The sequence below is a fragment of the Thioalkalivibrio sp. AKL8 genome, assembly GCF_000380525.1.
Lineage (GTDB): Bacteria > Pseudomonadota > Gammaproteobacteria > Ectothiorhodospirales > Ectothiorhodospiraceae > Thioalkalivibrio > Thioalkalivibrio versutus.
Genome location: NZ_AQYF01000013.1, coordinates 1 through 56,867, shown reverse-complemented (window position 1 = coordinate 56,867; position 56,867 = coordinate 1). Strand labels below are relative to the sequence as shown.

The window sequence follows — 56,867 nt, the reverse complement described above, 5'->3', positions numbered from 1 at the left end:
AATGGCTATCGCCTCAATCGCTACCGCGAGAGCATCGGTGGCCGGGCCAAGACCGATGCCGGGGATGCTCGGCTTCTGGTGCGTTATCTGCAACGCGAACAGGACGAACTGCGCCCCTGGACACCGCCACCCGAGGGCTACCGGACCCTGCAAAAGCTGCTGCGCCGGCGTGCCACGCTGGTGCGGGCACGGGTCATGCTGGAGCAGAGCCTGCGAGGCGTACCCGAACTGCAGTCCAATCTGAAGGATCTGCTCCGGGAGATCGGTCGGCTCGACGCTGTCCTCCAGCGTGTGCTGCGCGAGACGGTCGGTCGCGCCGGCTGGTCGGATCACGCCCGACGCTGCCAGCAGATCGAGGGTGTGGGCCCGCTCACCGCCACCGGCTTGACGATGGCGTTCCATCGCGGCGCCTTCCGCAGCGGTGATGCGTTCGTTGCCTTCCTGGGGTTGGATGTCCGCATACGCGACTCCGGCACGAAACGGGGGCAGCGCAAACTCACCAAACAGGGCGATCCAGAGTTGCGACGGCTGCTCTATCTGGCCGCGATGCAGGCCAAGTCGAAAGCCGCCTGGAGCGACTACTACCAGCGCTGCCTGGACCGTGGCCTGGCGACGACCCAGGCACTGAACGCCTTGGCTCGAAAGCTGGCCCGCGTCGCCTTCGCCCTGATGAAAAATCAGACCGATTACCAACCGAAGATCCCTTGTGGAGAGACATAGAATCTCCTACAAAGGCAGGGTTCATCAGGCGAGGAGTTGGGCGAGGTCGTTGGGGCCAAGGATGGGGATGTCGAGGGATTCGGCCTTGGTGACCTTGGAGCCGGGGTCGGCGCCGGCGATGACGGCGGTGGTCTTTTTGGAGACGGAGCCGGTGATCTTGGCGCCGCGGGCCTCGAGGGCGGCCTTGGCCTCGTCGCGGGTCATGGTGTCGAAGCTGCCGGTGAGGACGTAGGTGCAGCCGGCCAGAGGCGCGTCGTCACCGGTTTCCGCGGCTTCTCGCCGGGGCGGGTCGGGCCAGTGCACACCGGCCTCGCGCAGGGCGCGGATCACCTCGAGGTTGTGCGGCTCGGCGAAGAAGTTGGCGATGTGCTCGGCAACGATGGGGCCGACATCCGGGACTTCCTGCAGTGCCTCGGCATCGGCCTGCATCAGCGTGTCGAGGTCGCCGTAGTATTCGGCCAGGTTGCGGGCGGTGACCTCCCCCACCTCGCGGATGCCCAGCGCGAAGATGAAGCGCGCCAGCGTGGTCTCGCGCGCCTGCTCCAGGGCGTTGACCAGGTTCTCGGCGAGCTTGGGGCCGACCCGTTCCAGCGCCTCCAGGCGTTCGGTATCCAGGGCGAACAGATCCGCCGGGCTTTGCACGACGCCGCCGTCGGCCAGCTGCTCGATGATCTTCTCGCCGAAGCCCTCGATATCCATCGCGCGGCGCGAGACGAAGTGCTTGAGGGCCTCGCGCCGCTGCGCCGGGCACACCAGCCCGCCAGTGCAGCGGGCCACGACCTCGCCTTCGGTGCGCTCGATGTGCGAGTCGCACTCCGGGCAGGCCGCGGGCATCTCGATGGCGCGGGTGTCCGCGGGGCGCTCGCCGCCGGCGCGGCCGACCACCTCGGGGATCACGTCGCCGGCGCGGCGCACGATCACGCGGTCGCCGATGCGCACGTCCTTGCGCGCGATCTCGTCCATGTTGTGCAGCGTGGCGTTGCTGACCATCACGCCACCGACCAGCACCGGCTCCAGGCGCGCCACCGGGGTGAGCGCGCCGGTGCGACCGACACGGAACTCGACATTGCGCAGCGTGGTGGTGCGCTCCTCCGCCGGGAACTTGTGGGCGATGGCCCAGCGCGGCGCGCGCGAGACGAAGCCCAGCTGCTGCTGATCCGCCAGGGCATCCACCTTGTACACGATGCCGTCGATCTCGTAGTCCAGCCCCGCGCGGCGGGCGGCGAGGCGCTCGTAGTAGTCGAGGCAGGCCTCGACGCCCTCCAGCACCTCGCGCTCCGGGCAGGCCGGGAAGCCCAGGCGCTGCAGCCAGTCCAGGGTGCCGGACTGGGTGTCCGGCAGCGTCCCGCCCTCGACGAAACCCACCGAGTAGGCAAAGAAGCTGAGCGGGCGGCGCGCGGTCACCTTCGAGTCCAGCTGGCGCAGGCTGCCGGCGGCGGCATTGCGCGGGTTCATGAACCCGCGCAGCCCGTCGGCCTCCAGCCCGGCGTTCAGGCGCTCGAAGTCGGCCCGGCGCATGAAGACCTCGCCGCGCACCTCCAGCACCCGCGGGGCGTCGTCGGTGAAGCGGTCGCCCAAATGCAGCGGGATCGGGCGCACGGTGCGCACGTTCGCGGTCACGTCCTCGCCGGTCTCGCCGTCGCCGCGGGTGGCAGCCTGGACCAGGCGCCCGTCCTCGTAGATCAGGCTGATGGCGAGGCCGTCCAGCTTGGGCTCGGCCATGTAGGTGACCGCTGCCTCGACCCGTGTCGCATCGCCAGTCTGTTTCGCCAGACGCTCGCGCACGCGGCGGTCGAAGTCGCGGATCGCGTCCGCCTCGAAGCCGTTGGCGAGCGACAGCATCGGCAGGCGATGTCGGACCGTGGCAAAGCCCTCGGCCGGGATGGCGCCCACGCGCTGGGTGGGCGAATCGGGGGTGACAAGCTCCGGGTGGTCCGTCTCCAGTTGCTCCAGCTCGCGCATCAGGGCGTCGAACTCGGCGTCCGAGACCTCGGGGTCGTCGAGCACGTAGTAGCGGTAGTTGTGATGCTCGATCTGGCGCCGCAGCGCGTCGATGCGCGTCTTCGGAGAATCCGTCGAGCCAGCCTGCGAGGCAGGCGAACCCGACCGGCTCACCGCGTACTCCGCCGGCGCAGCACATCCGGGCGGTGGCGGCGCAGCCAGTCGCTCAGGTCCTCGCGCATGTAGGCGAGCGTCTGGTTGGTCGCGGTGGACTGCTGGGCATCCAGGATGCTGCCACCGAGATCGCGCGCCAGGACGTGGGCGTGCTCCAGCAACGCCTCGAAGGCCCGCTGCGGCTCGGCGCTGCGATGCACCTGGGTAAACAGCGTGACGCCGGGCGTCATCATGTCCGCCAGGTCTTCCTCGCGCAGGGTGCCGGGCGGGATCATGTTGGCGGCGGAGAAGAGCGGCACACCCGCATCCGTCTCCGGTTCAAAGAAATGGTAGATATCCATCTCGCCGGGGGTCATTCCAGCGCGCTGCATCGCCGCACCCAGGGCGACGCCGGTAAACGGCTTGTTGCGCGGCGCGACCACGTGCAGCAGCAGGATCTTCTCCTCCGACGGGCGGCGTTCGGCCCTCGGATTGCGCCCCACCACGCGCGGCTCGGACACGTATTCGCCCAGCGTCTCCATATCCGGCGCCGGCTGCTCAATCAGGTCCGGGTTCATCTCGTGGTCCGGATCCAGATGCTCGCCCAGGGTGTCATCGGCGCGCGTTGGCTTGAGCTTGCCCGGACGCAGGCGATCCATGCCGGAGCGCAGACGTGCACCCAGCCCCTCGAACGCCTCGCGGGCCCGCTCGACCGGGGCGCTGGCCGAACCCTTGCGCCGGGCACGGGCCGGGCGATCCTCGGGTGACGGCTCGAACGCCCCGTGCGGCGGGGGCGGCGTGGGCTCGTCGTCGCTGTCCAGCACGCCGTAGATGTCCTGGGCACGTTCACCGCGTCGGCCGTAGTCGGGTTCCAGATCCGGTTCGTCGTCGTTGGCGGTCACGCCGAGGTGTGGCTCGTGGCGCTCCTCGCGAGCCGCGCCGGGGATGCGCGGCTCGTCGAACGCGGGTTCGCGCGCGCCGCCGGTGCGAACGCTGCGGCCGGTATCCAGCGGATCGCCCCAGCCGGCCTCCGGTTCAGCGGAGTCCCCGGGCTCGGCCGGCGCGTACCAGCGCTTGTCGCCCGGCTCGTCACTGGCACGGATATGTACGGCCTCGTCGCCCCAGTCCGCGGCATCGTCCTCCATATCGCGCTGCTGCGCCCGCGCGCGCAGACGATGGGCGGCCCAGATCCCCGCGATCAGGACAATCCCCAAAATGACCAGGCTGATACGCATCCAATCCACAAAAAACCTCGTTGATCCCGGTACCGACGGTCAGGCCTCGGCCAGTTCCACAGCCTCGTCGATATCCACGCTAACCAGGCGCGACACGCCCGGCTCGTGCATGGTAACGCCGATCAGCTGTTCCGCCATGGCCATCGTTGCCTTGTTGTGAGTAATGAAGATGAACTGGATCTGCTCCGACATCTCGCGCAGCAGGTCACAGAAGCGGCCGACGTTGGCCTCGTCCAGTGGGGCATCCACCTCGTCCAGCATGCAGAAGGGCGCCGGATTCAGCTCGAAGATCGCGAACACCAGGGCCGAGGCGGTGAGCGCCTTCTCGCCGCCGGACATCAGGTGGATGGTCGACAGCCGCTTGCCCGGCGGGCGCGCCATGATGGTGACGCCGGTATCCAGCAGGTCATCGCCGGTCATCTCCAGCCGCGCCTCGCCGCCCCCGAACAGGCGCTGGAACTTGTGCCCGAGCCCGGCATTCACCTGGTCGAAGGTCTGCTTGAACAGCGCCCGGGTCTCGCGATCGATGCGGTGCATCGCCTGCTCCAGGGTTTCCAGCGCCTCGATCAGGTCCGCGTGCTGCTCCTCCAGGTAGCGCGAGCGCTCCTCCAGGCTGCGCGCCTCGTCAATCGCCGCCAGGTTGATCGGTCCGAGCTTCTCGATTTTGCGATCCAGTTCGCCGATCGCCTGTTCCCAGGCGGGGACGGTCGCGTCCTCCGGTAGTTCGGGCGCCAGGGCCTCGGCGGCGAAGCCGGATTCCTGGAACTGGGTCTTGAGCTGCTCGATCTGGACCGAACGTTCGCGCAGGTCCAGGCGCAGCTCCTCGCAGGTGGAACGCTGCGCCTCGACCCGGTTGCCCAGCTCGGTGCTGGTGTTCGCCAGCTCGCGCAGCCGCGCGTCGCACGCCTCCAGGTCCGCCCGCGCCTGGGTCAGGCGGGCCTCGGCCGCCTGGCGCTGTTCCGCCGCGGTCTGCAGGTCTGCGCGCCACTGCTCCAGCGGGCCCTGGCGGTCGCTGAGCCCCTGCGCCAGGCGCTCGCGGCGCTGGGCGTCGTCCTCGCGCTGGCGCTCCAGTCGCCCGCGTTCGTTCTGTTCGCGCTCCAGGCGATGGCGCGCCTCCTGCTCGGCCATGCGTGCCTGATTGGCCGCGTCGCGCGCCGCGCGCACCGCGTCGCGGGCTCCGGTCTGGGCCGTGCGCGCGGCCTCGACCCGCGCCTCCAGAGCGGCGCGGTCGGCCTCCAGGGTCTCGATGCGGGTCAGGGCCTGGTTGCGTTCGGCCTCCGCCGTGGCGAACTGCTCGCGGGCGCGCGCGGCCTCCTCGTCCAGCTCGCCCGCCTCGCGGTCGATGCGTTCCTGCTGCTGCTCCAGCTGGCGCGCCTGGTCGCGCAGGCGTTGCACGCGGCGCTCACGGTCCTCGATCTGCGCCTTTTGTTCGCGGATCTGCCCGTCCAGCGCCTCGCGCCGGGCGCGGGTGGCCGCGATGGTCTCGTTGCGTTCTTCCAGCGCAGCCTGCAGCCGGCTCACCTGGGTGTTCAGGTCTTCCTGGCGTTCCTGCAGCTCGCGCGCCAGGCGGACGCGGGCCACCGCACCGCTGGCCCCACCCTCCAGCGTGCGATGAGCGACCCAGCCCGGGCCCAGCCAGGTGCCGTCCGGCGTAATCACGCTCTCGCCCGGTCCCAGGGTGGCCAGGCGCGTCCGCGCCGCGTCGGCGTCCTCCGCGCAATGCACCAAGGCGAGCCAGGCGGTGACGACCGGGGAGCCCTGTACCTGCCCGGCCAGGCTCCCCGCCGGCACCTCCGGCGTGTGCGACAGGCCCGTGCCGACCAGGCGCAGCATCGCCTCGGGGAGATCCGGCGCGGTCTCCGGCTGATCGGTGACGGCGGCCTCCAGCCAGCTGCCCAGCACCATCTCCACCGCGGTATCCCAGCCCTCGGCGACCTCCAGCTGCTGCACCAGCGGGCGCGACAGGTCCAGCCCGTGCTCGCGCGCCCAGGCCTCGCGGCGGGCGCGGGTCTCCTGCGGGTCGTCCTCGCCGGCGAAGTGCTCCAGCCCCGCCAGGCGTCCGGCGACCTCGCGCGCCTCGCGTTCGGTGGCATGCAGGGTGTCCTGCTCCTCGCGCTGGGCCTGTTCGAGATCGGCCAGCGCGGCCTGCTGCTGGTCGCGATCGCCCTGCAGCCCCTGCAAGCTCTCACGCAGCCCGGTGAGTTCCGCGTCCAGGCGGTCGGCCTCGGTGCCCGGGTGGGTCTGCGGCAGGGCCGCGCGTTCGGCCTCCACGCGTTCCCGGCGCTGGGCGACGCGCTTGAGCAGCTGCTCGGCATTGTCCATGCGCGAGCGCGCGAGCTGGGCGTTCTGGCGCGGCTCGGCGAGCGAGCGCTCCCACTCGGTGAGCGCCTCGCGTGCGGTCTGGTATTCGGTTTCGGCACCTTCGGCGGCAGCCTCCAGGCGTTCGCGCTCGGCCTCGGCGGTCGTGGCGGCCTCCTGACGCTGCGTACTCTCCTGTTCCGCCTGGGTAATGCGCGCCTCCACCGCCTGGTGTTCGCTGGCGGCGGCCTCGATGCGGCTTTCGAGCTGGCGCAGTTCGGCCTGTTCGCGCGCCAGTTCGTCCTCCGCATGGCGGATGGACTGCTCCAGGCGCGAGACCTCGGCGGCGCGGTCGTAATAGGCGCTTTGTGCCTCGGTGGTGGCCGCCTCCAGCTCGACCCGCTCCTGGCGTGCCTGCTCGGTGCCGGTCTGCGCCTTTTGGGCCTCGGCCTGGCTCGCAGCCAACGCCGTCTCGGCGTCGTTCAGGCGGGCGCGGCTGGCCTCCGTCTCCTGCTCCTGGGCCTGCAGGCGCAGCAGGATGGCCTCGGCGCGCTTGCGGCGGCGCTCGGCGGCCAGCGCCTGGTAGCGCTCGGCGGTGGCGGCCTGGCGGTTCAGGCGCTCGGCCTGCTTGGACACCTCGTCGCGCACGTCGTCCAGGCGTTCCAGGTTCTCGCGGGTATGGCGTACCCGGTTCTCGGTCTCGCGGCGGCGCTCCTTGTACTTGGAGATGCCGGCCGCCTCTTCCAGGTAGACGCGCAGCTCTTCGGGGCGCGCCTCGATCAGTCGCGCGATCATGCCCTGCTCGATGATGGCGTAGCTGCGCGGGCCCAGGCCGGTGCCGAGGAACAGGTCGACCACGTCGCGCTTGCGCGCGCGCTGGCCGTTGAGGAAGTACTTGGACTGGCCGTCGCGGGTCAGCGCACGCTTGACCGCGATCTCGCCGTAGCCGCTGTACTCGCCGCCCAGACGACCGTCGGAGTTGTCGAACACCAGCTCGATGGAGGCCTGCCCCACCGGCTTGCGGCTGGAGGAGCCGTTGAAGATGACGTCCTCGCTGGAGTCCCCGCGCAGGTGCTTGGCCGAGGACTCGCCCATGACCCAGCGCACGGCGTCGATGGTATTGGACTTGCCACAGCCGTTCGGCCCGACCACGCCCACCCGGTTGCCGGGGAGGACGAGTGTGGTCGGGTCCACGAACGACTTGAAGCCGGCCAGCTTGATTCGGGCGAGTCGCACGTTCGGCGCTATCCGCGGTCAGGAAAGTCGGGGTTAGAATGGTACACGCTTAGACCTTTACCGTGACCCACTGCCAGTTCGACAATCCAACCGTTTCACGAAACCACACAAAACCCTGCGGCGCGCCTGCACGCCAAGCCTTCCTTGCCTCCCGCTTTGGCGGGGGCTTCGCGGGCAGGCCCGCTCCCACAGGAACGACCGAGGACGCGACAAACCCATGCCCAGCCAGCCGAGCAAGACCCTGGAAACCTTCGACAACCCGGCGCCGGAGAACGATTTCGCGATCTATATCCGCGTCCCGGAGTTCACCTGCCTGTGCCCCGCCACCGGGCAGCCGGACTTCGCCGAGATTCATATCCAGTACGTTGCCGACGGCAAGTGCGTGGAGCTGAAGTCGCTGAAGAACTACATGTGGTCCTACCGCGATGAGGGCGCATTCCACGAGGCGGTCACCAACCGCATCCTGGCGGATCTGGTGGCGGCGACCGACCCGCGTTACATGCGCCTGACCTCTTACTTCAACGTACGCGGCGGCGTCTATACCACCGTGGTTGCGGAACACCGCAAGCCCGGCTGGACGCCCCCGGAGCCGGTGCACCTGCCGGCGCCGACGCGCAGCCCGCTGGACATGAACGGCTGACCGAGCCTGCCATGCACGCCATCGGCATTGATCTCGGCACCTCCGGGATCCGGCTGGCGCTGCTGGACCCGGAGGGGGCGCGCATCCACGGCGCGCACCGGGCACTGCCGGCGTCGGTCGGGGGCGACGAGCAGCGGGCGGAACAGAACCCCGCGCTGTGGTGGGCCATCGTGCGCGAGCTGCTGCGCGAAGCGGCCGCGCATCTGCACGGCGAGCCCGCCGCCATCGCGGTGGACGGCACCTCCGCCACCCTGCTGCGCCTGGATGCCGACGGACGCCCGACCCACCCGGCCCTGATGTACAACGATGCCCGGGCCACCGACATGCTGTCGGTGCTGGCCGGGGTCGCGCCCGCGGACTCCGCCGTGCACAGCCCCAGCTCGTCGGCGGCCAAGTTGTTGTGGCTGCGTCGCCACGAGGGGCTCTCCGGCGTGCGCCGCGTCCTGCACCAGGCCGACTGGGTTACCGGACGCCTGCGCGGGCGCTTCGACCGCATGGACGAGAACAACGCCCTGAAGCTCGGCTACGACGCGCTGTGGGGCGGCTGGCCCAACTGGCTGCAGGAGACCCTGGGCAGTGACGCGTCGCTACTGCCGGAGGTGGTCCCGGCCGGGACGGTACTGGGCCCGCTGGACCCGGAAATGGCGGAATCGCTGCATCTGAACCCGGCCTGCCGGGTGGTCGCCGGCACCACCGACAGCATCGCCGGGTTCCTCGCCTCCGGTGTGGACGACGACACCACCGGCGTGACCAGCCTGGGCTCGACGCTGGTGATCAAGCAGCTGGCCCCGGAGCCGATCTACGCCCCGGAACTCGGGATCTACAGCCACCGGCTGCTGGGGCGCTGGCTGGTGGGCGGGGCCTCCAACAGCGGCGGCGCGGTGCTGCGCCAGCACTTCGATGATGCGGCCCTGGAGCGGCTGAGCGCCGCAATCGACCCCGAGACCGACAGCGGGCTCGACTATCTCCCCCTGCCCCGCCGCGGCGAACGCTTCCCGGTCAACGACCCCGAGCTGCAACCCCGCCTCACCCCCCGCCCCGAGGACGACGCGCGTTTCCTGCAGGGGCTGTTCGAGGGGGTTGCCCGGGTGGAGCACGACGGCTATGAGCGCCTGTCCGAGCTGGGCGCCCCGCGCGTGGAGCGTGTCGTGACCCTGGGTGGCGGCGCCCAGAACCCCGTGTGGACACGCATCCGCAGCCGGATCCTGGGATTGCCGGTGACCACGACCGAGGACGACGATGCCGCCAGCGGCGCCGCCCGGCTCGCGCGCATCGGCGTGGGGCTGGAGCCGGGTTTCACGGGTTAACCGGCCAGGCCGAGAGGCCCGGCAATCTCCTGCTTTGGCCGGGGCTTCACCTGCAAGCCGACCGCGATGCCGGGTGGGGGCCACCAATTCCATGAGGGGAATCTTGTGGGAACGGCCTTGGCCGCGAAACCCCCGGCAAAGCCGGACTCGGACAACAAACGTAGGATGCGATGAGCGCAGCGAATCGCATCATTGCTCAGCCCCCCGGTGATTGATGCGATTCGCTGCGCTCGTCGCATCCTACGGCGCTGTTTGCCAGAACAAGGCACGGGCAGGCCGTTCCTACAAAACCCGTCCCATGATGTGCACTGCCATGACGCCGAGGGCGCGGATCGGTGCTACATTCGGGGGAGGCACCCAACAACAAGGGGATACGACATGCACTGGACGCGAATTCTCGGCATTGCACTGCTGGTGGGCGGCATCATCCTGCTGGTGATGGGCTACAACGCCACGGAAAGCCTGGGCGAGGAACTGCACCAGGAGTTCATGGGGCGCTATACGGACGACACGCGCATGTACCTGATCGCCGGCGGGATCATGTCCGTCGTGGGCCTCGTACTCGCGATCTTTGGGGTACGCCGCTAAGGGCACATCCGTGCCCGCCGGCACCCTCCGCCTGACACCGCTGGTCGCCTTCCTGGCACCGTTTCGCGGGCTCGCGCGCGTATTCGACCCGGGCCTGCGCGGTCTGGTGATCGGCCCGTTGATCATCAACATCCTGGTCGTAATCGGGCTTGCGACGGGCGCCGGGCTCGGCTTCGAGGCCCTTCTGGCGGCCTGGCTGCCCGGCGGCTGGGACTGGCTCGCCTGGCTGCTGTGGCCCCTGTTCGCACTGGCGCTGCTGGTGGCCTTTGGGGTCTCCGCCGTCGCGCTGGCGGCGATCATCGCCAGCCCATTCTCCGGACCACTGGCCTACCGCACCGCCCGCGGGCTGGGCCACGAGCCCCGCCAGCCGGCGCGCTCGTTCCTTGGCGAGATGGGCCACGCGACCGTAACCGCGCTGCGCAAGGCCGGCTACTACGGCCTGCTTTTTATCCCCGTACTCCTGATCACGATTATTCCCGGGCTGAACCTGCTGGCGCCGATCGCCTGGTTCACGTTCGGGAGCTGGGTGCTGGCCGTGGAATTCCTGGAGGCGCCGCTGGCCAACGACGGCCTGGCATTCGCCGAGGTCCGCAAGACCGTGCGCGCCCACCGGCTGGAGACCCTGAGCTTCGGCGCCGGGACCACGCTGCTGGCAATGGTCCCGCTAGTGAATCTGCTGCTGGTACCGGCCGCGGTCATCGGCGCGACCCACCTGCGAGTGCGACTGCCCCGGGCCTAACGTCGGGACACTCCAGATGGACGCGAAAGTCCCCGAACGGTGCGTTGGGCAGGGCTCAACGCACCCTACCTCCACCATAATCCGGGGTACCTCAAGCCCGATACCAGGCACGTCGTCGTGAAAAGCCCGTACGGCACTCGACACCAACGCTCTCACCCCGATTCCCTCGCCTTCTCCGGACCCTCTCGGGTGCCCCCTTGATCCCTCTTCGTGCCTTCGTGGTGCCAGAGAGGCCTTTGACCTTTGGCGCAAAGGTGCCGGTCAGGCGAGCAGGGCATCCAGCGGGTTGTCGTCGGGGAGCGGGCGCATGCGGCCCTCGCGCAGTTCCTGGGCCACACCCTGCAGGGAGTGGCGCCGGCTGGCGCCCAGATCCAGCGACAGGAACAGGTAGCCGCGGGTCGCCTCACCGCGCCAGACCAGGCCCATGCGGTGAAACTGCCCGGTCGCCTTGTCGACCATCTCGAACCACTCGCCGGTGCGGATCCGGCTGGCATCGAAGACCCAGGGATCGTCGAGATCGGTCAACAGGTCGGGGTCGTCATCCTCGAGGCGCACGGCACGCCGCGCCTGGATTCGCGCCTGGGGATCGAAGCGCGGCTCGTCAGCGGAGGCCCGGATGCGCTGCAGATGGGCCTGGCCCAGGTGCTGCACGACCGCCTTGACGCGCCCCTCGTCAGCGCCAAACTCGCGTGCGGTCACCACGATCCGCTGCACCAGCGGATTCGCTTCCTGCGGGGTCGCCTGGTTGCAGATCGCCCGCACCACGTCCTGCACCTCGGCGTCCAGCACCTGCACGGCCGCCTCGTCCACCGCCAGCAGGTCTTCCCAGGCCTCGGCGATCTGCTCGGCGGAGCGCTCCGGGAGTTCGGCCCCGGTCTCCAGCACGCAGACCGTCAGGGTGCGCCGGGCACGGGCCGCGCGTTCTTTCTGACACATCGGCGCCGCGCGCGCGGCGGCCTGTGCCCGCCAGTATTCGTCCTCCGCGGCCACGGCCGCGTCCCAGTCCTCCCGCAACGCCTGCGCCGCCGGGCGATCAAGATCATCGATCACGTTCCCCAAGTGTTCGATACTCTGGCGCATCGCATCAAGGTAGCGGCTGACCACCTCCGAGTCTTCCGCGCTGACCTCGGGGCTGATCCGCACGCCCGTATTGATCAGACTGCCGACCCATTCGCGCAACGGGTGCCTGGGGTCGTGGAAGAAGTCGAGGTCACGGCTGACCGCGCGCACCAGTAGCGGTTGCAAATCCAGCATCATCGCGCGGAACGCCGCATGGCAATCGAGGTGGCGCGACACCTCGGCGAACACGCCGGCCAGGACACCCTCGATGACGCTCTCGATCGGCGGTTCCGCCATCGCTTCGACCACCACGGCGGCGCCGGTCGCCGGGCCGCCGCCCCCGCTCACCACAGCTCCATGGCCAGACGGCACCCAGCCGGCCGCCGCCGCCCACTGCAACCAGTCCGCCGGGCCGGCATCCGCGGCCGGCATCACAGCGCCTGCGACCGCAACGCCCCCTGCTCCCCTGACCCCAGGTGCGCCGCCCTCCGCCGCGGCCGGTTCCGACGCCGTGGCGGGGCCCCCTTCCCGGGTGGCCTGGGCCCAGCTCGCACGCCGCGACGTTCCGGGCAAGTCGCCCTCCGGGGCCTCGGACACCGGCTCTCTGACCAGCCCGCAGGCCTCGACTGTCTCGACCACGAAGGCCAGGGTCGGTGCGGCCGTCTGGCCCAGACAACGCACGTAGGCTCGCATCAGGCCCAGCGTCATATCCGTCCGGCCGAACTGTTCCTCGGCCGACTCGATCAGACGCTCGTACCAGTTCAGCGGCGACCACGGCGCCCAGCCGGGGTGCTCGAAGCGGTGATCCTCGCGCGCGGCCTGGAGGAATACGAACCAGGAGTAGCGGTTCTGCTCGCGGACCAGCCCTTCGAGCTTGTGACGCAGGGAACGGCGGGTGGACTGGTAATCGTCCAGGATTTGCAGGCCGGAGTTGTCATCGGCGTAGCTGGAACCGGAGAATTCGTACTCGGGTGGGTAGGTTGTGGAGACAAAGTCACGCTCCAGGGCCTCCTCGAACTGGCGACGCAGCACATACTGATAGCCTTGGAGCTGGTTCGCCCACTCCGCGTCGGCCTCATTACCGCCAGCGGACCACTCCTGCGCGACGGATTCCAGGCAGCGCTCAAGGTGATCGGTCACCCGCGGGACGATCCCGCGCACCAGTTGCTGGCGCTGGGCATCCGACAAACCGGACAGACCCGACCAGACCGCGGCCCGTGCTTCTCTGTCTGTATGCTCCCTGCCTGCCATGGTGAGGTGTCCTCGTATTGCCGCGTGGTGGCTCGCGTGAGTTCCACGTGAGCCCGCCTATAGTGTACAGGCGCGGCCAAAGTGGGGCATCCGTCACAGTTTCCGCGTCGGACAGGGAGCTCGTTAAGGCGATGCGGATCAATTCGAGCGTTCACGCTCGAGTCCATTTTTCTCGATGACAAGGCGCGGTGAGCGAAGTGTAGCCGTGCTACATAAGGGAGCCGCAACGCGGTCAGCGGGCCCATTGCCACCCAGCACGGGCGGCCGGTCCCTCAAGGGGTTGGCGCCCCCTGCTCCCCGATCCTGCGTTGCGCCGCTTGGCCGGAGAGTGACTACGGCGCTGCGCATTGCGCCTTGTCTCGGAAAACAGGGGGCCCCACCGCGAACGCGCGATCCGCGTCTCCTTAAGCGTCCAGCGGCTGCGTTCCCACCTGAACCATTTCGCCCTCGACACGCACGGGGAACCGGGTCAGTGGTTCCTCGGCAGGCGCGGCCATCACCTCGCCGGTTCGCAGGCAGAACTGGGCTTCGTGCATCGGACACGTGATGCAGTCATCGGCGCCGATCTCACCATCCGCGATGGGCACATCCTCGTGAGTACAGAGGTTCTCCACGGCAAAATATTCACCACCCAGGTTAAAGATCGCCACCTCGGTATCCGCTGTCTCCACCAGGCGATGATCGCCATCCTGGATGGTCCCCACCGGGGCTACGTCAATCCATTCCGTCATCACGACTCCTTTGCTTCTGAAAATTCCCGATATCGCCCCTCTGCGCTGGCAGTTCAGGGAGACGCCCGCAGGGCTGCGGTCGCGGCCGCATCGATCTCGATCCGCCGGCCCTCTTCCGGGTGGTAGGAGAAGCGCCCCACCACCCGCAAGTTCTCGCCCAGGTGATCGCGCACCGCCGAACCGGGCTTGACCGCCACGCGGTTGATGGCGTCGTCTTCCAGCCAGTAGTGCTCCGGATCATCAAAACGATTCACGACACCCTCGGTTTCCACCAGTTCGCCATTGAAGGCCGGCGCGGATGCAGCCAGCTGTTCCAGGGTCACCGGCGATACGCGCTCGCCCCCGCAAGCCACCAGCAGGGTGGTCATGGCCAGCCCCAGCCACACGGCATTGATCCCTTTCAGCACGATCTTCTCTCCCGGTTGCACTCGCGGCGACTGCCGACGCTTATCCGGCTCCAGCCTACCGAAACTGCGCCATGTCACGCCCATTCACCCCTGAATGACGGGCCTAAGGAAACCCGGATCCATTCGCGCGACGTAGGCCCCGTCGAACTTCACGAGCGTTATCGTTCGGAGGTGCGTGCTCAAGCTGATGGCATCGCCGCCGTTACCCTGGGCAGGTAAATCGCACACCCACCCGCGATCAAGGACGGACCCGCCCGTGAACTCTTCACGCCACCATCGCCAGGCCCCTCGGACCTGGAACAACGCCCCATCCTCGCCGAAGGAATATCGACAAGGGACTGTCAGCCCCGGCCGGGACCATCCAATCACCGTTGCGCAGGAATCCCGGAGTACCGCGCAGGATGATGACTGGGTACAGCTCGCCAACGAAACCCTGAAACTGATCCGCCAGCTACGCATCTAGGTGTGATCTCTCAATAGGTTGTCCTCAGGGAGACCGAGGACGCTATTTCACGTTCTGAGCAAGCCAGCGATCCAGGGCATTGCCGAAGGCCTGGCGGTCGCGCGGGCCCAGCGCCGCCGGGCCGCCGGTCTCGACCCCACTGGAGCGCAGCGTGTCCATGAAGTCGCGCATGCTGAGGCGCTCGCGGATGTTGTCGGGAGTATAGAGCTCGCCCCGGGGATTCAGCGCCTGCCCGCCGTTCTCGATCACATCCGCGGCCAGCGGGATGTCCGCGGTGATGACCAGGTCCCCGGCGCCAAGGCGCCGGACAATCTCGTTGTCGGCCACGTCGAACCCGGCGCCGACCTGGATCGAGTCGATCAGCTTCGACGGCGGCGTGCGCATCGGCTGATTGGCCACCAGCGTGACCGGAACCCCCGTCCGCTTCGCCGCACGAAACAGAATCTCCTTGATGACCGCGGGGCAGGCATCCGCGTCGACCCAGATCTTCATGGTGCTCCTTCCCGAAAGCTCGCTGATGATCGGGGTGCAGGGTAGTCGTTTGCGGCGCCCGGCACATTTCCCCACCGTTCGGATTGGCGCCGGGGCGGTACACGTGCTATCAGCTTGGGAGACGTCAACCAACATGCTTGGCCCTTTCCGGCCAAGCCTCGCAAGGAGCATTACATGGGCATTGAAGTCACCGGCATTCTGGGCCTGATCTGGCTGCTGATCGTGATCTGGGCGATCGTGCGGACCGCACAAAGCCCCGCGACCCCCATAGTGAAAGTACTGTGGATCCTGATCCTGCTGTTTCTTCCCCTGGTCGGCCTGATCGCCTGGTTGCTGCTCGGGCCCAAGTAGGCCCAACCCAGGCACCGGGCGCTCACATCCGGCGCAGGAACTCCGCAAGGGTCGGCGCGTCATCGCCCCCCTGACGCAGTCGCTCGAGTAGCACCTCCTGGGGACCAAAACGGGCTGCGTCGTAGGCGGTTGCCTGCACACGAGACGCGGAGCCCGCCCGAGCGGGCCTGGCGGCCGACTCGTCCCGACCCTTCCAGCCGAAATCGGGCGGAGGACGGTCAGCCCCGGGTCGTCGACCGTCCTCGGCTTGCACGGTCGCCGGAGCCGCTACGTCTTGGGGTTCGTCCATCGCGGGCGCAAGCCGCGCACGCAAACGGCCCAGCAACCCGGCATGGCCCTCCGGATCCGCCTGTAGCGCGTCCACCAGTGCCAGCAGATCGATCGCAGCGCAGCCCGTTCGCGCCCGGTACTGTTCGTGCATGGCGTCCAATTCAACCGCCAGGGCCTCGGGCTCGGAGGCCTCCAGGGCCACGTCGAACGCCGCGCGCAAGCGCCCGAGCACACCCTCTTCGCTGCCCAAGCCGTCCGAGCCGTCCGAGCCGTCCGAGCCGTCCGAGCCGTCCGAGCCGTCCGAGCCGTCCAAGCCGTCCAAGCCGTCCAAGCCGTCCAAGCCGTCCAAGCCGTCCAAGCCGTCCAAGCCGTCCGAGGCTTCCGAGGCTTCCGAGGCTTCCGAGGCATGGTCGACCGGGGGCGGCTCCGTAGCGAGCGCCGGGGCTTGTGGACGGGCATCCTCCAACGGCGTATGCGCAGCCGGACTCTCCAGCTGCAGACGACGCCACCAGAAAAGGCTGAATGCTGGCGCGTCTTCATGCGGAAGGCTGTCTTCCAGGGCATTCGCCAGGCGCTGGAACGGACGCGCCGAGGGGTCATTCTCGGCGAACAGGGCGACCGGGTGCTGCAATGTGACGGCCGAGCGGAGGCTTTCGTCGCGCTGGACGAAGCCGAGAAATTCGACCCGGGTATGCAGGTATTTCTCGACGGCATTGGAAAACCGCTGGAAGACGCTGCGGGCCTCGGCGACATCCGCCACCATGTTCACGATCACGCGGACATCCAGGGCCTGACGCCGCAACGCCAGCTTGAGCAGGGAGAACGCATCGGTCAGCGAGGTCGGTTCCGGCGTCAGCACCAGCAGGACCTGGTGTCCGGCCGCGAGGAAATCGAGCGTGGTATCACCGATGCCCGCGGCGGTATCCAGCAGCAGGTCGTCGAAATCCGCCTCGATGTTCGCCAGTTCCTCCACCAGCCGCTGCTGATGTGCCCCGGAGAGCTCCGCATATTCGCGAATACCACTGGCACCGGGGATGATCTTCAGGCCGTGCGGCCCTTCCAGCAGGATATCGCGGATTCCACATTCGCCCGCCAGGACCTCCGCCAGGCCCTGTTCCGGGCGCAACCCCAGCAGTATGTTCACATTGGCGAGGCCGGTATCCCCATCCAGGATGCCGACCCGCCGCCCGCGCCGCGCCAGCGTGATCCCCAGGTTCACCGCGATGCTGGACTTGCCCACCCCGCCCTTGCCGCTGGCCACGACAAGGACCCGCGGGCGCGTGGCGACCCCGGAACGGGTATCCGTCAAGGCGCTGTGACCGGACATCGCGGCTTCCTGCATGGCACTCATCGGCATGGGGAAAGAATGACGGCGAACTCACGGTCGGTCTACCCCATTCGGTGGCGCGGGGCAATACCACTCAGTATAGTCAGGAACCAGTGGTGATCCGGCAGACTGCATCAGACTTTCGGTTCCGGACACGCACACAGGGCAAAAGGCGCGGCAGGCCGACTGCACGCGACCGGGGAGCAGCATGACGAGCGTCAATACGGCAACGGACGGTCTACCGAGCCTGCCCCAGGCGCTCATCCCGGTGCTCGACGCCACCCAGGCCGACGAGGCCGATTTCCAGTCCCTGGCCCGGGCGATCATGCAGGACGCGGGCATGTCCAGCCGCCTGCTGCAGGCGGCCAACTCGCCCTTCTACTATCGCGGCTCCACCTGCCGCACCATCGACCGCGCCCTGTTCAGCCTGGGCCTGGATACCGTGCGCAGCCTGGCCCTGACCGCGTCGATCCAGCAGTTGTTCGGCGAGTTCGGCCCACGCCATCGCGGCTACCTGCGCACCATCTGGCAACGGGCGCTGACCACCGCCAACCTGGCACAGGTCCTCGCCACCCTCACCCGCTATCCGCGGCCCGAGGAGGCCTATCTCGCCGGGCTGCTGATCGACATCGGGCGCCTGGTCCGGCTGGTCAGTGACGAGGGGCATTACTGGCCCATCCTGCAGACCGCCGAAGACGACCCCCACCTGATCGAGACCGAACGCACAACCTACAGTCAACACTACGGGGAACTGGGCGGCGAATGCCTCGAGGCCTGGGGGCTGGGCCCGTTCTTGGCCGATGCCGTGCGCTACCACCTGGAACCGGCCGAGCGCGTGCGCGACGCCCATCACCTGGTCAAGCTGGTCAACCTGTCGCATGCAATGGGCTGTCTGCCGGGCTCCGGCGCACAGGATTCCGCCGCCGGGTGCAACGAGATCGCCCTGGCCGCGGCGGATACCCTTTTCGGCCTCAACGAGGGATTGACCCGCGAATTGCGCGGGCGCGTGGCCGAGGATGTGCGGCGAATTGCCGGATCACTGGAAATCGATCTGGGCCCGACCCGGACCACGGCGGATCAAAACCCGGAGGAGACCGATCACGCGGCGGAGCGCGCACTGGCCGCCCGCGTCCGTGATCTGACCGAGCTGGAACGCATGAATGGCGAGCTGGCCAGGGCGGCCGACCTGCAGGAGCGTTGCACCGCCGCGCGCCGCACCCTGTACCTGACGCTGGGCATAGACCACAGCCTGCTGTTTCTGATCGACCCGGATCACCAGTCCGTCGCCGCCTGGGTGGAGGACGACGAGACCCCCGATTTCACCCTGCCGCTGCTACCCGGGCGCAGCCTGGTGACCGATACGCTGCTGGATCGCGAGATTCAGCTCCACGAGGAAGAGAACGCCGCCGGCTTGCCCGTGATCGACCAGCAACTGTTCCGGCTCTGCGAAGCCGAAATCCTGTGGAGTTTTCCGCTGCTCGCCGACGGCCAGGAACCCGCCGGGGTGCTGATCCTGGGCCTTGCGCGCAGTCAGGCGCAGGCCCTGGAGGCCCGCTCGGACTTTATCGGCTCCCTCGCACGCGAGATCGCCCGGGCGCTGGTCGCCACACCCGAGCCGGCGGATGCCCCGGACGGCGCCACCGAGCAGCGCATCCGCGACACGGTACACGAGGCCGGAAACCCGCTCAGCATCATCCAGAACTACCTGGGCGTGCTGAACCACAAGCTCGGCGAAGAACACGAAGCGCGCCACGAGCTCGGCCTCATCAAGGAGGAAATCGACCGGGTCGGGCGCATCCTGCTGCGCCTGCGCGATCCGCAGGCTGCCGGGAACGAGGAGACCGGACCGGCCTCGCTGAATGCACTGGTCCGCCAGGTCGCCGATATCGTGGACGGCTCACTCTGTCGCACACGAGGCGTCCGCCTGCACCTGGATCTGACTCCCTCCGATCCGCCGCTGTCGGCCCCCGCGGATCACCTGCGGCAAATCCTCATCAATCTTCTGAAGAACGCGGCCGAGGCCCAGGCATCCGGCGGGGAGATCACCATCGCCACCCGTGCCCCAACCACCGTGAACGGCCGCAGGGTCGTGCCTCTGTCGGTAGAGGACAAGGGGCCCGGGCTCCCTGCCGAGGTCCAGGCCGCGGCATTCGCTCCAGTGACATCGACCAAGGGCACAGGCCATGCCGGGCTCGGGCTCAGCATCGTCAAACGCCTGACCGAGGAGATCGGTGCGGGACTCTCATTCACCAGCGGGAGCGCAGGGACGCGCTTCGAAATCGCACTGCCCCACGCATCACGGGGGTTGGCGAGCGCATCAGGGACGACGCGACCATGATGCGCTACTGACCACGAGACCCCGATGCCCGAACGCGACGCGCCGATCGACCCGCAATCCGTCAGAATCCTCATTGCCGATGACGATCCCGGCCTGCTCGAGAGCCTGCGCGGACTCCTGACCATTCAGGGCTACCCCGTGCGGACGGCCGCGGGGGGTGGCGCGGCCATCGAGGCCCTGCGCGAAAAGCACTACGACCTGCTGCTGCTCGACCTCACCATGCCGGAACTCAACGGACTGGACGTGCTGCGCTTCATGCAGGCCGCCGGGCTCGAGACCCTCACCGTGGTCGTCAGTGGCAACAGCACGGTGGAGGATGTCGCCGGGGCGCTGCGCGAGGGCGCCCACGACTATCTGAAAAAGCCCTACGAACCCGCCGAGTTACTGGCCACCGTCCGCAATGCCCTGCACCACAAGGCGCTGGAGGACGCCAATCGCACCATGCGGGCCCGCCTGGAGAAGTCCGAGCGCCTGCACCGGGTGATCGTCAATAACTCCCCGGATATTGTCTTCGTTCTCGGCGCCGACCATCGCTTCCGTTTCGTCAATTCACGTGTACACGAGTTACTGGGCTATGCCCGCCGCGACTTGATCGACCGCTCGGTGTTCGACCTCGTCGAACCCGAGGATCGCGACAAGGCGGAATATTTCTTCGAACAGGCCGCCAGCCAGCACCCCCACATCCGCTCGGTGGAACTGGCCCTGCAGCCCGGCACGCCTTCGCGCAGCCGCCGCTTCTTCGAGGTCGCGGTATGGCCGTCCAGCAACAGCGACGACGCGGACAACGGCGAAACGCTGATCTACGGCACGGCACGGGATATCACCGACCGCAAGGAATCCGAGGCCTTCATCAACTTCCAGGCCTATCACGACCTCCTGACCCGACTGCCCAACCGGGCCCTGTTCCGCGACCGGGTGGATGTGGCCATCTCGCATGCGCAGCGCTCGGGCACCCAGCTGGCGGTGCTGTTCATCGACCTGAACCGCTTCAAGGTGATCAACGATTCCCTCGGTCACACCGTGGGCGACCGCCTGCTGCAGGAGGTCGCCCAACGGCTGCAAGCCTGCATCCGCAAGGGCGACACGCTGTCACGCTTCGGCGGCGACGAATTCACGCTGCTGATCCCGGGACTGGCCAGCAACGAGGCCGCCACCCAGGTAGCCGACAAGATCCTGGAAAGCCTGCAGGCCCCGTTCAAGATCGGCGACCAGGAGCTGTTCGTCGGGGCCAGCATCGGCATCGCGATCTACCCGGATGCCGGCGACAACCTCGAGGCCCTGATCAAGAATGCGGATATCGCAATGTACCGCGAGAAGAGCAGCGGCAAGACGGGTGTGCGCGTGTACAGCCCGGACATGGGCGGCCATCCGCCCCGACGACTGCAACTGGAACAGGACATGCGCCGCGCACTCGAGCGCGACGAGTTTCATATCCTCTACCAGCCGCAGGTGGATACGGAAACCGGGCATATGGTGGGCGTCGAGGCCCTGATCCGCTGGGATCACCCCACGCTCGGGCTGCTGGGCCCGGCCGAGTTCATCCCGGTCGCCGAGGAGACCCGCCTGATTGTGGACCTCGACCGTCTGACCCTGCGCACCGCCATCCGCGAAATGCAGCGCCACAGCCGCGACGGCTACCCGGAACTGCGCCTGGCGGTGAACCTGTCGCCCGTGCTGGTCGAGCGTGACGACTTCGTGGAGGATTTCCTCGGCATTCTGGGCGAGACGGGCTTCCCGCCCGACCTGCTGGAGGTCGAGATCACCGAGAACCTGCTGATGAGCGACACCCCGGACACGGTGCACAAGCTGAACCGTCTAGGGGCCGCCGGCGTGCAGATCGCGGTAGATGACTTCGGCACCGGCTATTCGTCGCTAAGCTACCTGCAGAAGCTGCCGATTCACACGCTCAAGATCGACCGCAGCTTTACCCATACGATCTGCCGCGAGGACGAGGCCTGCATCGTCAACGCGATCATCTCCATGGCCCGCGGGTTGCAGATGAACATCGTGGCCGAGGGGGTCGAGACCGAGGCCCACCGCGACTATCTGCGCGACCTGGAGTGCCCGATGATTCAGGGCTTCCTGTTCGGCCAGCCGGCGCCACTGCATACCCTGCTGGAGAACGAGGCCCTCTTCGCCGCACCCACTACCTGCCAGTAGCCTCTCCGGCAACCAGGGAGACGCTGCGACTCCATTGCGTGTCCCTACGAATCGGCCGCGACCACCTCAGGCGCCGCATCGGCCAGGAAGCGGTGTCCCTGGCGCAGGCAGTAGCGCAGCCACTTGTACAGGAACCGGTTATGCCTCCAGCGGCAGACCAGGCCCGGGTGACCGGTCAGCATCTCCGGCGCGCGACCGTCGCCCATCGTGCGGCAGTGCAGTTCCAGCACCTCCGCCTGCCGCGCATCATGGAACATGCGTACGCGCATGTCCGGCTGTTGCCGACGCTCGCCCTGGTGGTCGAACCGGTAGGTCAGGTGCAGCGTGGTCGTGTAGCGGGTGCGCTCCAGCACCTCCAGATACAGATCCAGCGCACCCTCCACCCGCGAGACCGACCGCAACGGCTGCCGCTCGAGCTCGGGGCACAAACGCCGCAGTGCGAGATAGTTCTCCTCGTACATCTCCATCAGCGCCGCAAAGCTCTCGGGCCTGGGCTCCAAATGGGACGGGGTCTTACGCTCCAGCAACATGTCGCGCAGTCTAACAGCACCGTTTCGCGGGACACCGATTGTCCGCATCCAGAGCAGGACACCCCCAGGGCTTTTTGGTAACGTCGACAGGGGAGGTGCCGAGCAATGTTGTACTCGCACGCGTTGGTGTCCATGTTCTCCGAGACCCGGCCCGGCACGCAGTCCGGTGGTGGTGCTACCGGCCCATTCTTGTCCTCATCAAGGCGCAACACAGGATTGCGGAACACGGGGCACCATCCTCACAAGGCATCGAAAAACGGGACTCGGCCGCCCGTGCTGGATGAAAACGGGCCCGTTGCCCGCAGAACGGCTCCCTTGTGCCGAGCGACTACACGCCAGTCACCACGCCATGTCAGCACACAGAATCGACTCGAGCGCGAGCGTCCGCATTGCTCAGCGTCTCCCCGGACAACAAGGATGAGCGACCCATGGACATAAGTGTCGTCACGACCCAACCCTTTCCCGACCAGAAACCCGGCACCTCCGGTCTGCGCAAGCGCGTCCGGCAGTTCCGCCAGCCGCACTATCTGGAGAATTACATCCAGAGCGTCTTCGATGCCTGCCCGGACCTGAAGAACGGCGAACTGCTGGTCGGCGGCGACGGGCGCTTCCACAATCGCGAGGCGATCCAGGTCATCCTGCGCATGGCCGCAGCCAACGGGGTGCAGAAGGTCGCCATCGGGTATGGCGGACTGCTGTCCACGCCGGCCGCCTCGTACCTGATCCGGTCTCGGGGGGCCACGGGCGCCCTGATCCTGTCCGCCTCCCACAACCCGGGCGGGCCGGAGGGGGATTTCGGCGTCAAGCTCAACACCGCCAACGGTGGCCCGGCCCCGCACTCGGTGACCGACGCGATCTTCGAGCAGAGCACCCGCATCAGCCATTACCGCATCGCCAACGGCGCAGAGCACGTCGACATCGATCATCTACACGCAGTACAGATGGGCGACATGGACATCGAGGTCGTCGACCCCGTGGGCACCTACGCCGACTACATGGCCACGCTGTTCGACTTTGACCGCATCGGCGAACTGCTGCGATCCGACCATTTCCGCATGCGCTTCGATTCCATGCACGCGGTCACCGGCCCGTACGCCGAAGAGATCCTGATCAACCGCCTCGGCGCCCCGGCCGACACCATCCTGCGTGCGGAACCGCTGGCCGACTTTGGCGGCCGTCACCCGGACCCGAATCTGTCCCACACGCGTGAACTGAGCGAGGCCCTGTTCGGTCGGGATGCCCCGGATTTCGGGGCCGCGTCGGACGGCGACGGCGACCGCAACATGATCCTCGGGCGCCGGTTCTTCGTCACGCCGTCGGACAGCCTCGCCATCATGGCCGCCAACGCCCATCACATCCCGGCGTTCGCCGACGGCCTGAAGGGCGTGGCCCGCAGCATGCCCACCAGCCAGGCCGTGGACGTGGTCGCCGAGAAGCTGGCCGTCCCCTGCTTCGAGACCCCCACCGGCTGGAAATTCTTCGGCAACCTGCTGGACGACGGGCGCATCCGCCTGTGCGGCGAAGAGAGCTTTGGCACCAGTTCCGATCACGTACGCGAGAAAGACGGCCTGTGGGCCGTGCTGTTCTGGCTGAACCTGCTAGCCGTACGCCGCCAGTCGGTCGAGGAGATCGTGCGTGATCACTGGCGCCAGTACGGCCGCCACTACTACACGCGCCACGACTACGAAGCGGTGGAGAGCGAGCGGGCCGAACAGGTGATGGCGCGCATCCGCGAGCAGCTCTCGGTACTGCCGGGCCAGTCCCTGGCCGGCATGCGCGTCGCCCAGGCGGACGACTTCGCCTATCGGGATCCGGTGGACAACAGCCTGACCGAGCACCAGGGCCTGCGGGTACTGTTCGAGAGCGGTGCCCGCATCGTCTTCCGCCTGTCCGGCACCGGCACCCAGGGCGCCACCCTGCGCCTGTATATCGAGCAGCACGAGACCCATCCCGAACACCTCGATGCCGACCCCCAGGAACTGCTGGGACCGCTTATTGACGCCGCATCGCGCCTGGGCGACATCCCCGGCCTGACCCGCCGCGAGAAACCCGACGTCATCACCTGATAGATGACCATCACTGCCACTGCGCAGCGCTGGAGCCACGGCTATGCCTTCTTCCTCGCAGCCACGGCGTCGGCGGTGGGGCTGGGGAACGTGTGGAAGTTTCCCTACATCCTCGGCCAGAACGGGGGTGGCGCCTTTCTCGCGGTCTACCTCGGCTGCATCGTCCTGATTGGCATTCCGATCATGATGGCGGAGGTCATGATCGGTCGCCGGGGCCGCCGCTCGCCTGGATACGCGGCCCGCGAAGTGGCTCGCGAGAGTGGCGCCCACGACCTGTGGCAGCTGGTCGGCTGGCTGGGCTTGTTCTCCGCCTTTCTGATCATGAGCTTCTACGTGGTGATCACCGGCTGGGCCTTCTCCTACATCCACAAGGCCGCCACCGGCGCCTTTGTCGGCGCCGACGGCGACCAGGTGGCGGGAGTGTTCGCCGCCATGACGGCCTCCCCCGCCGAGATGCTCGCCTGGAGCACCCTCGCCGTTACCCTGGCCTTCGGCATCGTCGCCCTGGGCCTGCGCCAGGGGCTGGAACGCTGGCTGCATGTGCTGATGCCGGTGCTGCTGGTCCTGCTGCTGACCGCACTGGCCAGCGCCTGGTGGATTGGGGATGTCCGCCAGGCGCTGGATTTCCTGCTGCGGCCGGACTTCTCCGCGCTGACCTCGCACGGTGTATTGATCGCGGTGGGCCATGCGTTCTTCACCATGACGCTGGCCTCCGGGGTGCTGATGATGTTCGGCGCCTACCTGCCGCAGCACACGTCCATCGGCCGCACTGCCATTGGCGTGGCACTGGCGGATACTGCGGTCGCCCTGATCGCGGGGCTGGCGATCTTCCCCATCGTGTTCGGTTTCGGGCTCGACCCGGCCGAAGGCCCCGGGCTGATGTTTCAGACCCTGCCGCTGGCACTGGCGGCGGTACCCGCCGGCGTCCTGCTGACGACCCTGTTCTTCGCCACCCTGAGCCTGGCTGCATTCAGCACCATGATCACCAACGTTCAGGCCTTCGTGCACCTGTTTCACGAGCGCCTGCATGCGTCCCGCGTACTCGCGGTCCTTGTCTGTGGCGGCGCGGTCTGGCTGCTGAGCCTCGCCAGTGTGTTCTCGTTCAGCGGCGCGGCCTGGACACGCCTGGACATCACCCTGCTGGGCCGCGAGATCCCGACGCTCTACCACGCCATCGAACACGTGGCCATCAACCTGCTGCTCCCGTTGGGGGGGCTACTGATCGCGGTATTTGCCGGCTGGGTTGTGCATACCCGTGTGGCCCGCGACGAACTCGCCCTGGCCCCCTTCGCGTTCACGATCTGGCGTTTCGTGCTCCGCTATGTGGCGCCGATCGGGCTGGGTGCACTCCTGTTGAACCTGGCCGGTTGGATATAGCCCGACGGAGTGCGACCAGGGGGATCACAGCAAGCCCCGCAGGCGCTCGACGGCCTCGCGCAGGCGGGCCTCGGACTGGGTATAGGCGATACGCAGGTAGTCCCGACCCCGGCTGGGGCTGAAATCCGTCCCCGGCGTCAGGGCGACACCGACCGTGTCCAGGACGCGCGCGCAAAGGGCCTCGGAGTCCGGGCCGTGGGCGGTACAGTCGGCATAGATGTAGAACGCGCCCTCCGGCCGCGCCTGGACCTCCAGCCCGAGCCCCGGCAGCGCCTCCAGCAGCACGTCCCGACGGCGTTTCAGCTCCCGCACCCGAGATTGCAGCAACGCCTCGGTCTCGGGCGCGAAGGCCGCCAGCGCCGCGGTCTGGGCCATGCTGGCCGGGGCCACAAACAGGTTCTGTGCCAGGCGCCGCACCGGGTCCACCCAGGTCTCCGGCACCACCATCCAGCCCAGGCGCCATCCGGTCATGGCGAAGTACTTGGAGAACGAGTTGATCACCACCACATCCGGGAAGCCGGCCGCGGCACTGGGCTCCGGGGTATCGAAGACGATCTGGGCGTAAATCTCGTCCATGATCACCAGGCCTCCGCGCTCGCGCACGACCTCGACGATCGCAGCCAGCCGATCACGCGACAGGCAGGTCCCGGTCGGGTTCGCCGGCGACCCCAACAGCACCGCACGGGTGTTGGCGCCCCACGCGGCGGCAATCGACTCGGCGGTCGGCTGGAAGGCATGTTCTGCCTGGACGGGCAAACCCACGGGGGTCGCCCCACGCGCGGCGACGAACTGGCGGTTGCAGGCATAGCCGGGGTCCGGCAGCAGGACTTCCTCGCCCGGATTCACCCCCGCCGCCAGCGCCAGCAGGATGGCTGCGGAGGCGCCCGCGGTGATCACGATGCGTTCCGGGTCGACCTCGGCCCCATGGCGTCGCCAGTAGTCGGCGGACAGCGCCTCGCGCAGGGCCTGGGTCCCGTGCGCGGGGGTGTAGCGGGTATCCCCCTCCGCCAGCGCGGCGCGACCGGCCGCGATTACCAGGGGCGGCGTCGGGAAGTCCGGCTCCCCTACCTCCAGGTGGATGATGTCGCGCCCGGTGCGCTCGGCCGCCTGGGCTCGTGCCAGGATGTCCATCACCCGAAACGGCTCCACCACCTCGGCGAAGCCGGACAGCGCCGGGTCACGCATCGGATTGGCGGGATGCCCCGGGACCACCGTCGCGATCAGCGGCGCACGTGCCGCATCAGACGCTTGCGCTTGTACTGCTGTCTCGGCGTGAGCTTGTTGCGCCGGCCCGCGTAGGGGTTGCGCCCGGAGCGGAATTCGAGCCGCAACGGTGTCCCGACCAGCTTGAGCTGCTTGCGGAAGAAGTTTTCCAGGTAACGCTTGTAGCTCCCGGCAAGCGCGTCGGTCTGATTGCCGTGGATCACGATCACCGGCGGGTTCTGGCCCCCCTGGTGCGCGTAGCGCAGTTTGATGCGCCGGCCGCTGATCATCGGCGGCGCATGCTCCGCCACCGCGGCCTCCAGCAGACGCGTGAGCTCCGGCGTGGACATTTTGCGGAAGGCACTGGCGTGGGCCTCGCACACGTCGTCCAGAAGATGCCCGACATTGGTGCCGTGCAAGGCCGAGATCAGGCGCATGCGGGCAAAATCGACAAACCCCAGGCGCCGATCCAGCTCGTCGCGGATGCGCTCGCGCGCGTGGTCGTCCAGCCCGTCCCACTTGTTCACGGCCAGCACCAGCGAGCGCCCGGCCTCGATGACCATCCCCAGCAGGTGGGAATCCTGATCCGACAGGCCGGCATGGGCGTCCACCACCAGGACCACCACGTGGGCGGACTCGATCGCCTGCAGCGTTTTGATGACGCTGAATTTCTCGATCACCTCGTGGACCCGGCCACGGCGGCGTACCCCGGCGGTATCGATCAGGGTGTACTCCTGACCGTCGCGCTCGAACGGGACAAAGATGCTGTCGCGGGTCGTACCGGCCACTTCCGTGGCCACCACGCGCTCGTCGCCCAGGATACGATTCACCAGGGTCGACTTGCCGACGTTGGGGCGTCCGACGATCGCGACGCGAATGCCCGGCCAGTCATCCAGCGCCGCCTGCTGCGAGGCTTCGTCGAGGCCGTCACTGGCGGCCTCGTCGTCTCCGGCATCTTCACTGGCCGCCCGGCGCGCGGCCGCCACGTCCTTGCGCACCGCCTGCATCAGGCCCTGTACGCCGCGCCCGTGTGCTGCGGCAATGGAGGTCACCTGCCCCAGCCCGAGGGCGTAGAACTCGGCACTGACGGAATCGGCATCCAGGCCATCGGTCTTGTTCACCACGACCCGCGCCTTTACCCCGGCGCCGCGCAGCTGATCGGCAATCGCCTGGTCCTGCGGCGTCAGGCCGTCACGAGCATCCACCAGGAACAGCACATGATCCGCTTCGGCCACCGCGCGCTGGGTCTGTTCGGCCATCGCGCGGTCCATCTCCGCGCCCTCGCCCGAGAGCCCGCCGGTGTCCACGACCAGATAGGGAAAGTCGCCGACCTTGCCAATGCCGTACTGGCGATCACGCGTCAGTCCGGCGACGTCCGCCACCAGGGCATCGCGCGAGCGCGTGAGCTGATTGAACAATGTGGACTTGCCGACATTCGGCCGACCGATCAGGGCGATAACCGGAATCATCTGCGGCTGCGCCCTGCGCGGAGAACCCGGCGCCCTGAAACCTTGTGGCTCACTCGTCACCCCGGATTGAGGGATTCACGGCCGTCAGCTGCCCGTTGTCGGTGACGACATACAGCGTGCCGTTCACCAGGGTGGGACGCGTAACCACGGAACCGGAACCGGCGCGCAGCCGGGCGACAATGCGCCCGTCCTCGACGTCGACCCAGTGCAGGTAGCCCTCGTAATCACCGACGATGGCGTGCTGACCGACCACCACCGGCGCAGTCACACCGCGCAGGCGCAGGCCATCCATCTGCCACAGGTCACCACCACTGCGGGGCTCCAGGCCCCACAGGTGGCTCTCGGCATCGGTCACGACCAGGACATCGGAACGCGTATCCACATCTCCGCCTTGATAGGAAGAAAAATCACGGACCCAGAAGATCTCGCCGGAGTTGAGATCCAGCGCCGCGAGCCGTCCCTGGTAGGTGGCCGCAATGGCAGCGCCGCGATACATCGGGATATGCCCGTCCAGGTCCACCATGCGCTCGACCTCCGTGCGCCCGGTGGGAACCCCCAGGGTGGTCTCCCACAGCACGTTGCCGCGGTTCAGCCCCAGCATCAGCAGGCGGCCGTTGTCGAACCCGGCCAGCACACGGCCGGAGGTGATCTGCGGGCGCTGGGCCCCGCGCAGGCTCAGCGAGGGTGTGGTGCGCAGCGCGGTCCACTGGGTGGCGCCGGAGTCGGCGTCCAGGGCATGGATGCGACCGTCGTTGGTACGCACGATGACCAGGCCGCCGGACACATCCGAGACTGCCAGCACCTCGCTGGAGAGCGCAGCACGCCAGCGTTCGCCATCGCCATCCAGATCCACGCCGATGGCGTAGCCGTCCAGCGTGCCGACCACGGCGAGGCCGCCACCGACGCCGACCCCCGCGGAGACCCGGGCATCATCCAGGCGCACCTGCCAGCGCTGGCTGCCACTGTCGGGATTCAGACCGGAAACCCGCCCGGCGGCGTCGCTCATCACGACCAGGTCGTCGGTGATTCCGGGATAGATCTGCCACAGGAAGCGCTCGCCACCGCTGCCCACCGAGCGCGACCACAGCCGCTCCGGCTGACCTTCGGCCTCGAACTCCGGCAGGTCCGCCGGTGGCTCGGTGGTATCGCGCGACCACAGACCGCAGGCGCTCAGGGACAGGATCAGCGCGCTGGCAATCAGCAGGCGCACGACCGGACTCGCAAGGGAAGGCACAGACATCAGGCGACGGGTCCTCTAGACGGAAAGTTCTTCATATTTCAGACGCAGGTACTCGGGGCTGTGCCCCGCATCCAGTGCAGCCTCGTAATGCTCGCGGGCCCGCTCGCGATCGCCACGGGCGCGGGCCAGATCCCCTTCGAGCTCGCGCTTCAGCCCCGTGAAGGCATCGCTGCGAACGTCCGCCAGGGTCGCCGCGGCATCATCCAGGCGCTCGGCCAGGATCATCTGGCGCGCAAGACGCAGCGTTAGCACCTCGCGATACCCGCGATCGGGGGCCGCGTCGCGCGCAGCCTGCAGCGCGTCGATCGCGGTATCGGTGTCGTCCTGCGCGATCGCCACATCGGCCCGGTAGACCCAGGCAAGCGCGCGGTAGGGCGTACCCCGTCCCTGTTCGATCACCGCATCGGCCAGTTCCAGCGCGCGATCGGTCTGGCCGGTCTGACCGGCGACCTGCAGGGCCTGATACATCTCGGAGGACACCTGGGCGCGCGATTCCTCGCGATCGCTCCACCAGTTCCAGCCGAACAGGCCGCCGACCCCGAGAACCAGGCCGGCCACAATCGCCATGCCGTTGTTCGCCCACCACTGCTTGATGCGTTCCGCTTTTTCTTCGTCGGTGAGATAACTCATCGTGTTCTTGATCCTTGCGTTGACTACGAGCGCTCTTGCAGAGCCGTGCGCAGATGGTCGGTGAGGGCTGCACGGTCGACGGCCATCTGCTCGCCGCCCTGCGATCTTAACGGCTTCACCGTGACGGTGCCCGCGGCATGCTCGTCACTACCGAGCACCAGGGCATAGTGCGCCCCCAGACGATCGGCACGTTTCATCTGCGACTTGAAGCTGCCGCCACCACAATGCTGGACCAGGCGCAGCCCCGGCAATTCGCCACGCAGCTGGTCCGCCAGTTGCAGTGCCGGGCCGACCAGTTCGTCGCCGCCGACGATCAGGTAGGCATCCGGACCCGGCGCTGCCGGGGCGTCTTCGCGCGCCTCCAGCAGCGCGACTAGCCGCTCCAGGCCCATTGCCATCCCGATCGCCGGGGTGCCGCGGCCACCGAGCTGTTCGACCAAGCCGTCGTAGCGCCCGCCGGCGCAGACCGTACCCTGGGCACCGAGATCCTCGGTGATCCACTCGAATACTGTATGCGTATAGTAATCGAGCCCACGCACCAGGCGCGGGTTGTGCTCGTACGTGATGCCCAGCGCATCCAGATGCGCGCACAAGCCGTCGAAATGGGCGCGCGACTCAGCGTCCAGATCATCCATCAGGCTGGGGGCCTGCGCGACCACCTCGCGGGTATCGGGATGCTTGCTGTCGAGGATGCGCATCGGGTTGTCGTACAGCCGGCGCTGCGCCTCCTCGTCCAGGGCGTCACGATGCTGCTCGAAATAGGCGATCAGGTGGTCGCGATAACGCTGCCGGCTTTCCGGGGTGCCCAGCGTGTTCAGCTCCAGGCGCACGTTCGAGAGCCCGAGCATGCGCCACAGCCGTGCGGTCATCGCCAGCATCTCGGCGTCGACATCCGGCCCCGGCAGGCCGAACACCTCGACCCCAACCTGGTGGAACTGGCGATAGCGCCCCTTCTGCGGGCGCTCATGGCGGAACATCGGCCCCAGGTACCACAGTCGCTGCACCTGGTTGTGCAGCAGCCCGTGCTGGATCCCCGCGCGCACGCAACTCGCGGTGCCTTCCGGGCGCAGGCTCAGGCTGTCGCCATTGCGGTCGTCGAAGGTGTACATCTCCTTCTCGACAATATCCGTGACGTCGCCGATGGAGCGCTTGAACAGCTCGGTCGACTCCACGATCGGCATGCGGACCTCGTGGTAGCCGTAGGCCTCCACAACCTCGCGCAGGGTGGCTTCCAGATGCTGCCAGACATGAATGGACTCGGGCAGGATGTCATGCATCCCGCGGATCGACTTGATCGCTTTCATGGTGTCTTTTTGTTTGTACGTGATGGCCTGCCGGAAAGACCCGGGTTCAGCCTTCCAGATCGAAGCGCGCGGTGCGGTCGCTCCGGATATGCGTCTCGACGTCTACCGGCTCGCCATCCAGCGTCAGCGAGACCCCGGACGCGTTGCCCAGGATCACCCGGCCAGGCAGATCCAGGCGAATCTCCTCGCGGTCACCCGAGCTGAGCACGCCGGTCAAAACCACCTCGTCGGCGGCATCGCGGATCTCCACCCAGGAGGTCTCGCCAAACTCCAGCACCAGTTGCGCGCCCTCACCCGCCGCCGGACCTTCACCGGAAGTCTCGATCACCGGGGAAGCATCCAGTGGGGCTTCGCTTTCGGCCCGCACGGGGGCCTCAGGCATGACCGGCTCTTCCGGCACGACCAGGCGTTCGGTCAGGGCCTCCGCCGGTGCGGTGGATTCCGAGGATGCTGCCGGGGCGCCGGCCGATCCCTCGGCACCCGCCGACTCCGGCTGGGCGCCCTCCGGGAGGGCCTCCGGCGCGGGCGTGACGGGCTCCGGATCGGTGCTCTCGGCGATCGACGGGCTGAGCCCTTCGGCGTCCGGGGTCTGGGTATCGGCGAGGCTCGGGACGGCATCCCGCGCCTCGCCCAGGTTCAGCGACGGCCACCCGGGCGTGTCCGTGCGCTCGCTCCAGGCATAGACCCCGAGTCCAAGCAGGATCGCGGCCAACAGCAAGGCGAGCCAGTAAATACCGCGGCCGCGCCGACGCTGACGGTCGCGCGCGGAGGGCGTTGCGACGGCCCGGAGTTCGGGGTCGACCATCCCGTGGTTCTCGAAGGACTGAATCCACGGATCCGCGGCCACGCCCAGCTCGCGGGCGCAGGAGCGCAGATAGCCGCGCACGTACGCCGGCGGCATGTGATGAAAGCGATTGGCTTCCAGGTCTTCCAGGGTGCCGCGCCCGAGGTGGATGCGGCTGGCCAGGGTCGCGCTGTCCAGACCGGCCGCCTCACGCGCCCGCCGCAGACTGGCGCCGGGCTCGTCCTCACCCCGGGGCGCCTCCGGTCCGGATGCCTCCGGGTGGTCCCGGGTGGTCAGACCATGCGCGGCGGAGAAGGACGGCTCCGGATCGGGGTCCGAACCCTCGGTGCGCAGGGAGGCGACGTTATTCGTTGAATCATCGACATCCTCGACCCGCCCGAGGCCCGGTTCCTTGTCGCGTGGATCGCTCACCCTTCACGCTCCAGCCGGCGCAGCTCGGCCATCTCGTCGCTGTCCGGGTGATGGCGGCTCAGGCGCTCGGCACACGCGTTGGCCGCGCGGCTGTTGCCCAGCGCGCTTTCGGCCTGATAGCACAGCAGCAGCGTCTCGGCATTCTCGACCCCCTGGCTGTCCAATCGTTGCAGGAAGGCCCGAGTCTGCATCGGCCGGTCGTCCTGATAACTCAGCCGCGCCATTTCCAGAAGCGCGCGGGGATACTGCGGATTGAGTTCCAGCGCCCGGCGCAACTGCCGCTCGGCCTCCTCGGCATCGCCCGCGTCCGCGTGACAGACGCCGGAGTTCATGTGGGCGATGTCGCGGCGATCGTAATCCGGATTCTTAATCGCCTTGGCGAACAGCTCCTGAGCCTCGTCGAAGTCCTCGCGGGCGCAAAGCAATGCGCCCAGGTTGGTCTGCGCAAAGGGGTTGTCCTCGTCGCGGCGCAGGGCCCGGCGATAGTGTTCCTCGGCACGGTCCAGCTGGTCCTTGCGCTCGTAGATCGCTGCCATACCGATATTGGCGAGGACATAGCCGGGGTCATAGTCCAGCGCCCGCCGCAGGTTGCGCTCGGCCTGCTCGAACTCGCCCTCGCGCAGATAGCCGATGCCCAGTTCAGCATGCACCTCGGCGGCATCCTCGCGTTCGCCGGAAACCGGTCGGTCGGCCGTGGCGGCACAGCCACCCAGCAGCAGCGCCAGGGTCAGAACCCCGGCGATGCGCAAACCCGCGCGTCCAGTCATGAAGCCCTCCGATCCGTCTGTGGCAACTCGGCATGCAGGCGGAACATGCGCATGCCACGATTGGTTCGATCCTCGACCTGCCCCACCAACTGCCCGCAGGCGGCATCGATGTCGTCGCCCCGGGTGCGCCGGACGGTGGTCACGTAGCCGGCCTTCTGCAGGCGCCGCTCAAAGGCCAGGACGGTGGCCTCCGACGGGCGTTCGAACGGAGCCCCCGGGAACGGGTTGAACGGGATCAGGTTGATCTTGCCAGGAATACCCCGCAACAGCCCGGCGAGCTCGTTGGCGTGCTCGGGCTGGTCGTTGACACCGGCCAGCAGGACGTATTCGAACGTCACGCCACTGTGGGCGTCGGTTGCCTCCACGTAGCGGCGGCAACTGTCCAGTAGCTCGGCGAGCGGGTACTTGCGGTTGATCGGCACCAGACGGTCGCGCAACGCGTCATTGGGCGCATGCAGGCTGACGGCCAAAGCGACATCGGTATGTGCGCTCAGACGATCGAGGGCTGGAACCAGGCCGGAAGTCGAAAGGGTCACACGGCGCCGGCTGAGACCGTAGGCATTGTCGTCGGTCATCAACTGACAGGACGGGACCACCGCATCGAAATTGGCCAGCGGCTCGCCCATACCCATCAGGACCACGTTGCTGACTGCGCGCTTGCGGCCGTCCGGCGCCGGGAGCCGCTGCATGGCCAGCCACACCTGACCGATGATCTCGGCACTGGTGAGATTGCGGTTGAAGCCCTGCTGGGCCGTGGAGCAGAAGGTGCAGTCGAGCGCACAGCCGACCTGGGAGGAGATGCACAGTGTCCCGCGCCCGCCCTCGGGGATGAAGACGGTCTCGATGGCATTGCCGTCGGGGAGCCGCAGCACCCACTTGACGGTACCGTCGGAGGAGGCCTTTTCCAGACCGATCTCGGGCACGCGGATCTCGGTCTCGCGCTCCAGACGATCGCGCAGCTTGCGCGACACGTCGGTCATCTGTTCGAAGTCGGTGACCCCGCGCTGATGGATCCACTTGATCAGCTGGGTGGCACGAAAACGCGGTTCACCCCACTGCGCCAGCAGCTCGACGAGCTGTTGGTGGCTGTAGCCCAGGAGATTCAGGGGGGTGGAGGATGTGTGTGCCATAACAGGGACCGGTTGGCTCAAGTCCCCTAGTGTACTGTGCCGAAGGGATGCCTGCCTACGGGGCCCGGTGTGCGGTGCAACCGGGCCCCGTAGCGCATGCGGGCCCGCTTTATCGGGTACGCGGGCAGACGCCGTCGTCGCCAAAGAAGAAAGCGATCTCGCGCTCCGCGGTCTCCGGGGCGTCAGAGCCGTGTACGGCGTTCTCGTCGATGGACACGGCGAAGTCGGCACGGATGGTGCCCGGAGCGGCTTCCTTCGGGTTGGTCGCACCCATGATGTCGCGGTTCTTGGCAATGGCGTCCTCGCCTTCCAGGACCTGCACCAGCGCCGGGCCGGAGATCATGAACTCGACCAGATCGTTGAAGAACGGGCGTTCCTTGTGCACGTCGTAGAAGCCTTCGGCCTGCTCGCGGCTCAGGTGCATCATGCGCGCGCCAACGACCTTCAGGCCGGCCTTTTCGAAACGGCTGATGATGTCGCCGATGGCATTCTTGGCAACGGCGTCAGGCTTGATGATGGAAAGGGTGCGTTCAACGGCCATGGGGCGGCTCTCCTGGTACTTGGATTGAATATCGGTCGCTGGGCCCGGCTGCAAACGCGAGAACCCGCCGAACGGCGGGTTCCCAACGCAAAAAAGACGCGGACGCAACGTGCGGCGCGTAGTCTAGCGACCTGACGCCCCTGCAGCAACGTCACCGGCCTTGATTCACCACGAAGCGCACGCAGACACGCAGAAGGTCGAGGAGACGGCACAGAAGCACAGGCCGCGATACCACTTCGCATCGGTAAGCTATCCTGGTATCGGGTAGGCGTTTCAGCCTCCTGCCCTTCCCTGCGTCCTCTGTGCCCTCTGTGGTGAAAAAGGGTCTGGCCCTTCTTCGTGTGCTTCGTGGTCGATCCAAAAACCCGTCAGTCGTCGACGTCGGCCTCGTCCATCCAGGCAAGCTGGATCGCCTCAAGGACACGCTCGCCCGAGCGTTCGGGGTCGTCATCGAATTCCGGCAGGTTCATCACCCACTGACGCAGATCCACGAAGTTGATGTTGCGCGGGTCCACATCCGGGTGTTCGTCGGCTAACTGGATCGCAATTTCCTGGGTTTCGGTCCACTTCATCGCTTGGTCCTTGATCAGTGGTTCTCGGAGACCTGGTTAATGGTGTACTTCGGCAGTTCCACCACGAGATCGTTGTCGGTCACGATCGCCTGACAGGACAGGCGCGAGTCCGGCTCCAGGCCCCAGGCCTTGTCGAGCATGTCTTCTTCGTCCTCGGTCGGCTCGTCCAGGCTGTCGAATCCCTCGCGCACGTAGACATGGCAGGTGGTACAGGCGCAGGACTTTTCGCAGGCGTGCTCGATCTCGATGCCGTTTTGCAGCGCGAGATCGCAGATGCTAATGCCCGACGGGGCCTCGAGGGAGGCGCCTTCGGGGCAGATTTCCTCGTGGGGCAGAAAGATTACCTGGGGCATGTTCTCAGTTCCCTGCGTCGTATTCGCTAACGTTGTGACCGGCGAGTGCCCGCCGGATGCTGTCATTCATGCGCCGCGCGACGAAGGCCTCGGAGGCCTGCTCGACGCGCTTGCGCGCGGCCTCGATCGCGTCCGGGTCGTCGCCCTTCTCGCGTTCGGCGCGCAGGGTATCGCGCGCCTGTTCGATACTCTGGCGCTCCTCCGGCTCCAGGTAGCGATCGCCATCGGTCTGCAGCGCGGCGTCGATCGCCTCCAGCACGCGGTCGGCCTCCACCTGCTCCTCGCGCAGGCGGCGGGCCTCCATATCCTCGCGCGCTGAGGACGCCGAGTCGCGCAGCATCTGCTCGATCTCGGAATCGGTCAGGCCGTAGCTCGGCTTGACCTCGATATGCGCCTCCACGCCCTGGGTCTGTTCGCGCGCGGTCACGTTGAGCAGCCCGTCGGCGTCCACCTGGAAGGTCACGCGGATGCGCGCGGCCCCGGCCACCATCGGCGGGATGCCGGACAGGGTGAACTGGGCCAGCGAGCGGTTGGCATCCACCACGTCGCGCTCGCCCTGCACCACATGCAGGGACATCGCCGTCTGACCATCCTTGAAGGTGGTGAATTCCTGGGCCCGCGAGACCGGGATGGTGGTGTTGCGCGGGACGATGAACTCGACCAACCCGCCCATCGTTTCCAGGCCCAATGACAGTGGGATCACGTCCAGCAGCAGCAGTTCGGTATCGGGCTTGTTGCCGGCCAGGATGTCGGCCTGCTGCGCGGCGCCAATCGCCACCACGCGGTCCGGATCGATCCCGGCATGCGGGACCCGACCGAAGAACCCCTCCACCGCCTCGCGGACCGCAGGCATGCGGGTGGAGCCGCCCACCAGCACGACCTCGTCAATCGCATCCGTCTCCAGGCCGGCATCCGCGAGGACCTGCTGGCAGGCCTTCATGGTGCGATCCAGCAATGGACGCGCCAGCCCCACGAGGGTTTCGCGATCCAACGCGCCGGACCAGGTGGAGCCGTCCGCGCGCACGACCTCGACCGGGGTGCTCGCAGCGTCAGTCAGGGCTTCCTTCGCCTGACGCGCGGCCAGCAACACCCGACGCAGGCGCTGCGGGTCGTTCTCGCCGCCCATCCCGGCCTGGTTCAACAGCCAGTCGGCGATGGTGCGATCGATGTCATCGCCGCCCAGGGCCGAGTCGCCACCGGTCGCCAGCACCTCGAACACACCGCGGCGCAGCTGCAGTATGGAGATGTCGAAGGTCCCACCGCCCAGGTCGTAAACCGCGATGGTGCTCTCCTCGCCCTGATCCAGCCCGTAAGCCACCGCTGCGGCAGTCGGTTCGCTGATCAGGCGAAAAACGTTCAGCCCCGCCAATTGCGCGGCGTCGCGCGTGGCCTGGCGCTGGGCATCATCAAAGTACGCGGGCACGGTGATCACCACGCCCTCGAGTTCGTCGCCCAGGGTCGCTTCGGCCCGCTGGCGCAGGGTGTGAAGGATATCGGCGGACACCTCGACCGCGGTCTTGTCACCCGCGGCCGTCTCGATCCGCGGCACGCTGGACTCGCCGGTCTTGAGGCGAAACGGCAGCTCGCCAGACAGGCGCGCGACATCCGCCGCGCCGCGTCCGATCAGGCGTTTAACCGAGGCGATGGTGTTGTGCGGATCATCCGCCGCGTGCTCCGCGGCCGCATACCCCACGCTCACCCCATCCGCGGCGTAGTGGACCACCGACGGCAGGATATGCCGGCCCTGCTCGTCCGGCAGGGTATCCGCCTCGCCACTACGCACCGTGGCGACCAGCGAATGGGTCGTGCCGAGGTCGATCCCGGCCGCGAGGTGGCGCTGATGCGGCGCGGACTCGGCTCCGGGTTCGGTGATCTGCAATAACGCCATCGGGTGTTCGGCTCCTTCACATGGCCGCGGATCAACCGCGCGCCAGGTTCTGTCGGGTTCGTTTCAATTCGTCCAGCAAGCGGTCGAAAAAGCGCAATTCCAGCACTCGGTCCTTGGCCTCGGGCGCCGGGGCCGCCGGGTCCTTCAGGGCATCCGCGACCTTTGCCCGTGCCTCGGCCCGGGCCTGCTCCAGCTCTTCACCTGCGGCCTCCAGCGCGGCACCATCCCTGGCCGCCGCGGCCTCTTCCATGCGTTCGCGCCACTCGATCTGCGCCTCGATGAACTCGATGTTCTGGCTGGTATCGCGTTCCGGGTCGAACGCCACGCCCGTGCGCTCCAGCAGGTGCAACGCACGGCGGTAGTCATCCCCGAGGATCGCGTAGGCCTCGTTCACGTCGGCCGCCACCGCCGCCGCCATGCGCCGGGCCTGGTCGCCCTGGCGCACGAAGCGGTCCGGATGCAACTCTGCCTGCAGGCGGCGAAAGCGCTCGTCCAGCTGTTGCCGGTCCACCTCGAAGGCGACCGGCAGATCGAACTGCTCGAATGGGTCGTTCATCAACTCTCGGCCTCAAGAAGCACTGGCGACGCACTGACAAAAGAAAAGGGGTGGGACGACGACCAGCAATCGGCCGCCATGCACCACCCCGGATGCGATCGTCAGTCAGATACTGAAGCTTTCACCACAGCCACATCGGGCCTTCTCGTTCGGATTATTGAACTTGAACCCTTCGTTCAGGCCTTCCTTGCCGAAATCCAGCTCGGTGCCATCGAGGTACACGAGGGACTTCGGATTCACCACCAGCTTCACGCCGCGATCCTCGAACACCGTATCGGTGTCCTCGATATCGTCGGCAAACTCCACCACGTAGGCCATGCCGGAGCAGCCGGTCGTCCTGACAGCCAGCCGCACGCCCACGCCCTTGCCTCTCTTGTCGAGGAAATTGTGGATCCTTTCGGCTGCGGGTTCGGTCACTGTAATCGACATAGCACCCTCAGGCAGACTTCTTCTCGGCTTCCGCGGCCTCGCCGTGGCGCTCCTGGTAGTTGGACACGGCCGCCTTGATTGCGTCCTCGGCCAGCACCGAGCAGTGGATCTTCACCGGCGGCAGCGCCAGTTCCTCGGCGATCTGGGTGTTCTTGATCTGGCTGGCTTCTTCCAGGGTCTTGCCACGCACCCATTCGGTGAGCAGCGAGCTGGAAGCGATCGCCGACCCGCAACCGTAGGTCTTGAACTTGGCGTCCTCGATGATGCCGTCGTCGTTGACCTTGATCTGCAGCTTCATCACGTCGCCGCAGGCCGGGGCACCGACCATGCCGGTGCCGACCGTGTCGTCGTTCTTGTCGAAGCTGCCGACGTTGCGCGGATTTTCGTAGTGGTCCAGAACCTTGTCACTGTAAGCCATGACCGTTCTCCTGTTGCGTGTGTACGCGTTGCGTTAGTGGTGTCGAGCGGACCCCTAGTGGGCCGCCCACTCGACGGTGCTCAGATCGACGCCGTCCTGGTACATCTCCCACAGTGGCGAGAGTTCGCGCAGCTTGGCGACCGCGGCGCGCACAATCTTGACCGTGTGGTCGACCTCTTCCACCGTCGTGTAGCGACCGATGGAGAAGCGGATGGAGCTGTGGGCCAGCTCGTCGTTGCGGCCCAGGGCACGCAGGACGTAGGACGGTTCCAGACTCGCCGAGGTACAGGCCGAGCCGGAGGACACGGCGATGTCGCGCAGCGCCATGATCAGGCTCTCGCCCTCGACGAAGTTGAAGGAGACGTTCAGGTTGTGCGCCACGCGCTGTTCCTGATCGCCGTTCAGATAGACCTCTTCCATGCCGTCGAGACCCGTCCACAGACGGTCGCGCAGCATGCGGATGCGCTCCAGCTCGGGGCCCATCTCGGCACCGGCGAGCGCAAAGGCCTCACCCATGCCGACAATCTGGTGCGGTGCCAGCGTGCCGGAGCGCATGCCACGCTCGTGGCCGCCGCCGTGCATTTGCGCCTCGATCCGCACGCGCGGCTTGCGGCGCACGAACAGCGCGCCGATGCCCTTCGGACCGTAGGTCTTGTGCGCAGAGAAGCTCATCAGGTCCACCGGCAGGCTGGACAGGTCGACTGCGACCTTCCCGGTCGACTGGGCCGCGTCCACATGGAACACGATCCCGCGCTCACGGCAAAGGTTGCCGATCGCCTCGATGTCCTGGATGACGCCGATCTCGTTGTTCACGTGCATCACCGAGACCACGATGGTGTCGTCACGCATCGCGTCTTGCAGCTCCTGAAGGTCGATCAGGCCGTTTTCCTTCACACCCAGGTACGTGACCTCGAAGCCCTCGCGCTCCAGCTGACGCGTGGTGTCGAGCACGGCCTTGTGCTCGGTCTTCACGGTGATGATGTGCTTGCCCTTGCGCTGGTAGAAGTGCGCGGCACCCTTGATCGCCAGGTTATCGGCCTCGGTCGCACCGGAGGTCCAGATGATTTCCTTGGGATCGGCGCCCACCAGCTCGGCGACCTGGCCGCGAGCGTTCTCCACCGCCTTCTCCGCGCTCCAGCCAAAGCTGTGGCTGCGCGAGGCGGGATTGCCGAACAGGCCGTCCTTGGTCAGGCAGCCGGCCATCTTTTCGGCCACACGCTCGTCGACCGGCGTGGTCGAGGAATAATCGAGGTAGATCGGCAGTTTCAGGTCACTCATTGCGCGTTAGCTCCTTTCCGCGGCCGCTTTGGCGGTCGCATGGCTTTTTCCGGTCGAGGCTTGCAGAGGGGCGCCGTGCATCACGACCTCCTGCACGCCGTCTTTTTCCATTTGTTCCCGATGGCGCTGCAGTACATCCGCCAGCGAGCGGGTGCTGAGGAAGTCATAGACCTGCTGACTCAGATCGGTCCACAGGTCGTGCGTCAGGCAGCGCGAATCCGAATTGCAGTTGGCCTTGCCGCCGCAGCGGGTGACGTCCACCGGCTCGTCCACCGCCACCACGATATCGGCCACGCTGATCCCCTCCGGTTCACGGCTGAGGGCATAGCCCCCGCCCGGCCCGCGACTGCTGTTCACCAGCCCCTTGCGGCGCAGCCTGGAAAAAAGCTGCTCCAGATAGGACAGCGAAAGCTTCTGCCGCCGCGCCACTTCGGCCAGGGATACCGGCCCGTTGCGGGTGTGCATCGCCACATCGAGCATGGCGGTGACGGCGTACCGGCCTTTGGTCGTCAGTTTCATGGTTGAGTGCACTTGTCAGTCATTTGCCGGCAAGCTTAGCAATACCCGAGCAAAACGATCAAGTATTCCCTTGCTGTTTACGTTCTTGTTGGGTCGCCACGTTCGGCGGAACCTCGCACTCGTCCGGCTCCAGACCTTCCAGATCGCAGGCCTCCAGCGGGCCCGAATCGTCCTCGCCCAGGGCCTCGCCCGGATCGATACCGGCGCGCTTGAGCGCCTGGCAGGCCCGTTCCATGCGCTCGTCCAGGTCGTGTACGCGCTGCACGATGCGGTGGATCGCGTTGGCCACCGGATCTGGCATGTCCCGCGAGAGGCCGTAGGCATCGAAGCCCATGCGGTCCGCCATCTGCTGGAAGCGCGGATCGGGCTCGGGCCGCGGGCCGAGCACCCGGGCGGGAATGCCGACCGCGGTCGCCTCCGCCGGAACATCCTTCAGCACCACTGCGTTGGAGCCAATGCGCGCGTGGTCGCCCACGTGGATCGGGCCCAGCAATTTGGCACCCGCACCGATCACCACCTCGTTGCCGAGCGTCGGGTGGCGCTTGCCGCCTTCCCAGGTGGTGCCGCCCAGGGTCACCTGGTGGTAGATCGTGCAGTCGTCGCCGACCTCGGCGGTCTCGCCGATCACCACCCCCATGCCATGGTCGATAAAGAACCGTCGGCCGAGGGTCGCCCCCGGATGGATCTCGATGCCGGTCACCCAGCGGCTGAAGTTCGCGATCACGCGCCCCAGCCAGCGCATCCGGTGGTTCCACAACCAGTGCGCGAGGCGGTGATACCACAGCGCATGCAGGCCGGGGTATGCGGTCAGCACCTCGAAGGCGTTGCGTGCAGCCGGGTCACGGTCAAACACGCAGCGAATGTCCTCGCGCATCCTGTCAAACATGGGCCGGCCTCAAATCCCGAGTCATCCGCTAGGTTATCACGCCGGTTTCCGGCGCCCTCAGCGGCCCTTTTCCGTGTGCGTCAATATACCGCGCAGCATGCGCACCTCGCTGCCGGTCAGTCCGGCGCGCATATAGAGGTGCCGCAAGCGCCGCATCAGATTGCGCGGATTGTCCGGGTCGAGCACCTCGATGGTCGTCAGGGCCTGCTCGAAATGACGGAACAGACCCTCCATCTCGTCTTGGGTCGCGAGCGGGTCGCGTGCCTCCCCTGCCGCACTCGCCTGCCCGGGATCCATTCCGGTCAGGGCCGCCATGCGGAGCGCGTAGGTCATCACCTGCACGCTGCCGGCCAGGTTCAGGGAGCTGAAATCCGGCACCGTCGGGATCTGCACAAACGCGTTGCAGTAATCCAGCTCGGTGTTGGTCAGACCACTGTGTTCACGTCCAAAAACCAGGGCCACCGGGCCCAGGCCCGCGTTCTCCAGCGCCTGCCCGGCCGCCACGTCCGGGCCCAGCACCGGTACCGAGTGGGTGCGCAGCCGGGCACTGGTACCCACCACCCACACGCAGTCGGAGACCGCGGCGGCCACGTCATCCACCACGCGCGCCCGCGCCAGCACGTCATCCGCCCCGGACGCCAGCGCAGTCGCATCGGCATGCGGAAACCGCTCCGGCGCCACCAGCACCAGATCCGTCACTCCCATGGCCTTCATCGCACGTGCGGCGGACCCAATGTTGCCCGGATGCGTCGTACCCACCAGCACGACGCGCACCCGGTTCAGGCGTTCTTCCATTCGTGGAGTCTCCGTTGCCATGCCCGCATCAAAGCTCGCGGATTGTACACAGGGGGGCTCTCGACTTCCCAAAAAAGAGCGGCTTGTGTATTGTTCGCGGCCTTCCCGCGGCGCGTGCGCGCGTCCGCCGGACACCCCGAAGAACACCAGGAGACACCCCATGCACCCCATGCTGAACACGGCGGTATCGGCGGCCCGCGAGGCCGGACGCATCACCACCCGCGCCTGGGGCCGGCCGGATCGCATGAACACCCGCGAAAAGGCCCGTAACGACTGGGTGTCGGATGTCGACCTGTCCGCCGAACAGGCCATCGTGCACACCCTGCGCCGCGCCTATCCCGACCACTCGATCATGGCCGAGGAAGGCGGCGAGCAAAGCGGCAGCGACGCCGACTTCGTCTGGATCATCGATCCGCTGGACGGCACCACCAACTACCTGCGCGAGATCCCGCAGTACGGCATCTCCATCGCCCTGAAGCACAAGGGCCGGCTGGAGCAGGCGGTGGTCTACGACCCGCTGAAGGAAGAGCTGTTTACCGCCACGCGCGGCGCCGGCGCCTTCCTCAACAGCCGCCGCATCCGCGTCTCCGAACGCAAGGACCTGAACGGCGCGTTGCTGGGCACCGGCATCCCGTTCCGCGAGGGCCAGGACCTGGAGCGCTACCTGAGCAGCCTGCGCCACCTGATCCCGGGCACCGCCGGAATACGCCGCCCCGGCTCGGCCGCACTGGACCTGGCCTGGGTTGCCTGCGGGCGCTTCGACGGCTTCTGGGAGATGGGCCTGCAGCCCTGGGACATGGCCGCGGGCCTGCTCCTCGTACAGGAAGCCGGTGGCGTGGTCAGCGACTGGCAGGGCAACCCGGACGTGATGCGCCGCGGCGACGTCGTCGCCGGCAACCCGAAGGTCCTCAAGGCCATGCTCCAGCGCCTGCACAAGGCCGAAAAGGAAGCCACCTCCCGCACCGACTAATGAAGGCCTCGCGCCCGCCCCGGGCGCCGGGTGTCAGCCCCCGCCGCGCCTGACTTTGCGCTCGATGCGCGTGCGCATCAACCGCAGGGAGAACCACACCCCCGCGACCACGACCGGCACCGCCATCCCGATGGCCATGTTCACCGGTAACTGCAACGCAACGACCTCGTCCAGCCCACGTAACAGGTAGGCCACCAGGCTGGTCAGGTAGTAGCTGATCACCACCACCGAAAGCCCCTCCACTGTCCGCTGCAGGCGCAACTGCAGGTCGGCGCGCCGGTTCATCGAGCTCAGCAGGTCACGGTTCTGCCGTTCCAGCGCCACGTCCACCCGGGTGCGCAACAGCGATCCGGTGCGGTGGATGCGCGTGGACAGCACCTCCAGCCGCTCCGCCTGCGACGCGCAGGTACCCATGGCCGGATCCATGCGCCAGCCCAGGTATTCGCACAGGGTCTGCAGCCCCGGCATGCGCTTGGTTCTCAGTTCCTCAGCGCCCCTGCTCACCAGCGAGGCATAGGCGCGGGATGCGTGGAAACGGCTGCCGGCATAGCTGCTCAGGCGCTCGACGTCGGATGCAAGGTCGGAGAGCACCGCCAGCAACTGCTGCTCGCGGTCCGATGCGGCGAACTGCTCGGTGATCCCTGCCATCTCGTCGTTAATGTCGTTCAGCCGGCCCTCGAGTTCGTCGAGTTCCGGCATCAGCTCGCGCACCAGCGGGAGCGCCAGCAGGGCCAGCAACCGGTAGGTCTCCAGTTCGAACAGGCGCTGGGCGATACGCCCGGCCTCACGCCGGGTGAGATCGACATCGCGCACCAGGAAGCGGGAGAAACCGTCGTCGTGGACCCGAAAATCGGTCCACACCAAGCCATCCCCGCCAGCAACGCCGTTGCCGACGATGGGGTGCGGAGCAAATACGGCTTCCAGCTGCTCGAAGGACCGCTCCGGCATGTCACGCGACTCCAGCGCCAGATGGATCGCAGCGATGGTGCTCCCTGGCAGCTTGCTCAGCCAGTCGGCCGGCACCCGGTTGATCGCCGGGTTGGCGAACGGGTCGCTGAAGGCGTCTCCGGTCACGAAGAATGACCAGGTGGAGAACTCGTTGTGGCGTTCCCAGCGCAAGCGAAACGGCCCCAGATCGCAGGCGACGAAGTTCTTCTGCGGGACCGGCTCGTTCACGCCGAAACGACGGCAGAGCTCCGCTACCAGTTCGCGTTCGCGCTCGGTGGAGTCGCGCGGCGACAAAAGCGCCAGCCACGAGGCAGTCGCAGGGGCGTCCAGCGGTTCGTAGAAACGCGCATGGACTTCATCGTGAATCGACTCCCGCAGGGGGTGACTCGGGGGCAGGGACGGACTCTCTTTCATCGCGGATTCAACCTGAAGACGGCTTCCAGAAGCCCGGGCAGGCCACGCTGACGGAAGTGGATATGGACGGCAAGGACAGCGTGCTGGCCCAGACGCCGCACCGATCAACTTCACTTTAGAGCGCCCGAACCTCGATTGCAGTCACCACGAAGGGCGGACCACGCCTCTCGCCGGGCGAGCCGCCCGCAGCCTGTCGGCCTGCACGACCAGGATGGCCCTGGGGAGCCCAGCGTAGTTCGCGCCCACCTGCGGCGGCAACGCGAACAACCCCGATTCAGACGGCACCCGTTAGTCGCGCTCCTGCAGCCAAAGGATCAGGCGGGCATGCTGCTCCGGGTCGGCATCGATGGCGCGGCCCGGGCGCAGGTCGTAGTCCGCGAAGGCGGCATCCACCGTCTCGCTGTCCTCGGCCCATTCCTCGCTGAGACGGAAGATCAGGGTCGTCGGGGACGGCCGGTGCACCGCCGGGTGGAAACGCTGGGAGATCATCCCCGGCAGCGGCGGCTCCGGCTCCGAACGGAAGCCGTCACCATCGCGGAAGCCCTCCCAGGCCGCCTCCAGCAGTGCCAGGGCCGGGCCATGCTCACCCTCGCCGGTTGCCGCTTCCCAGTCGCGCAGGCCGCGCGCGACGTAGGCGTAATCGTTGAGCGTAGCGGTTCCCGCCTGCTCGGCGGGCAGACCCATCAGCGCCGGCAGCTCCGCCGGGGCGGCGGCGACCTCCAGCAGCCAGGCTTGAACCGCCGCGCCCGCGTCAAGGAAGCGCGCATCGTGCCCCGACGCCTCCGCCAGGGCGGACAGCAGCAGCCCGTGCGCCCCGGTCAGCACCTTCTCGTCACGCGGCAGGCCGCGCGCCTCGCGCGCCTGGATCAGGGCCTCGCGGCCGGACTCCACCTGCTCGCGAACCTCGTCCCCTGCCAGGTCGAAACGCTCCGCAAGCTGCTCGATCCCCGCGCCACTGCGCGGCAGGTAGCCAAGATCAAAGACCGAGCTGCCCTCCATGCCGAACCAGGCACGCACCAACTCCGGATACTCGTGGTCCGCGAGTGCCGCTTCCAGATCTTCTTCCGGCCACAGGTAGGCCCCGCCCTCGCGGCCCTGATCGTCCACGGCCGACAGGCTGGAGGCGAACCCGCGGAAACCGCCCTCCGCAGCCTCCGCCTGCTCACCCGTCTCGTCCTCGCGCAGGGCCATGTCCCGCTTGACGAAATCGAGGTTCTCGAGCCCCAGATCCACCCAGTCCTCGCGGCCGAAATATTCACCGGCACGCAGATAAACCAGTGCGAGCTGTGCCTGATCCTCCAGCATTACCTCGAAGTGAGGCTCGTTCCAGTCCGGTGATTCGGAGTAGCGGAAAAAGCCGCCCCCCAGCACGTCACGCAGACCGGAGTGGGCCATCTCGTCCAGGGTGATCTCGAGGAACTCCGCAACCCAGCCTGGGGCCGTGCCGGCCTGCTCGGCCTCCAGCATCGCGTGCAGGTAGGGCGAATGGGGGAACTTGGTGGAACTACCGAAACCACCCTGAAGGTCGTCGGCCTCGCGCTCCAGGCGGCTCCACAGGACCTGCGGCAGTCGGCCCGCGCGGCCCTCGGAAAGCGGTTCCTCTCCCTTGCGCAGTTGCTGGGTGAGTTCCTCGCTCCCGCGCCGGGCGAGATCCATCAGCCGGTCGTAATCCGACTCCAGGCGCTGGGTGATGCCATCGAGGAACTCGGCGAACTGGTCACGCGGGGCATACACCACGCCCGTCAGGGCATGACCGTCGGGAGTCACCACCACATTGAGCGGCCAACCTGCACTACCGGCCGTTGCACGCTGGAACTCGAGCAGATAGCTGTCCAGCGCCCCATTGACCTCGCGATCCACCTTCACCGGAATGAAGTTCGCGTTCATCCGTTCGGCAATACCGTCGTCCTTGAAGCTCTCCTCCTGCATCACGTGACAGTAGAAGCAGGAGTAGTAGCCACTGGAGATCAACAGCGGGCGTTGTTCTTCCCTGGCCTTTTCCAGCAACGCCGGATCCCAGGCGCGCCACTGAACCGGGTCGTCCACATGCAGACGCAGGTACGGTGACACACTGTCGGCCATCTCCGGATTGGCTTGAACCGCACCGGGCACAGCCAGTGCCACAAGCAGCAACGGGATATACATCCCGATCCAGCGGTTTCCGTTGGTTGCAAACATGCGAGTCTCCAGCAGCATCAAGAAAAGGTTGCTACCCTTTTGGGACGCGCAGGCAGGGAAGGTTCATTCCGTTCTCCGGAATCACGCGGATCGCATCGTGCATCACGCCCCTTGTACATGCGATGTACAAATGTCGTACAATTATTTCATGGCGAGCGCGACGCACATCGAACTTCAAGACGAAGAAGGGTTGTACCCGATCCGCCACGTGTGCGCGGAGACGGGTATCAACGACGTCACCCTGCGAGCCTGGGAGCGCCGCTACGGGCTGATCCGGCCGATGCGCACACCCAAGGGACACAGGCTCTACAGCCTGAGTGACATCGCCCGCATCAAACGGATCATGGAACTGCTCGAACAGGGCATCCCGGTCTCGCAAGTCCATCGCGTGCTGAATGACGAGTCCGCACACAGCACCGCCAGGGCCGAATCACCCGAAGCCGAAGGCACCCGGACCCAGGCCACCGGCGAGCGCGAACGCCGCGCCAGCCCCGGCCCCGGGATCGCCCCCCACACCACGGATCCGATCGCCGAGGCTCTGTATGCCTCGGTGGCCAACCTGGATGCCGACCAGCTGGATCGAATCTACACCCGGCTGGTCATGCGGCACGGCTGGGACGGCGTGCATGAGAGCGCCTTTCCCGAGGTCTATCGCCGCCTGCGCGAGGAATCCCGCCACAGTGCCGAGGGCGAGGTTCGCCTGGCCATCTTCGCCGCCTGGGCCACCGCGGCCTTCGCCGATCAGTTGCGCTCGGCCACACGGGCCTGCGACGAGCCGTCCTACCCCTGCCTGGTGCTGGGCGGCGGCCACCAGCAGGTTGGCGGCATGCTGCTGCAGCTCGCCTGCGCACGTCGCGGCATGAAGACCCTGCCCCTGTTCGATGCCACCAGTCCTGAGGGCCTTGATACGCTGATCCGTCGCCTGCGCGCGCCGGCAATGATCATCCATGGCTCCTCGCAGCTGATGCGCAGCCCCGAGCTTCCGCGGGTGGAGGCGATCCTCAATCAGGCCGGCCCGCCCTGCTATCTCGCCGGCTCGGCCGCCCTCGAGCTGTCGCAGATGGAACACGGTCGCGAGATCGAGGTCCTGCCCGGACCTCCGCTGGAGGCCGCCGCTCGCCTCTCGCGCCACCTGCCCGAATAGCCTCGCTCCACCCGCGCCGGCCCCGTGCCCGATTCCGCCTTGCCCGTGGCCGTGCGCACCCTTCTGGTCGTGCTCGGCGACCAGCTGGCCCCGGACCACCCGGGTCTGCAGGGACTGGACCCGACGCGGGATCGCCTGTGGATGGCCGAAGTGGCCGAAGAATCCCGACATGCCCCGTCGCATATCGCGCGGACCGCGCTGTTCCTGTCGGCGATGCGTCACTTCGCCAAGGAGCGCCGGGATGACGGCTTTTCCGTCCATTATTGCCACCTCGGCGAACGCCCCGAGCAGGCCCTGAACGACGCCCTGCGCGCCGACCTCGAACACCTCCAACCGCAAAACGTGCGCGTATTGCAGCCGGGCGAACACCGCGTGCTGCGCCAGCTTCAGGCCGCCTGCGCCGACCAGGCGATCCCTCTCGAGGTCCTGGACGATCCGCATTTCCTGGTCCCGCTGGACGCTTTTCACCAATGGGCCAAGGGCCGCAAGCAGCTGCGCATGGAGTATTTCTACCGCGAGCAGCGAAAAGCCCTGGGCGTGCTGATGAACGGCGACGAGCCCGCCGGTGGACAATGGAATTTCGACGCCGACAACCGCGGGCATTTCGGGCGTGACGGCCCCGGCCTGCTGCCGCCACCCCTGTCCTTTCCGCCGGACGCGCTCACCCGTGAGTGCCTGGGCGACATCGCCCGGCATCTCCCGGACCTGCCAGGACAGGCCGACGACTTCGACTGGCCAGTCACCGCGCAGCAGGCACAACAGGCGCTGGACGACTTCATCCAGCACCGCCTGCCCGCCTTCGGCACCTATCAGGACGCGATGTGGACTGACCAGCCCTGGCTCTACCACGCCCGCCTGTCCACCGCCCTCAACCTGCACCTGATCCATCCGCGCACGGTGATCGACGCCGCGGAACAGGCCTGGCGCGATGGCCATGCCCCGCTGGCCGCAGTCGAGGGCTTCATCCGCCAGATTCTCGGCTGGCGCGAATACGTGCGCGGGCTGTACTTCCATTTTGGCGAGGCCTGGCACGAGTGGAATGCCCTGGAGGCCGACCAGCCGCTCCCCGCCCTCTACTGGGACGCCAAGACCTCCATGCAGTGCCTGCACCAGGCCGTCGGCCAGACCCTGCAACTGGGCTACGCCCACCACATCCAGCGGCTGATGGTCACCGGCTTGTTCGCCCAGCTGCTTGGCGTGCGCCCTGCCGCGATCCATGCCTGGTACCTGGGCATCTACGTCGATGCCGTGGAATGGGTGGAGCTCCCCAACGTGGTCGGCATGTCGCAGTACGCCGACGATGGGCGCATGGCCTCCAAGCCCTACGTGGCCACCGGGCGCTACATCCAGCGCATGAGCAACTACTGCGCGCACTGCCCGTTCGACCCGGCCGAGGCCCTGGGCGACCAGGCCTGTCCGTTTACCACGCTGTACTGGGACTTCCTCGACCGCCACCGCGACCGCTTCGCCCGCCACCCACGCACCGCGCTGCAATGGAAACACGTCGAAAAGATGGACCCCGAACGCCTGCAGGCCATCCGTGATCGGGCCGACGACATCCGCAAGACCCTCGCCCAGGGAGACCGCATCTGATGCAAAGCCCCGGCCCTACCCTCGTCTGGCTGCGCCGCGACCTGCGCCTGACCGATCAGCCCGCGCTGCATGCCGCCTGCGAACGCGGCGGCCCGGTGATTCCCGTGTTCATCCACGCCCCGGAGGAAGAGGCCCCATGGCAGCCAGGGGCCGCATCCAACTGGTGGCTGCACCACAGCATCAACGCGCTGGACCACGACCTGCGTGCGCAGGGCTCGCGCCTGACCCTGCGAGCTGGTCCCAGCCTCGACACCCTGCGGGCCCTGGTGCGCGAGACCGGCGCCACCGCGGTCTACTGGAACCGGCTGTACGATCCCGCCATCGTTCTGCGCGACCCGGACATCAAGGCCGGGCTGCGCGCCGACGGCATCGAAGTACACAGCTTCAATGCCCACCTGCTGATCGAGCCCTGGGAGGTCGCGACCGGCCAGGGCCGCCCCTACAAGGTCTTCAGCCCGTTCTGGAAGGCCTGCCTGCAACGCGGTATCGACCGCGACCCGCTGCCCGCACCCTCCGAGCTCCCGCGACCCGAGGCCTGGCCCGACTCGCTCAATCCCGAACAGCTGGGGCTCCTGCCCGCGATCGACTGGGCGGGCGGCCTACGCGCCACCTGGACCCCGGGCGAGGCCACGGCCCGTGAGCGCCTGGAAGAATTCCTCGACAACGCCGTGCGCGCCTACGCCGAGGGCCGCGACCGCCCGGATCAGGACGGCACCTCGCGCCTGTCGCCGCATCTGCACTTCGGCGAGATCTCCCCGCGCCAGATCCTGCGCGCCCTGCGCGCGGCCGGCCTGCACCCGGACAGCGGCGGCCCCGAGGCCTTCGTGCGCGAACTCGGCTGGCGCGACTTCGCCCATCACGTGCTCTACCACTTCCCGCATACCCCGGAGCAACCGCTCAACCCACGCTTCGAGACCTTCCCCTGGCGCCAAGCCGATCGCGACCTGCGGGCCTGGCAGCGCGGCGAGACCGGGATTCCGATCATCGACGCCGCGATGCAGCAGTTGTGGGAGACCGGCTGGATGCACAACCGCCTGCGCATGGTGGTCGCGTCCTTCCTGACCAAGAACCTGCGCCTGCACTGGCAGCACGGGGCCCACTGGTTCTGGGACACCTTGGTGGACGCCGATCTCGCCGCCAACACCCTGGGCTGGCAATGGGCCGGCGGCTGCGGTGCCGATGCCGCGCCCTACTTCCGCGTCTTCAACCCGCAAACCCAGGGCGAACGCCACGACCCCGACGGCACCTTCGTGCGCCGCTTCGTCCCCGTGCTCCAGGATGTCGAAACGCGGTATATTCACGCGCCAGGCGCCGGCGGTGCGCGCGGCTATCCGGCCCCGATCGTGGACCTGAAAGCCAGCCGCCAGGCCGCACTCGAGGCCTTCGAGGCCGTAAAAAACCACTGACCCAGACAGGCCCAACCATGACCTTTTCCGAACACAATCTGTACTACCCGAAGAATGTCAGCTACAACTTCAGCCGCTACGACGAGACCACTCCCGTGCGTGTGACCCACGACGGCAAGCGCTTTGTTGGCCAGTTGCTGAACTGCGTGGCCCCCTTCCGCATCCGTGTCACCGAGGAAATCACGGGCCCGGGCGCCTCGCGCTTTACCCCGGTCCGAGAAATCGAGATCCAGAGCCTCGACGGCGTGGAATACCTGCACAAGGGCCACCACGGCCACTGAGCGGCATGTAAAGGCCGGACCGCTTTCCCGATCCGGCCTTCCATCACTCCCCTGACGTTCGTACCCGGAACCCTGCATCGCAGAATCGGGGAAAACACCGATGCATGTCATTCATGCAGTGTTTCCCTGGCCTGCTACCCTTGAGACAGGACATTCGCAAAAGGGACGAACGCCATGCAACGCCTTCTCGCCTCCTTCCTGGTGTGCACCCTGCTGATCCCCGGCCTGGCACTCGCTGACAAGCCCGGCGACCAGCGCGCCATCGCCGGCATGGACACGGGACGCATCCTCTGGGACATCACCATTGCCGAACCGGAACGCCTGATTGCCCGCCTCAGCGTGATCCGCGAGACCTATGACGACATGCAGCGCCAGGGCCTGGAGCCGGAAATGGTCTTCGCCTTCCGTGGCGGAGCGGCCGGCCTGATCGCCCGCTCCACCGATCACCTGGATCTCGAGGACGTCTCCGCGGTGCGCCATATCCATGAGCGCCTGGAGGGCTTGCTGGAACTGGATGGCATTCACATGGAGGCCTGCAACATCGCCACGCGGCGCTTCGAGCTCGAACCAGACGACCTATTGCCCGGCATCCACATGGTCGGCAATACTTTCCTGTCGATTATGGGTTACGAGCATCAGGGCTACGCGACCATACGCATCGACTAACCCCGACCGCGGAATGCCGTTACAATCGAGTCGGGCGGACATTCGGTCGGCCCCGGGACCGCGCCGTAGGCACGGTCACCGGGTCATTTGACCGGGTCACGAATGGCAGCGAAAGACTGCCGAAGAAGACGAGGGGAGGCCTCTTTGGCGCATATGGAAATCACGACCTTCGGGACCGTTGGTGTACGCGTGGAGGACCGTGACATACCCGCACTTTCCGGGACCAAGCTCGGCCTGCTCCTGACCTATGTGGCCGCCGAGAGCCCCCGGCGCATCCCGCGCGAGGAACTGGCCCGCCTGTTCTGGCCGGATCTGGACGCCGACAGTGCCCGGGTCAACCTGCGTCAGGGGCTGTTTCAGCTGCGGCGCCAGCTCCCCGCCGGGGACCCGCCCCTGCTCGACACTACGCCCCGCTATGTGCGTTTCCAGCCACAACCGGGATCGTGCATCGACTTCCTCACCCTGCATCGCGCCCGCGCCGAACGCCGCACCGTCGAGGGCCGCGAGACGACCGCCCCACCTGCCGAGCGTGCCCGCGCCGAGCGACGCACCGCCGAAAGCCGCGCAGCCACCGCCGCACATCCGAACCTGGCGATCGTCTGCGACTACCGCGGGCACTTCCTCGAGGGCCTGCGCGCCCTGCAGGACCTCCCGGAACTGTCCGCCTGGGCCCAGGCCCAGCGCGACCATCACTGGCAAAATCTGCTCGTCTTCATCACCCACAACCTCGTCGCACTGGCCAAGCCCAACGAGGGCGAGCCGCTGCTCGCCGAGCTGCACCGTCTGCTGGCGATGGAGCCACACGACGAGACCCTGCACCACCTCTTGATGAAGGCCCTTGCAGCCAGTGGTCATCCGAAGCGCGCGCTCGATCACTATGCCCATCTCGAGGCCGAGGCCGGCAAGGCGCCCGGCGAACTCCTGGCGCGCACGCGCGAGGAAATCCTCGGCGCCGAACGCGCCGAGGCCAGCAGCCAGCACGTCAACACCGAGGAGGCCGAACCGGCCATCCTGCGCCCCGAACGTCGGCGGGTCACCGTCGTGGCCTGCCATGTCCAGCCCGACGCGGAAGCCGACATCGAGATCCAGCAGCAGCAGGTGAACCGCGCCCTGGAACACGTCGACTTCGTCCTGCTGAGGCATCATGGCCATGTGGTGCCCTCCCCCGGACACGGCCTGCTGGCTTATTTCGGCTACCCGGCCGGTCGCGAAGAGGCCACCGTCGACGCCGTGCACGCCGCCTGGCAAGCGCTGGAGACCGCCCCCGCCGACTGTCAGCTGCGTCTGGCCGTGGATACCGACCTGATCGTCACCGGTGCCGACCCTGACCTGCCCGATCCGACCGGCCAGCTCACCGCCCGCGTCCACGACTGCGCGCAGCACGCCGATCCCGGGACCCTGCGCGTCAGCGCACCGACCTACGCCCGTGTCTCGGGGTACTTCAGCTTCCGCGAGGCAGAGGACGCCACCGGTGCCTACCTCGTCACCGGCGACCCCGGCCCGCTGGACCGGGTGGATGCACAGAGCCTGCGCGACCTGACGCCCCTGACCGGGCGGGGTCAGGAACTGCAACAGCTTCGGGGACACTGGGACCAGGTCCTGGAGAGCGGCGAGGTCCGCTTCGTGCTGGTCCAGGGTGAGGCCGGGCTGGGCAAGAGCCGGCTTGCCCGGGGTCTCGACCAGCAAGTCCGCGGGCAGGCTCGCTCACGCTACCTGCTCAAGTGCCGCGAGGATCGCACCCGGCAGCTCCTGGCGCCCGTACGCCAGGCCTTCGCCACCTGGATGGGACACGATAGCCTGCGCGAGGCCCGCCAGCGCCGCCTCGAAGGCGCCCTCAAGACCGTGGGCACACCCCCCGAACTCGCACCACGCCTCGCCCATTGGCTGACCCACCCGGAAGCCGACGGCCCCGAGAGCCTTGCCCACGAGGGGCTGGACCGCGACCGCATTATCGACACCCTGGTCGAACTGGTCCACCGACGGGCGGCCCATGGTCCGACACTGCTCATCTGCGACGACCTGCACTGGATGGACTCGGGTACATCGGAGTTCCTGCGGCGGCTGTACCAGCGCCTGCATCACCGACCGATCATGGCCATCCTGACGGCGCGCATGAGCTTCCGCTCGTCGTGGCGCGACCTTTCCCTTGAGCACGTCCGCCTGCTTGGCCTGGACGCGGCCGCCGCGCACGATCTGGTGGACCGCCTGGACCCCAACGGACGCTTGGCGAGCGGTCTGCGCGAGCAGCTGATCGAACGCGGCGAAGGCGTCCCCCTGTTTCTCGAGGAACTGACGCGTTACGCCCTCGAGGCCGCCCGCACCGGCCAGCTGCCGGACACCCTGCCGCCAGGGCTCTCCAATCTTCTGGTCGCGCGTCTGGAACAGCTCGGCAGTGCCCGCGAACTGGCCCATTCCGCCGCAGTCATCGGGCGCGACTTCGATACCCGAATCCTCAGCCGCCTGCGCGGCCAGCCCGCCGATACCATCCGCCGCCAGCTGACGCGCCTGACCGGGAAGGGTTTCATCGAACCCGCCGGCATGGTGGATGGTGTGCGCTATCGCTTCCGCCACGTCCTGTTCCGCCAGGCAGCCTACGAATCGATGCTGCTGAGCGACCGCACCCGTCTGCACGGCCAGCTGGCCGACTTGATGCAGGAAGACGGCGAGCATGGGATGCAGACCGCCGACTGGGGCCGCATCGCCAACCACCTTTACCACGCCGGTCGCTATCCGGAAGCCGTAAACGCCTGGCTGCAGGCCGGCGAAGCCGCCTTCGCCCGCGGCATCCTGCCCGAGGCCTCGCACTACTTCGAGGACGCGCTGGACTGCCTGGAGCGCCACCCAGAGGCCCACGCGAGCGGCGATCCGGCGACCCACGAACATGACACCCTGCGCGCCCTGGGCGGCCTGGGGGCCTCCAACCTGGCCCTGCTGGGCTACGGTTCGCGCACGGTCAACGACATCTTCGAACGCGCCATGCGCCTGACCGCCCCGGAACAGGACCCGGTGCAGTACTTCCGCGTCCTCTGGGGCCTGTGGCACGGCGCCGGCTCCTGGCATGGATTCCAGGAGGCCCATCGCCTCGCCGCGGAGATGGAGCAACTGGCCGAGCGCTCCGGCGACCGCCTGCTGCGGATCGCGGCCCATTATGTCCAGGGCAACACCCACTTCTGGACCGGCCGCTTCGGCGAGGCGCTGGAACACCAGACGCGGGCGGTCAAGCTCTATCGCGACGCCGACCACGCAACCCTGGTGGCGCGCCATACTGAAAACCCGGCCATCAGCGCCCGGGGCTTCATGGCCTGGACGTTGCTCCATCTGGGAAATCACGCGCGCGCCTGGACCGAAATGGATGCCGCGTGCAAACAGGCAGACCAGCTCGGCCATCGGCCCACCGAGGCCTTCGTGCATGCCTTCCGCTCGGTACTCGGTTTCTACTCCAGCGATCCGGAATCCGCGCTGCCCGCAGCGCGCCACGCGCTCTCCATCGCCCGCGAGTACGACTACCCACTGTGGCGCGCCGCCGGCATCACCCTCGAGAGTTGGGCCCTGGCCCGGCAGGGCCAAGCCGATGCCTACCAGGCCATCGAACAGCAGGTCGAGGCGATGCGCCACATCATGGATGGCGTCAACACCATCTTCCAGCTCATCCTGCTGGACGCCCTGGAAGCCAGCGACATCGCGCCCGAACAGCGCCTGGCGATGGCCGACGAGGCGCTTGCAGGCTGTCGCAAGCGCGGCGACCTCGCCTTCGAACCGGCCATCCGCCGGTTGCGCGCCGTCGCCCTGCTCGCCAACAGCGACGGGAAAGACGACAACGGCTGGCAGGAACTGGAAAGCGCGCGCCGCATCGCCCACGAACAGGGCAACCCCAACATCGAACGCCAGGCCCTGCTCGATTACGCCCGATTCGCCAGCGACCCCCAGGTGCAATCCTGGGCCGAACGCGAACTCTCGCGTATTAACCACTGCATCATCCCGCGCCCGCACCCCGACGAACCCCGCCAGCGCGATCCCCGCCTCGCCTGACATCAGCCGCCGGGACAAGCGCCCGGCGGCCAAGGCGCTACCGGTGTGATCCCAACACCACAAAAGAAAAGGCCCGAACCTTGCGGTTCGGGCCTTTTCGGGATGTGGCGTCCCCACGGGGGCGCGAGGGGTTGCCGGTTACTCGGGTGGCGCGGGTCGGGCGCGGCGGATAGGCTTGGGGCATCGGAAGGGAGGCGATGATGGTTAAGCACAGTATATGGATTGTTCTGGCGTTTTCGGTGGCGGCGGAGGCGCAGGTGTATCGGTGCGATGGTCCGTCCGGGCCGGTGTTTTCGCAGGCGCCGTGCGCGGCGGATGCGGCGGAAGTGGAGGTGAAGACTTCCCGGCCGGATGCGGAGAATGCG

48 protein-coding genes are annotated in these 56,867 nt (G+C 67.5%); 18 read left to right on the top strand and 30 right to left on the bottom strand.

The window, feature by feature from the left end; all coding sequences use genetic code 11:
* Positions 1-720, top strand: a 720-nt coding sequence (locus G335_RS0113025; protein WP_018177014.1) for an IS110 family transposase, incomplete at its 5' end; no start/stop codon positions are given.
* Between the two features lie 24 nt (positions 721-744).
* Here G335_RS0113025 and ligA read toward each other — a convergent pair.
* The 3 genes from ligA to smc are packed head-to-tail and all read right to left on the bottom strand — an operon-like array spanning position 745 to position 7,583.
* Complete coding sequence (gene ligA / locus G335_RS0113020; RefSeq protein ID WP_018177013.1) at positions 745-2,835, bottom strand: NAD-dependent DNA ligase LigA; 2,091 nt, start codon at positions 2,833-2,835, stop codon at positions 745-747.
* Positions 2,832-4,049, bottom strand: coding sequence for a cell division protein ZipA C-terminal FtsZ-binding domain-containing protein (locus G335_RS0113015; protein WP_018177012.1), 1,218 nt, complete (start codon positions 4,047-4,049; stop codon positions 2,832-2,834). The genes ligA and G335_RS0113015 overlap by 4 nt, the downstream gene beginning before the upstream one ends.
* Positions 4,050-4,088: 39 nt before the next feature.
* Positions 4,089-7,583, bottom strand: coding sequence for a chromosome segregation protein SMC (smc, locus tag G335_RS0113010; RefSeq protein ID WP_018177011.1), 3,495 nt, complete (start codon positions 7,581-7,583; stop codon positions 4,089-4,091).
* A gap of 217 nt (positions 7,584-7,800) precedes the next feature.
* Between smc and queF the strand changes: the two genes are divergently transcribed.
* The 4 genes from queF (at position 7,801) to cysZ (ending at position 10,857) form a co-directional block, all read left to right on the top strand.
* Positions 7,801-8,223 (top strand): preQ(1) synthase, encoded by a 423-nt coding sequence (gene queF, locus G335_RS0113005; protein ID WP_018145957.1) that lies wholly within the window; start codon positions 7,801-7,803, stop codon positions 8,221-8,223.
* An 11-nt stretch (positions 8,224-8,234) separates the two neighbouring features.
* Positions 8,235-9,530: an FGGY-family carbohydrate kinase gene (locus tag G335_RS0113000; protein ID WP_018177010.1), complete on the top strand. Its 1,296-nt coding sequence runs from the start codon at positions 8,235-8,237 to the stop codon at positions 9,528-9,530.
* 378 nt (positions 9,531-9,908) lie between these two features.
* A complete protein-coding gene (locus G335_RS0112995) occupies positions 9,909-10,118 on the top strand; it encodes a DUF3185 family protein (RefSeq protein ID WP_018145959.1) in 210 nt (69 codons plus the stop codon).
* 10 nt (positions 10,119-10,128) lie between these two features.
* Complete coding sequence (gene cysZ / locus G335_RS0112990; RefSeq protein ID WP_018177009.1) at positions 10,129-10,857, top strand: sulfate transporter CysZ; 729 nt, start codon at positions 10,129-10,131, stop codon at positions 10,855-10,857.
* A 261-nt stretch (positions 10,858-11,118) separates the two neighbouring features.
* Here cysZ and G335_RS0112985 read toward each other — a convergent pair whose 3' ends face one another.
* The 4 genes from G335_RS0112985 to G335_RS0112965 form a co-directional block, all read right to left on the bottom strand.
* Complete coding sequence (locus G335_RS0112985) at positions 11,119-13,104, bottom strand: DUF1631 family protein (RefSeq protein WP_018177008.1); 1,986 nt, start codon at positions 13,102-13,104, stop codon at positions 11,119-11,121.
* Between the two features lie 467 nt (positions 13,105-13,571).
* On the bottom strand, positions 13,572-13,898 hold the full coding sequence (locus G335_RS0112980) for a non-heme iron oxygenase ferredoxin subunit (protein WP_018169521.1): 327 nt from the start codon (positions 13,896-13,898) through the stop codon (positions 13,572-13,574).
* 53 nt (positions 13,899-13,951) lie between these two features.
* Positions 13,952-14,326: a hypothetical protein gene (locus G335_RS0112975; protein WP_018177007.1), complete on the bottom strand. Its 375-nt coding sequence runs from the start codon at positions 14,324-14,326 to the stop codon at positions 13,952-13,954.
* 484 nt (positions 14,327-14,810) lie between these two features.
* Positions 14,811-15,260, bottom strand: a complete 450-nt coding sequence (locus tag G335_RS0112965; protein ID WP_018145965.1) for a YaiI/YqxD family protein — start codon at positions 15,258-15,260, stop codon at positions 14,811-14,813.
* Positions 15,261-15,434: 174 nt separating this feature from the next.
* On the opposite strand from G335_RS0112965, the gene G335_RS14090 reads away from it, so the two are divergent.
* The gene (locus G335_RS14090) at positions 15,435-15,611 is read left to right on the top strand and encodes a PLDc N-terminal domain-containing protein (RefSeq protein ID WP_018145966.1); all 177 of its coding nucleotides are present in this window, start codon (positions 15,435-15,437) and stop codon (positions 15,609-15,611) included.
* A 22-nt stretch (positions 15,612-15,633) separates the two neighbouring features.
* Here G335_RS14090 and G335_RS0112955 read toward each other — a convergent pair whose 3' ends face one another.
* Complete coding sequence (locus G335_RS0112955) at positions 15,634-17,208, bottom strand: MinD/ParA family protein (protein WP_018177005.1); 1,575 nt, start codon at positions 17,206-17,208, stop codon at positions 15,634-15,636.
* A gap of 208 nt (positions 17,209-17,416) precedes the next feature.
* Here G335_RS0112955 and G335_RS0112950 point away from each other — a divergent pair, with 208 nt between their 5' ends.
* Both G335_RS0112950 and G335_RS0112945 read left to right on the top strand, forming a co-directional pair.
* Entirely contained in the window at positions 17,417-19,546 is a 2,130-nt protein-coding gene (locus G335_RS0112950; RefSeq protein WP_018177004.1) for an HDOD domain-containing protein, read from the top strand.
* 24 nt (positions 19,547-19,570) lie between these two features.
* Complete coding sequence (locus G335_RS0112945; RefSeq protein ID WP_018177003.1) at positions 19,571-21,706, top strand: EAL domain-containing protein; 2,136 nt, start codon at positions 19,571-19,573, stop codon at positions 21,704-21,706.
* Positions 21,707-21,750: 44 nt separating this feature from the next.
* Here G335_RS0112945 and G335_RS0112940 read toward each other — a convergent pair whose 3' ends face one another.
* On the bottom strand, positions 21,751-22,236 hold the full coding sequence (locus G335_RS0112940; protein WP_018145970.1) for a DUF1249 domain-containing protein: 486 nt from the start codon (positions 22,234-22,236) through the stop codon (positions 21,751-21,753).
* 428 nt (positions 22,237-22,664) lie between these two features.
* Between G335_RS0112940 and G335_RS0112935 the strand changes: the two genes are divergently transcribed.
* Together G335_RS0112935 and G335_RS0112930 are read left to right on the top strand one after the other, a co-directional pair.
* Positions 22,665-24,302 (top strand): alpha-D-glucose phosphate-specific phosphoglucomutase, encoded by a 1,638-nt coding sequence (locus G335_RS0112935; protein WP_018177002.1) that lies wholly within the window; start codon positions 22,665-22,667, stop codon positions 24,300-24,302.
* Between the two features lie 3 nt (positions 24,303-24,305).
* A complete protein-coding gene (locus tag G335_RS0112930) occupies positions 24,306-25,679 on the top strand; it encodes a sodium-dependent transporter (protein ID WP_018177001.1) in 1,374 nt (457 codons plus the stop codon).
* A 24-nt stretch (positions 25,680-25,703) separates the two neighbouring features.
* Here G335_RS0112930 and G335_RS0112925 read toward each other — a convergent pair whose 3' ends face one another.
* The 19 genes from G335_RS0112925 to G335_RS0112835 all read right to left on the bottom strand — a co-directional run bounded on the left by G335_RS0112925 (position 25,704) and on the right by G335_RS0112835 (position 42,873).
* Positions 25,704-26,864 carry an aminotransferase class I/II-fold pyridoxal phosphate-dependent enzyme gene (locus tag G335_RS0112925; protein WP_018177000.1) on the bottom strand — a complete coding sequence of 387 codons (1,161 nt, stop codon included), beginning with the start codon at positions 26,862-26,864 and terminating at the stop codon, positions 25,704-25,706.
* 35 nt (positions 26,865-26,899) lie between these two features.
* Positions 26,900-28,351, bottom strand: a complete 1,452-nt coding sequence (gene der / locus G335_RS0112920) for a ribosome biogenesis GTPase Der (RefSeq protein WP_018176999.1) — start codon at positions 28,349-28,351, stop codon at positions 26,900-26,902.
* Positions 28,352-28,400: 49 nt separating this feature from the next.
* On the bottom strand, positions 28,401-29,561 hold the full coding sequence (gene bamB, locus G335_RS0112915; RefSeq protein WP_018169511.1) for an outer membrane protein assembly factor BamB: 1,161 nt from the start codon (positions 29,559-29,561) through the stop codon (positions 28,401-28,403).
* 45 nt (positions 29,562-29,606) lie between these two features.
* On the bottom strand, positions 29,607-30,221 hold the full coding sequence (locus G335_RS0112910) for a tetratricopeptide repeat protein (RefSeq protein WP_018176998.1): 615 nt from the start codon (positions 30,219-30,221) through the stop codon (positions 29,607-29,609).
* A 23-nt stretch (positions 30,222-30,244) separates the two neighbouring features.
* Positions 30,245-31,525, bottom strand: a complete 1,281-nt coding sequence (hisS, locus tag G335_RS0112905; RefSeq protein ID WP_018176997.1) for a histidine--tRNA ligase — start codon at positions 31,523-31,525, stop codon at positions 30,245-30,247.
* A 46-nt stretch (positions 31,526-31,571) separates the two neighbouring features.
* The gene (locus G335_RS0112900) at positions 31,572-32,741 is read right to left on the bottom strand and encodes a helix-turn-helix domain-containing protein (RefSeq protein WP_018169509.1); all 1,170 of its coding nucleotides are present in this window, start codon (positions 32,739-32,741) and stop codon (positions 31,572-31,574) included.
* Positions 32,738-33,508 (bottom strand): type IV pilus biogenesis/stability protein PilW, encoded by a 771-nt coding sequence (gene pilW / locus G335_RS0112895; RefSeq protein WP_018176996.1) that lies wholly within the window; start codon positions 33,506-33,508, stop codon positions 32,738-32,740. Before pilW ends, G335_RS0112900 begins: the two co-directional genes overlap by 4 nt.
* Entirely contained in the window at positions 33,505-34,638 is a 1,134-nt protein-coding gene (locus tag G335_RS0112890) for a bifunctional tRNA (adenosine(37)-C2)-methyltransferase TrmG/ribosomal RNA large subunit methyltransferase RlmN (protein ID WP_018145980.1), read from the bottom strand. The genes pilW and G335_RS0112890 overlap by 4 nt, the downstream gene beginning before the upstream one ends.
* A gap of 109 nt (positions 34,639-34,747) precedes the next feature.
* Positions 34,748-35,179, bottom strand: a complete 432-nt coding sequence (gene ndk, locus G335_RS0112885; RefSeq protein WP_018145981.1) for a nucleoside-diphosphate kinase — start codon at positions 35,177-35,179, stop codon at positions 34,748-34,750.
* A gap of 368 nt (positions 35,180-35,547) precedes the next feature.
* Positions 35,548-35,751: a Fe-S cluster assembly protein IscX gene (gene iscX / locus G335_RS0112880; RefSeq protein WP_018169506.1), complete on the bottom strand. Its 204-nt coding sequence runs from the start codon at positions 35,749-35,751 to the stop codon at positions 35,548-35,550.
* Positions 35,752-35,765: 14 nt separating this feature from the next.
* On the bottom strand, positions 35,766-36,104 hold the full coding sequence (gene fdx, locus G335_RS0112875; RefSeq protein ID WP_018169505.1) for an ISC system 2Fe-2S type ferredoxin: 339 nt from the start codon (positions 36,102-36,104) through the stop codon (positions 35,766-35,768).
* Positions 36,105-36,108: 4 nt separating this feature from the next.
* The gene (gene hscA, locus G335_RS0112870) at positions 36,109-37,992 is read right to left on the bottom strand and encodes a Fe-S protein assembly chaperone HscA (protein ID WP_018176995.1); all 1,884 of its coding nucleotides are present in this window, start codon (positions 37,990-37,992) and stop codon (positions 36,109-36,111) included.
* A 31-nt stretch (positions 37,993-38,023) separates the two neighbouring features.
* Positions 38,024-38,548 (bottom strand): Fe-S protein assembly co-chaperone HscB, encoded by a 525-nt coding sequence (gene hscB, locus G335_RS0112865; protein ID WP_018145985.1) that lies wholly within the window; start codon positions 38,546-38,548, stop codon positions 38,024-38,026.
* 105 nt (positions 38,549-38,653) lie between these two features.
* Positions 38,654-38,977, bottom strand: a complete 324-nt coding sequence (gene iscA / locus G335_RS0112860) for an iron-sulfur cluster assembly protein IscA (protein WP_018939093.1) — start codon at positions 38,975-38,977, stop codon at positions 38,654-38,656.
* A 7-nt stretch (positions 38,978-38,984) separates the two neighbouring features.
* The gene (iscU, locus tag G335_RS0112855; RefSeq protein ID WP_018145987.1) at positions 38,985-39,395 is read right to left on the bottom strand and encodes a Fe-S cluster assembly scaffold IscU; all 411 of its coding nucleotides are present in this window, start codon (positions 39,393-39,395) and stop codon (positions 38,985-38,987) included.
* 54 nt (positions 39,396-39,449) lie between these two features.
* Positions 39,450-40,673 (bottom strand): IscS subfamily cysteine desulfurase, encoded by a 1,224-nt coding sequence (locus G335_RS0112850; RefSeq protein WP_018145988.1) that lies wholly within the window; start codon positions 40,671-40,673, stop codon positions 39,450-39,452.
* A gap of 6 nt (positions 40,674-40,679) precedes the next feature.
* Positions 40,680-41,192: an Rrf2 family transcriptional regulator gene (locus tag G335_RS0112845; protein WP_018145989.1), complete on the bottom strand. Its 513-nt coding sequence runs from the start codon at positions 41,190-41,192 to the stop codon at positions 40,680-40,682.
* A 58-nt stretch (positions 41,193-41,250) separates the two neighbouring features.
* On the bottom strand, positions 41,251-42,078 hold the full coding sequence (gene cysE, locus G335_RS0112840) for a serine O-acetyltransferase (protein ID WP_196799420.1): 828 nt from the start codon (positions 42,076-42,078) through the stop codon (positions 41,251-41,253).
* Between the two features lie 57 nt (positions 42,079-42,135).
* Positions 42,136-42,873 (bottom strand): RNA methyltransferase, encoded by a 738-nt coding sequence (locus tag G335_RS0112835; RefSeq protein WP_018176994.1) that lies wholly within the window; start codon positions 42,871-42,873, stop codon positions 42,136-42,138.
* A 160-nt stretch (positions 42,874-43,033) separates the two neighbouring features.
* Here G335_RS0112835 and G335_RS0112830 point away from each other — a divergent pair, with 160 nt between their 5' ends.
* On the top strand, positions 43,034-43,843 hold the full coding sequence (locus G335_RS0112830; protein ID WP_018176993.1) for an inositol monophosphatase family protein: 810 nt from the start codon (positions 43,034-43,036) through the stop codon (positions 43,841-43,843).
* 33 nt (positions 43,844-43,876) lie between these two features.
* On the opposite strand, the gene G335_RS0112825 is transcribed toward G335_RS0112830, so the two are convergent.
* Both G335_RS0112825 and G335_RS0112815 read right to left on the bottom strand, forming a co-directional pair.
* The gene (locus G335_RS0112825) at positions 43,877-45,205 is read right to left on the bottom strand and encodes a DUF3422 family protein (RefSeq protein ID WP_018176992.1); all 1,329 of its coding nucleotides are present in this window, start codon (positions 45,203-45,205) and stop codon (positions 43,877-43,879) included.
* 288 nt (positions 45,206-45,493) lie between these two features.
* Positions 45,494-47,383: a thioredoxin domain-containing protein gene (locus G335_RS0112815; protein ID WP_018176990.1), complete on the bottom strand. Its 1,890-nt coding sequence runs from the start codon at positions 47,381-47,383 to the stop codon at positions 45,494-45,496.
* A gap of 130 nt (positions 47,384-47,513) precedes the next feature.
* On the opposite strand from G335_RS0112815, the gene G335_RS0112810 reads away from it, so the two are divergent.
* The 7 genes from G335_RS0112810 to G335_RS14525 all read left to right on the top strand — a co-directional run.
* A complete protein-coding gene (locus G335_RS0112810; protein ID WP_018169496.1) occupies positions 47,514-48,527 on the top strand; it encodes a MerR family transcriptional regulator in 1,014 nt (337 codons plus the stop codon).
* A gap of 39 nt (positions 48,528-48,566) precedes the next feature.
* The gene (locus tag G335_RS0112805; protein WP_018176989.1) at positions 48,567-50,120 is read left to right on the top strand and encodes a cryptochrome/photolyase family protein; all 1,554 of its coding nucleotides are present in this window, start codon (positions 48,567-48,569) and stop codon (positions 50,118-50,120) included.
* Complete coding sequence (locus G335_RS0112800; RefSeq protein WP_018176988.1) at positions 50,120-51,526, top strand: deoxyribodipyrimidine photo-lyase; 1,407 nt, start codon at positions 50,120-50,122, stop codon at positions 51,524-51,526. The genes G335_RS0112805 and G335_RS0112800 overlap by 1 nt, the downstream gene beginning before the upstream one ends.
* Before the next feature lie 17 nt (positions 51,527-51,543).
* Positions 51,544-51,807 (top strand): hypothetical protein, encoded by a 264-nt coding sequence (locus G335_RS0112795; RefSeq protein ID WP_018176987.1) that lies wholly within the window; start codon positions 51,544-51,546, stop codon positions 51,805-51,807.
* A 174-nt stretch (positions 51,808-51,981) separates the two neighbouring features.
* Positions 51,982-52,473 (top strand): hypothetical protein, encoded by a 492-nt coding sequence (locus G335_RS0112790; protein ID WP_018169493.1) that lies wholly within the window; start codon positions 51,982-51,984, stop codon positions 52,471-52,473.
* A gap of 153 nt (positions 52,474-52,626) precedes the next feature.
* Complete coding sequence (locus tag G335_RS0112785; RefSeq protein WP_018169492.1) at positions 52,627-56,502, top strand: AAA family ATPase; 3,876 nt, start codon at positions 52,627-52,629, stop codon at positions 56,500-56,502.
* A gap of 197 nt (positions 56,503-56,699) precedes the next feature.
* Positions 56,700-56,867, top strand: a 168-nt coding sequence (locus G335_RS14525) for a DUF4124 domain-containing protein (protein ID WP_155986729.1), incomplete at its 3' end; no start/stop codon positions are given.

Excerpts from the sequence above, each read along its gene's own strand:
- G335_RS0112955 (WP_018177005.1), bottom strand. The coding sequence starts at position 17,208 with ATGTCCGGTCACAGCGCCTTGACGGATACCCGTTCCGGGGTCGCCACG.
- G335_RS0112815 (WP_018176990.1), bottom strand. The coding sequence starts at position 47,383 with ATGTTTGCAACCAACGGAAACCGCTGGATCGGGATGTATATCCCGTTG.
- fdx (WP_018169505.1), bottom strand. The coding sequence starts at position 36,104 with ATGCCCCAGGTAATCTTTCTGCCCCACGAGGAAATCTGCCCCGAAGGC.
- iscX (WP_018169506.1), bottom strand. The coding sequence starts at position 35,751 with ATGAAGTGGACCGAAACCCAGGAAATTGCGATCCAGTTAGCCGACGAA.
- G335_RS14090 (WP_018145966.1), top strand. The coding sequence starts at position 15,435 with ATGGGCATTGAAGTCACCGGCATTCTGGGCCTGATCTGGCTGCTGATC.
- G335_RS0112965 (WP_018145965.1), bottom strand. The coding sequence starts at position 15,260 with ATGAAGATCTGGGTCGACGCGGATGCCTGCCCCGCGGTCATCAAGGAG.
- queF (WP_018145957.1), top strand. The coding sequence starts at position 7,801 with ATGCCCAGCCAGCCGAGCAAGACCCTGGAAACCTTCGACAACCCGGCG.
- G335_RS0112930 (WP_018177001.1), top strand. The coding sequence starts at position 24,306 with ATGACCATCACTGCCACTGCGCAGCGCTGGAGCCACGGCTATGCCTTC.
- G335_RS0112835 (WP_018176994.1), bottom strand. The coding sequence starts at position 42,873 with ATGGAAGAACGCCTGAACCGGGTGCGCGTCGTGCTGGTGGGTACGACG.
- G335_RS0112940 (WP_018145970.1), bottom strand. The coding sequence starts at position 22,236 with ATGTTGCTGGAGCGTAAGACCCCGTCCCATTTGGAGCCCAGGCCCGAG.
- G335_RS0112845 (WP_018145989.1), bottom strand. The coding sequence starts at position 41,192 with ATGAAACTGACGACCAAAGGCCGGTACGCCGTCACCGCCATGCTCGAT.
- G335_RS0112935 (WP_018177002.1), top strand. The coding sequence starts at position 22,665 with ATGGACATAAGTGTCGTCACGACCCAACCCTTTCCCGACCAGAAACCC.
- G335_RS0112825 (WP_018176992.1), bottom strand. The coding sequence starts at position 45,205 with ATGAAAGAGAGTCCGTCCCTGCCCCCGAGTCACCCCCTGCGGGAGTCG.
- G335_RS0112910 (WP_018176998.1), bottom strand. The coding sequence starts at position 30,221 with ATGAGTTATCTCACCGACGAAGAAAAAGCGGAACGCATCAAGCAGTGG.
- hscB (WP_018145985.1), bottom strand. The coding sequence starts at position 38,548 with ATGAACGACCCATTCGAGCAGTTCGATCTGCCGGTCGCCTTCGAGGTG.
- G335_RS0112830 (WP_018176993.1), top strand. The coding sequence starts at position 43,034 with ATGCACCCCATGCTGAACACGGCGGTATCGGCGGCCCGCGAGGCCGGA.
- G335_RS0113000 (WP_018177010.1), top strand. The coding sequence starts at position 8,235 with ATGCACGCCATCGGCATTGATCTCGGCACCTCCGGGATCCGGCTGGCG.
- iscU (WP_018145987.1), bottom strand. The coding sequence starts at position 39,395 with ATGGCTTACAGTGACAAGGTTCTGGACCACTACGAAAATCCGCGCAAC.
- G335_RS0112980 (WP_018169521.1), bottom strand. The coding sequence starts at position 13,898 with ATGACGGAATGGATTGACGTAGCCCCGGTGGGGACCATCCAGGATGGC.
- der (WP_018176999.1), bottom strand. The coding sequence starts at position 28,351 with ATGATTCCGGTTATCGCCCTGATCGGTCGGCCGAATGTCGGCAAGTCC.
- G335_RS0112850 (WP_018145988.1), bottom strand. The coding sequence starts at position 40,673 with ATGAGTGACCTGAAACTGCCGATCTACCTCGATTATTCCTCGACCACG.
- G335_RS0112790 (WP_018169493.1), top strand. The coding sequence starts at position 51,982 with ATGCAACGCCTTCTCGCCTCCTTCCTGGTGTGCACCCTGCTGATCCCC.
- ndk (WP_018145981.1), bottom strand. The coding sequence starts at position 35,179 with ATGGCCGTTGAACGCACCCTTTCCATCATCAAGCCTGACGCCGTTGCC.
- cysE (WP_196799420.1), bottom strand. The coding sequence starts at position 42,078 with ATGTTTGACAGGATGCGCGAGGACATTCGCTGCGTGTTTGACCGTGAC.
- hscA (WP_018176995.1), bottom strand. The coding sequence starts at position 37,992 with ATGGCGTTATTGCAGATCACCGAACCCGGAGCCGAGTCCGCGCCGCAT.
- hisS (WP_018176997.1), bottom strand. The coding sequence starts at position 31,525 with ATGAAAGCGATCAAGTCGATCCGCGGGATGCATGACATCCTGCCCGAG.
- G335_RS0112890 (WP_018145980.1), bottom strand. The coding sequence starts at position 34,638 with ATGGCACACACATCCTCCACCCCCCTGAATCTCCTGGGCTACAGCCAC.
- G335_RS0112810 (WP_018169496.1), top strand. The coding sequence starts at position 47,514 with ATGTCGTACAATTATTTCATGGCGAGCGCGACGCACATCGAACTTCAA.
- G335_RS0112995 (WP_018145959.1), top strand. The coding sequence starts at position 9,909 with ATGCACTGGACGCGAATTCTCGGCATTGCACTGCTGGTGGGCGGCATC.
- iscA (WP_018939093.1), bottom strand. The coding sequence starts at position 38,977 with ATGTCGATTACAGTGACCGAACCCGCAGCCGAAAGGATCCACAATTTC.
- G335_RS0113015 (WP_018177012.1), bottom strand. The coding sequence starts at position 4,049 with ATGCGTATCAGCCTGGTCATTTTGGGGATTGTCCTGATCGCGGGGATC.
- G335_RS0112945 (WP_018177003.1), top strand. The coding sequence starts at position 19,571 with ATGCCCGAACGCGACGCGCCGATCGACCCGCAATCCGTCAGAATCCTC.
- G335_RS0112785 (WP_018169492.1), top strand. The coding sequence starts at position 52,627 with ATGGAAATCACGACCTTCGGGACCGTTGGTGTACGCGTGGAGGACCGT.
- G335_RS0112800 (WP_018176988.1), top strand. The coding sequence starts at position 50,120 with ATGCAAAGCCCCGGCCCTACCCTCGTCTGGCTGCGCCGCGACCTGCGC.
- G335_RS0112950 (WP_018177004.1), top strand. The coding sequence starts at position 17,417 with ATGACGAGCGTCAATACGGCAACGGACGGTCTACCGAGCCTGCCCCAG.
- G335_RS0112795 (WP_018176987.1), top strand. The coding sequence starts at position 51,544 with ATGACCTTTTCCGAACACAATCTGTACTACCCGAAGAATGTCAGCTAC.
- pilW (WP_018176996.1), bottom strand. The coding sequence starts at position 33,508 with ATGACTGGACGCGCGGGTTTGCGCATCGCCGGGGTTCTGACCCTGGCG.
- G335_RS0112925 (WP_018177000.1), bottom strand. The coding sequence starts at position 26,864 with ATGCGTGACCCGGCGCTGTCCGGCTTCGCCGAGGTGGTGGAGCCGTTT.